Source organism: Nostoc sp. FACHB-888 (assembly GCF_014696655.1).
Classification (GTDB): Bacteria; Cyanobacteriota; Cyanobacteriia; order Cyanobacteriales; family Nostocaceae; genus Nostoc.
The window spans coordinates 57,672-115,342 of record NZ_JACJQM010000008.1; the positions used below are offsets into that span (position 1 = coordinate 57,672).

At 41.3% G+C, this 57,671-nt stretch carries 45 protein-coding genes and 1 pseudogene (2 of these 46 cut by a window edge); 21 read left to right on the top strand and 25 right to left on the bottom strand.

All coding sequences use genetic code 11. The features are described 5' to 3' along the window. Window positions 1–105, top strand: partial view of a TspO/MBR family protein gene (locus H6G26_RS07390; RefSeq protein ID WP_190728628.1) — the 3' end only. Its footprint begins 369 nt before the window's first position; 105 of the gene's 474 nt are visible here — the last part of the coding sequence; the start codon falls outside the window, past its left edge; it ends in the stop codon at window positions 103–105. A 201-nt stretch (window positions 106–306) separates the two neighbouring features. Beyond that, window positions 307–780, top strand: coding sequence for a TspO/MBR family protein (locus H6G26_RS07395; protein WP_190728629.1), 474 nt, complete (start codon window positions 307–309; stop codon window positions 778–780). Between the two features lie 5 nt (window positions 781–785). On the opposite strand, the gene H6G26_RS07400 is transcribed toward H6G26_RS07395, so the two are convergent. After that, entirely contained in the window at window positions 786–1,493 is a 708-nt protein-coding gene (locus H6G26_RS07400; RefSeq protein WP_190728630.1) for a M15 family metallopeptidase, read from the bottom strand. A gap of 59 nt (window positions 1,494–1,552) precedes the next feature. Beyond that, window positions 1,553–1,807: a DUF4926 domain-containing protein gene (locus tag H6G26_RS07405; protein ID WP_190728631.1), complete on the bottom strand. Its 255-nt coding sequence runs from the start codon at window positions 1,805–1,807 to the stop codon at window positions 1,553–1,555. A 160-nt stretch (window positions 1,808–1,967) separates the two neighbouring features. Here H6G26_RS07405 and H6G26_RS07410 point away from each other — a divergent pair, with 160 nt between their 5' ends. From H6G26_RS07410 to H6G26_RS07425, 4 genes are all read left to right on the top strand, one after another. Further along, window positions 1,968–3,482 (top strand): aminotransferase class I/II-fold pyridoxal phosphate-dependent enzyme, encoded by a 1,515-nt coding sequence (locus H6G26_RS07410; protein ID WP_190728632.1) that lies wholly within the window; start codon window positions 1,968–1,970, stop codon window positions 3,480–3,482. A gap of 80 nt (window positions 3,483–3,562) precedes the next feature. Then, window positions 3,563–4,582 carry an ABC transporter ATP-binding protein gene (locus H6G26_RS07415; RefSeq protein WP_190728633.1) on the top strand — a complete coding sequence of 340 codons (1,020 nt, stop codon included), beginning with the start codon at window positions 3,563–3,565 and terminating at the stop codon, window positions 4,580–4,582. Between the two features lie 103 nt (window positions 4,583–4,685). Continuing rightward, window positions 4,686–5,573, top strand: coding sequence for an ABC transporter permease (locus H6G26_RS07420; protein ID WP_190728712.1), 888 nt, complete (start codon window positions 4,686–4,688; stop codon window positions 5,571–5,573). Between the two features lie 36 nt (window positions 5,574–5,609). Continuing rightward, entirely contained in the window at window positions 5,610–6,005 is a 396-nt protein-coding gene (locus H6G26_RS07425) for a hypothetical protein (RefSeq protein ID WP_190728634.1), read from the top strand. An 82-nt stretch (window positions 6,006–6,087) separates the two neighbouring features. Here the strand turns inward: H6G26_RS07425 and H6G26_RS07430 are convergent, their stop codons facing one another. Continuing rightward, complete coding sequence (locus H6G26_RS07430; RefSeq protein WP_190728635.1) at window positions 6,088–6,525, bottom strand: peroxiredoxin; 438 nt, start codon at window positions 6,523–6,525, stop codon at window positions 6,088–6,090. A gap of 194 nt (window positions 6,526–6,719) precedes the next feature. On the opposite strand from H6G26_RS07430, the gene H6G26_RS07435 reads away from it, so the two are divergent. From H6G26_RS07435 to H6G26_RS07450, 4 genes are all read left to right on the top strand, one after another. Further along, on the top strand, window positions 6,720–7,124 hold the full coding sequence (locus H6G26_RS07435; RefSeq protein WP_190728636.1) for an Npun_F0494 family protein: 405 nt from the start codon (window positions 6,720–6,722) through the stop codon (window positions 7,122–7,124). A 297-nt stretch (window positions 7,125–7,421) separates the two neighbouring features. Next, complete coding sequence (gene cobQ / locus H6G26_RS07440) at window positions 7,422–8,900, top strand: cobyric acid synthase CobQ (protein ID WP_190728637.1); 1,479 nt, start codon at window positions 7,422–7,424, stop codon at window positions 8,898–8,900. A 118-nt stretch (window positions 8,901–9,018) separates the two neighbouring features. Further along, window positions 9,019–9,255 carry a 2Fe-2S iron-sulfur cluster-binding protein gene (locus tag H6G26_RS07445; protein WP_190728638.1) on the top strand — a complete coding sequence of 79 codons (237 nt, stop codon included), beginning with the start codon at window positions 9,019–9,021 and terminating at the stop codon, window positions 9,253–9,255. Between the two features lie 57 nt (window positions 9,256–9,312). Continuing rightward, the gene (locus tag H6G26_RS07450; protein ID WP_190728639.1) at window positions 9,313–9,531 is read left to right on the top strand and encodes a type II toxin-antitoxin system HicB family antitoxin; all 219 of its coding nucleotides are present in this window, start codon (window positions 9,313–9,315) and stop codon (window positions 9,529–9,531) included. Between the two features lie 310 nt (window positions 9,532–9,841). On the opposite strand, the gene H6G26_RS07455 is transcribed toward H6G26_RS07450, so the two are convergent. The 8 genes and pseudogenes from H6G26_RS07455 to H6G26_RS07490 all read right to left on the bottom strand — a co-directional run bounded on the left by H6G26_RS07455 (window position 9,842) and on the right by H6G26_RS07490 (window position 17,246). Further along, window positions 9,842–10,285: an SRPBCC family protein gene (locus tag H6G26_RS07455; RefSeq protein WP_190728640.1), complete on the bottom strand. Its 444-nt coding sequence runs from the start codon at window positions 10,283–10,285 to the stop codon at window positions 9,842–9,844. Window positions 10,286–10,378: 93 nt separating this feature from the next. After that, complete coding sequence (gene zds, locus H6G26_RS07460; RefSeq protein ID WP_190728641.1) at window positions 10,379–11,815, bottom strand: 9,9'-di-cis-zeta-carotene desaturase; 1,437 nt, start codon at window positions 11,813–11,815, stop codon at window positions 10,379–10,381. A gap of 275 nt (window positions 11,816–12,090) precedes the next feature. Further along, window positions 12,091–12,267, bottom strand: coding sequence for a CopG family transcriptional regulator (locus H6G26_RS07465; RefSeq protein ID WP_181374043.1), 177 nt, complete (start codon window positions 12,265–12,267; stop codon window positions 12,091–12,093). A 1,705-nt stretch (window positions 12,268–13,972) separates the two neighbouring features. Then, window positions 13,973–14,538, bottom strand: a pseudogene (locus tag H6G26_RS07470) (histidine phosphatase family protein). A gap of 325 nt (window positions 14,539–14,863) precedes the next feature. Then, window positions 14,864–15,385, bottom strand: coding sequence for a hypothetical protein (locus H6G26_RS07475; protein WP_190728642.1), 522 nt, complete (start codon window positions 15,383–15,385; stop codon window positions 14,864–14,866). A 111-nt stretch (window positions 15,386–15,496) separates the two neighbouring features. Beyond that, window positions 15,497–15,937 carry a hypothetical protein gene (locus H6G26_RS07480; protein ID WP_190728643.1) on the bottom strand — a complete coding sequence of 147 codons (441 nt, stop codon included), beginning with the start codon at window positions 15,935–15,937 and terminating at the stop codon, window positions 15,497–15,499. Window positions 15,938–16,247: 310 nt separating this feature from the next. Next, window positions 16,248–16,430, bottom strand: a complete 183-nt coding sequence (locus tag H6G26_RS07485) for a CsbD family protein (protein WP_190728644.1) — start codon at window positions 16,428–16,430, stop codon at window positions 16,248–16,250. Between the two features lie 363 nt (window positions 16,431–16,793). Next, window positions 16,794–17,246 carry a hypothetical protein gene (locus H6G26_RS07490; RefSeq protein WP_190728645.1) on the bottom strand — a complete coding sequence of 151 codons (453 nt, stop codon included), beginning with the start codon at window positions 17,244–17,246 and terminating at the stop codon, window positions 16,794–16,796. A gap of 253 nt (window positions 17,247–17,499) precedes the next feature. Between H6G26_RS07490 and uvrB the strand changes: the two genes are divergently transcribed. The 3 genes from uvrB (at window position 17,500) to H6G26_RS07505 (ending at window position 20,581) form a co-directional block, all read left to right on the top strand. After that, window positions 17,500–19,497, top strand: coding sequence for an excinuclease ABC subunit UvrB (gene uvrB / locus H6G26_RS07495; protein ID WP_190728646.1), 1,998 nt, complete (start codon window positions 17,500–17,502; stop codon window positions 19,495–19,497). Window positions 19,498–19,637: 140 nt separating this feature from the next. After that, a complete protein-coding gene (locus H6G26_RS07500) occupies window positions 19,638–19,793 on the top strand; it encodes a hypothetical protein (RefSeq protein ID WP_190728647.1) in 156 nt (51 codons plus the stop codon). 203 nt (window positions 19,794–19,996) lie between these two features. Continuing rightward, the gene (locus tag H6G26_RS07505; protein WP_190728648.1) at window positions 19,997–20,581 is read left to right on the top strand and encodes a Uma2 family endonuclease; all 585 of its coding nucleotides are present in this window, start codon (window positions 19,997–19,999) and stop codon (window positions 20,579–20,581) included. Between the two features lie 136 nt (window positions 20,582–20,717). On the opposite strand, the gene H6G26_RS07510 is transcribed toward H6G26_RS07505, so the two are convergent. The 10 genes from H6G26_RS07510 to H6G26_RS07555 form a co-directional block, all read right to left on the bottom strand. Continuing rightward, the gene (locus H6G26_RS07510) at window positions 20,718–22,301 is read right to left on the bottom strand and encodes an HlyD family efflux transporter periplasmic adaptor subunit (RefSeq protein WP_190728649.1); all 1,584 of its coding nucleotides are present in this window, start codon (window positions 22,299–22,301) and stop codon (window positions 20,718–20,720) included. 235 nt (window positions 22,302–22,536) lie between these two features. Continuing rightward, window positions 22,537–25,539, bottom strand: coding sequence for a peptidase domain-containing ABC transporter (locus tag H6G26_RS07515; RefSeq protein ID WP_190728650.1), 3,003 nt, complete (start codon window positions 25,537–25,539; stop codon window positions 22,537–22,539). A 1,358-nt stretch (window positions 25,540–26,897) separates the two neighbouring features. Next, the gene (locus H6G26_RS07520) at window positions 26,898–29,366 is read right to left on the bottom strand and encodes a DUF4114 domain-containing protein (RefSeq protein ID WP_190728651.1); all 2,469 of its coding nucleotides are present in this window, start codon (window positions 29,364–29,366) and stop codon (window positions 26,898–26,900) included. Between the two features lie 324 nt (window positions 29,367–29,690). Continuing rightward, a complete protein-coding gene (locus H6G26_RS07525) occupies window positions 29,691–32,780 on the bottom strand; it encodes an esterase-like activity of phytase family protein (protein ID WP_347242442.1) in 3,090 nt (1,029 codons plus the stop codon). A 1,317-nt stretch (window positions 32,781–34,097) separates the two neighbouring features. Next, window positions 34,098–39,572 (bottom strand): phytase, encoded by a 5,475-nt coding sequence (locus H6G26_RS07530; RefSeq protein ID WP_190728653.1) that lies wholly within the window; start codon window positions 39,570–39,572, stop codon window positions 34,098–34,100. After that, a complete protein-coding gene (locus H6G26_RS07535; RefSeq protein ID WP_190728654.1) occupies window positions 39,562–39,789 on the bottom strand; it encodes a hypothetical protein in 228 nt (75 codons plus the stop codon). The genes H6G26_RS07530 and H6G26_RS07535 overlap by 11 nt, the downstream gene beginning before the upstream one ends. A 1,235-nt stretch (window positions 39,790–41,024) precedes the next feature. Next, window positions 41,025–41,798, bottom strand: coding sequence for a COP23 domain-containing protein (locus H6G26_RS07540; protein ID WP_190728655.1), 774 nt, complete (start codon window positions 41,796–41,798; stop codon window positions 41,025–41,027). 406 nt (window positions 41,799–42,204) lie between these two features. Beyond that, window positions 42,205–42,375 (bottom strand): ssl1498 family light-harvesting-like protein, encoded by a 171-nt coding sequence (locus tag H6G26_RS07545; protein WP_190728656.1) that lies wholly within the window; start codon window positions 42,373–42,375, stop codon window positions 42,205–42,207. A gap of 213 nt (window positions 42,376–42,588) precedes the next feature. Then, window positions 42,589–43,635, bottom strand: a complete 1,047-nt coding sequence (locus tag H6G26_RS07550) for a DUF1611 domain-containing protein (RefSeq protein WP_190728657.1) — start codon at window positions 43,633–43,635, stop codon at window positions 42,589–42,591. Then, on the bottom strand, window positions 43,619–44,671 hold the full coding sequence (locus H6G26_RS07555; protein WP_190728658.1) for a dipeptide epimerase: 1,053 nt from the start codon (window positions 44,669–44,671) through the stop codon (window positions 43,619–43,621). The genes H6G26_RS07550 and H6G26_RS07555 overlap by 17 nt, the downstream gene beginning before the upstream one ends. Window positions 44,672–44,811: 140 nt before the next feature. Here H6G26_RS07555 and H6G26_RS07560 point away from each other — a divergent pair, with 140 nt between their 5' ends. From H6G26_RS07560 to H6G26_RS07570, 3 genes are all read left to right on the top strand, one after another. Next, entirely contained in the window at window positions 44,812–45,360 is a 549-nt protein-coding gene (locus H6G26_RS07560) for an NUDIX hydrolase (RefSeq protein ID WP_190728659.1), read from the top strand. Between the two features lie 382 nt (window positions 45,361–45,742). After that, window positions 45,743–46,729 carry a lipase family protein gene (locus H6G26_RS07565; protein ID WP_190728660.1) on the top strand — a complete coding sequence of 329 codons (987 nt, stop codon included), beginning with the start codon at window positions 45,743–45,745 and terminating at the stop codon, window positions 46,727–46,729. Between the two features lie 125 nt (window positions 46,730–46,854). Continuing rightward, a complete protein-coding gene (locus H6G26_RS07570) occupies window positions 46,855–47,223 on the top strand; it encodes a DUF1304 domain-containing protein (RefSeq protein ID WP_190728661.1) in 369 nt (122 codons plus the stop codon). A gap of 168 nt (window positions 47,224–47,391) precedes the next feature. Here H6G26_RS07570 and H6G26_RS07575 read toward each other — a convergent pair whose 3' ends face one another. Next, window positions 47,392–48,315, bottom strand: coding sequence for a nucleoside hydrolase (locus H6G26_RS07575; protein WP_190728662.1), 924 nt, complete (start codon window positions 48,313–48,315; stop codon window positions 47,392–47,394). A 15-nt stretch (window positions 48,316–48,330) separates the two neighbouring features. Between H6G26_RS07575 and H6G26_RS07580 the strand changes: the two genes are divergently transcribed. Next, a complete protein-coding gene (locus H6G26_RS07580; RefSeq protein ID WP_190728663.1) occupies window positions 48,331–48,762 on the top strand; it encodes a nucleoside deaminase in 432 nt (143 codons plus the stop codon). A 133-nt stretch (window positions 48,763–48,895) separates the two neighbouring features. Here the strand turns inward: H6G26_RS07580 and H6G26_RS07585 are convergent, their stop codons facing one another. After that, window positions 48,896–50,017, bottom strand: a complete 1,122-nt coding sequence (locus H6G26_RS07585) for a metallophosphoesterase (RefSeq protein WP_190728664.1) — start codon at window positions 50,015–50,017, stop codon at window positions 48,896–48,898. Between the two features lie 418 nt (window positions 50,018–50,435). Then, window positions 50,436–52,163 (bottom strand): S8 family peptidase, encoded by a 1,728-nt coding sequence (locus tag H6G26_RS07590; protein WP_190728665.1) that lies wholly within the window; start codon window positions 52,161–52,163, stop codon window positions 50,436–50,438. A gap of 594 nt (window positions 52,164–52,757) precedes the next feature. On the opposite strand from H6G26_RS07590, the gene H6G26_RS07595 reads away from it, so the two are divergent. Further along, window positions 52,758–54,227, top strand: coding sequence for a glycoside hydrolase family 13 protein (locus tag H6G26_RS07595; RefSeq protein ID WP_190728666.1), 1,470 nt, complete (start codon window positions 52,758–52,760; stop codon window positions 54,225–54,227). A gap of 46 nt (window positions 54,228–54,273) precedes the next feature. Here H6G26_RS07595 and H6G26_RS07600 read toward each other — a convergent pair whose 3' ends face one another. Continuing rightward, window positions 54,274–54,693: a fasciclin domain-containing protein gene (locus H6G26_RS07600; protein WP_190728667.1), complete on the bottom strand. Its 420-nt coding sequence runs from the start codon at window positions 54,691–54,693 to the stop codon at window positions 54,274–54,276. Window positions 54,694–54,852: 159 nt separating this feature from the next. Between H6G26_RS07600 and H6G26_RS07605 the strand changes: the two genes are divergently transcribed. The 3 genes from H6G26_RS07605 to H6G26_RS07615 all read left to right on the top strand — a co-directional run. Next, window positions 54,853–55,089 (top strand): DNA-directed RNA polymerase subunit omega, encoded by a 237-nt coding sequence (locus tag H6G26_RS07605; protein ID WP_100900204.1) that lies wholly within the window; start codon window positions 54,853–54,855, stop codon window positions 55,087–55,089. A 23-nt stretch (window positions 55,090–55,112) separates the two neighbouring features. Then, complete coding sequence (locus H6G26_RS07610) at window positions 55,113–55,721, top strand: hypothetical protein (RefSeq protein ID WP_190728668.1); 609 nt, start codon at window positions 55,113–55,115, stop codon at window positions 55,719–55,721. A 370-nt stretch (window positions 55,722–56,091) separates the two neighbouring features. Then, a protein-coding gene (locus H6G26_RS07615; RefSeq protein WP_190728669.1) for an ATP-binding protein crosses the window boundary here: on the top strand, window positions 56,092–57,671 show its 5' portion. 382 nt of this gene lie beyond the right edge of the window; 1,580 of the gene's 1,962 nt are visible here — the first part of the coding sequence; its start codon is at window positions 56,092–56,094; its stop codon lies off the right edge, out of view.

A 57,671-nucleotide genomic window follows, 5' to 3' on the forward strand; every position in this document is an offset into this window, starting at 1 on the left:
ATTTCTGGCTGGGCTGCACTATTACTAGTTCCTTATTTGCTGTGGAGTCCCATTGGTACTTATACCACTTGGAAGATGATCAGTCTCAATCCTCAAGATGCCTAGTACCGCAGGGCGGAAGTCAGCCCCTTTGGGGAAGTCAAAAGTATTATGGAATTGCTTTTTGTATCTGGGTTTTGTGAATCCATCGGTCACAATTCTTTTTAGATTGGTCTAAGATTCGCACCAGGGAATGATTAAACATATAGCCTAAATTGTCAAACTTGCAGTATATGACTTGACAAAATACGCAAGCGAGAGTGCATTATGATTCCATCTTGGATAATAATTGGGGCTGTAACTTTCTTTGTCGCCCTTGGTAGTTTCTTCATCACACCGCGTGATGTTAAATGGTTTGCAAATTTAAGTCGCCCGCGTTGGCTAGTTTTTGAGCCGTTGATTCCAGTCATCTGGACTGTAATTTTTATTTGCGGTGCAGCTTCAGCTTATGTTGTCTGGGAAAAAAACCCAGGAGGCATAGTTACTTGGCTACTAATGGCTTTGTACCTCTTGGTGGAAATTATCACCGTTGCCTATATACCTTCAATGTTGAGGTTTCGCAGCCTCAAAGTTGGGGAAGTTCTTGGGCTAATCGGTTTGATTTCAGGCGTTGTCCTCGCAATCTGCGTTTTGCCGATTTCTCTAATGGCAGCGCTGTTACTCCTTCCTTATCTAGTTTGGACTCCTATTGGTACTTACACTACCGACGAGTTAAAAGAGTTGAATCCTCAAGATGCATAAGGCATCTATGTAAGACGCCCATAACGTGCTGTGACAGGATTGGCTGGATTAGATTGATTATTCAGCCAAGCCCACATTTGATCGCCAATAGAAAAATGCCACCACTCTCTAGGATTGCGTTGAAAACCGACTTTTAACATTACATCTTGCAATAGCTGACGGTGAGCATGATACTCTTGGGCTTCTGGGCGATCGCTATTGGCATAATAATCTGGGTGCGATCGCTCTGACATTTCATCAATTGGCGAACCCATATTTACTATTTGCCCTGCATCATCTACCAGCGTCACATCCACTGCTGCACCTGTACTGTGAGGAGGCGGAGTTTTTTCATCCAAACTTGGTACAGCCCAAATTGCATAAACTGCTTCCCAAATTTCTTGGCGTTGGTTTGGGGATAATTCCCCATCAGTTAATTCCCTATCTTGCATTGCTTGGGCGAAGCTGTAATCTACCATAAACTGCTGAACTGCGATCGGGCGATAAGCATCAAAAATTTGAATACGCCAGTTGCGATGCAACAGTTGAAGATAATTTTGCGCTTGGATCAAATTTTCAATGACGCTTTGGCGGAGATAATAGGGAGAGCGATCGCCATAGGGCGCACCTAATTTTTCATAAGGATGGGGAGATTCTACCGCAAACAATTCTAGAGGAATCTCCACCAGGGGTTCACTACACTCGAAAATTGGGATTTGATGATAGGGCCTCATCTAGTCAGCCATGCAGGACTTACGGATTTTAACGCAAGCATAGCATTGTGTCTAAAAATTTAGGCAATTGCCAAATCATAATGTAAAACTAAGATTTCATCTGCTCTCAAAGTCGCCATTGCATATTCAGAGCCTTGGGTATCAGCAAACTCGACTAAATAATGATATTCTTCTTGCTCATAGACTTCTACAATTGTTCCAACTTGCCCACTGGGTAAGCTTTCGATAGAAGTATAATCTTCCACTAGTTGTAATCTCTCAATGGGAATAGGCTTGAGTGTGGCAATAGTATCCAAAAGTTTAACTTTTTTCATTTAACTTCAGAAATGCAGTAATCAAACGTGGATAAACATTATTAGCGGTAGTTTCCCAGATTGTCCGCAGCCTGATTTCTTCTGTATTAGGTAGTATCCAATCTACCTTAAACTGTTGATAAAATTAACGGTTTGCTTTTTTTAATTACGAATTATTTTAATGCTCAATCAAAACCAAACACCTTTATTAAATGCCTTAAAAGCCAATACAGCAAGACCCCATGCGCCTTTTTACACCCCAGGACATAAACAAGGTGAAGGAATTTCTCAACCCTTGGCTGATTTACTTGGTAAAGCTGTCTTTCGCGCTGATTTAACCGAATTAGCAGATTTAGATAATCTATTTGCGCCCCAAGGCGTTATTCAAGAAGCACAACAACTAGCAGCAGCAGCTTTTGGCGCTTCACAAACATGGTTCCTTGTCAATGGTTCTACCTGTGGGATTGAAGCAGCAATTCTCGCTACCTGCGGCACAGGCGATAAAATCATTCTGCCTCGCAATGTACATTCATCTGTGATCGCAGGTTTAATTCTCTCCGGTGCAATACCAATTTTTCTCAATCCTGAATACGATCCAGTTTTAGATATTGCCCATAGCATCACGCCCAACGCCGTAGAATCTGCACTCCAACAACATCCAGACGCTAAAGCAGTGTTGACAGTTTACCCAACATATTACGGTGTTTGTGGAGATTTGAGTGCGATCGCCAATATTACACATCAATACAATATCCCTCTACTTGTAGATGAGGCACACGGCGCACACTTTGCCTTTCATCCAGAATTACCCACTCCAGCTTTAGCCGCAGGTGCTGATTTAACTGTACAATCCATCCACAAAGTACTTGGTGCAATGACACAGGCATCAATGCTGCACATCCAAGGTAACAGGATAGATTGCGATCGCATCAGTAAAGCTTTGCAACTTGTGCAGTCTACCAGTCCTAGTTATTTACTTTTAGCTTCTTTAGATGCAGCGCGTCAGCAAATGGCACTCCACGGAAAAATGCTGATGTCTCGCACTTTGCAACTAGCTGATGAAGCTAGAACAAAAATCAGTCAAATTCCTGAATTATCTGTCTTACAAATTCCTAGCCCCCCTTATCAAGGGGGGTTGGGGGGATCTTCTATAGGTGGGTTAAGAGGATCTCCTGGCTTTGTAGCTTTAGACGAAACCCGTCTAACTGTAACTGTTTCTGGTTTAGGCTTAACCGGATTTGAGGCAGAGGAAATTCTCGATGAAAAATTTGCTGTCACTGCTGAATTCGCCTCACTGCAACATCTCACCTTTATCATTAGTTTGGGCAACACCTTAGCCGATATTGAGCAACTGGTACAAAGTTTTACCACTCTTGCCAACGAATATTGCCGAACCAACTTGACTGTTACAAATCCTAATGAGCAAAATATTTTAAGTACACAGGCTCATGCTTTACATTTTTCTCCCCGTGAAGCCTTTTTTGCCGTCAGTGAAATATTACCTTTAGCACAGACAAGCGATCGCATCTGTGCTGAAATCGTCTGTCCATATCCCCCAGGAATTCCTGTATTAATGCCCGGAGAAGTCATCACCAAACCCGTCCTTAACTATCTGCAACAAATCCAGGCGATGGGAGGATTTATTAGCGGTTGCAATGACACAAGCTTCAAAAGTTTGAAAGTGCTGAAAATTTAATTTTTGTCCTCCCAAGACTCTTCACCTTCTACAATAAAGATAGACTTTATTGAGATTTGTATAGTTGGGGATAAGCTGTCATGGCTCCCGCCGTTTTCATTCAAAATTTGCAAAAACGTTACGGTACAGTGGTTGCCGTCCAAGATGTTTCCTTTCAGGTAGAACCAGGAGAAATTTTTGGTTTACTTGGCCCCAACGGTGCTGGGAAAACTACTACCTTGCGTGCCTTGTGTACACTCACCACGCCCGATGCTGGCAAAATCGAAGTATCTGGCATCTCTGTGTTAGATAATCCGAGGGTGGCAAGACAACGACTAGGCTATGTAGCCCAGGAAGTAGCTATAGATAAGGTGTTGACTGGAAAAGAATTGCTGCAACTGCAAGCTGCACTTTATCACCTCCCAGGCGCAGTAGCCAAAGAGCGCATTGAGACTGTATTAGATTTACTTGGTTTGCAAGAATACGCCAATAAAAAGACAGGAACCTATTCCGGCGGTTTACGCAAGCGCCTAGACTTGGCTGCTGGGCTACTCCATTCACCGGATGTTTTAGTCTTAGATGAGCCAACAGTAGGGCTTGACATAGAAACCCGTTTTGTGGTGTGGGATTTCCTGAGAAAATTACGCGCCTCTGGGACGACGGTAGTAATTACCAGCCATTACTTAGAAGAGGTTGACGCTTTAGCCGATCGCGTGGCAATTATAGATCGCGGCGTTGTAATTGCTGCTGGGACACCTTCACAATTGAAAGATCAAGTAGGGGGCGATCGCATCACTTTGCGAATCCGCGAGTTTTCCCCGATTGAGGAAGCCGAAAAAGCTAAAAACCTCTTGCAACCTTTGCCGTTTGTGCAAGAAGTGATCATCAACAGCGCTCAAGGTAATTCCCTCAATTTAGTAGTGACACCTCAGAACGATGTTCTGATCAACATACAGCAAGCGCTGAATACTGCTGGCTTACCCATATTTGGCATAGCCCAATCTCGCCCCAGCCTCGATGATGTTTACCTCGCCGCTACAGGACGCACACTGATGGATGCAGAATTAGCAGCCGTTGCCACTCGCGATCCTAAAGCTGAGAAAAAGCAGAATATGAGATAAGGCATAGCGAATGGGGTATTGGGCATTGGGCATGGAGATATTTACCACTCCCAATTCCCGATTCCCCACTCCCCACTCTCCACTCCCCATTCCCAAATTATTTATGAGCGTTACTCCTAAATCTGATATAAATTGGCAGCCGTTAGCATCGCCACAAGCAGATGCTAATCCTGCACCTAACTTTTTCGGTGAATTGGTACAAGAGACGCTGGCTTTAACTCGTCGCTTGTTTATTCAATTGCAACGTCGTCCCTCCACATTGGTTGCCGGGATTATTCAGCCGGTAATGTGGTTGGTGCTATTTGGTGCTTTATTTCAAAATGCACCCAAGGGATTGTTCGGCAGTACGACAAATTACGGACAATTTTTGGCTGCTGGAGTAATTGTGTTTACAGCCTTTGCTGGGGCGCTGAATGCTGGATTGCCCGTAATGTTTGATCGCGAGTTCGGCTTTTTGAATCGTTTGCTGGTAGCACCGTTAGCATCACGGTTTTCCATTGTCTTTGCTTCAGCAATCTTTATCATCAGCCAAAGTTTGCTGCAAGCAGCTGTAATTGTTGCAGCAGCAGCGTTTATTGGGGCTGGGCTACCGGATGCAACGGGTTTATGTGCGATCGCTCTAATTGTCTTCCTCTTAGCTTTGGGTGTAACAGCCATCTCTCTTGGTTTGGCTTTCGCTCTACCCGGACACATTGAATTGATTGCAGTGATTTTCGTCACTAATCTACCATTATTGTTTGCTAGTACTGCTTTGGCTCCTTTATCCTTCATGCCTGGGTGGTTGCAGGTTGTAGCTACCCTAAATCCTCTCAGCTATGCGATCGAACCCATTCGCTATCTATATCTCCACAGTAGTTGGGAACTAGGTAGCGTAGTCATGCAAGCTCCTTGGGGTGATGTTACCTTCGGGGGAGCGTTGCTGGTATTGTTTGGCTTTGCCGTTGTCGCCTTACTGAGTATTCAACCCCAACTACGGCGAACTCTTGCTTAAAGAGATAAAATAGAGCAATTTTAGGGTCAAAATCCCATGAAAAAACCATTTTTACAAATTCCTAGACTTTTTGTAGCTACCGTGGCAGGGATTAGCTTTGCTTCCTTGCTCATAGCTCAACCCAGTTCGGCTCAAGTCAGCCCAACGGATGCTTTTCCCAGTAATAGTACAACAGACCAAAATACTGATCCCTTCTCCCGTTCAAACTCAGACAATTTCAATATGTTTGACTTGATTCATCGGGCGAATTTTGGGACTTTCAACTGGAATTCTGATCAACAAAACGAACAACTAGACTCAGCCGCAGCAGCCTTTAAAGCCAGGCAACAAAAGCTAATTGAAGGTCAACAACAGCAAGCAACTCCCAGTTCGCCGTTGGTCATACCACAATCAGTTACACCACCATTAGTTACACCAGCATCAGGTAACTGAATTTCAATAAAGAACCCCAAGCCTTAGAGGGCTTGGGGTTAAAGCTAGGCTCTTAAAAAATCCTTAGTTATCAGGTAAAAAACTACAGCCCAAGTGCAGCTAAAACATCGCTAGCATGGGTAGCAGTATTTACACTAGCGTCAACATGGGTAATTTTACCACTGGGGTCAATTACATAAGTGACGCGTTTGGCATAACCGCCGCCATCCACATCAAAAGCTTTGATTAGGGATTTGTCGGTGTCAGCCAGTAGGGGAAAATTCAAATTATATTTTTGGGTGAATGCCTGATGAGCGACTTCATCATCTGCACTGACTCCCAAGATTACAACATCTTTACTTTGATATTCAGATTGGGCATCCCGAAAACTACAGGCTTGTTTGGTGCAGCCTGGCGTGTCATCTTTGGGGTAAAAATACAAAACGACTGTCTTTCCGGCAAAATCAGATAAAGAGACTGTGTTGCCGTTTGTATCTTTGGCGGTAAATGCAGGTGCATCCGTACCAACTGCTAGAGGCATAATTAACTTTTCCTGTTTCAGATTGTTGATGCACTTGAAATTTTACATTAATTTATAATGATTAAATATAAGTAGTAAAAAATAGCATAACTATACTTTAAGTAACTAATTTTGGTTAAATCAGGTAGCTGGTACAAGAAAAAATATATTCTTAAATTACTCTTTATCAGAAGAAAAATTTCTACCCATACACGATGCCTGCTGTTGATTCCCAAAACCCAAATATTTTTGTCTATCCTCAAAGCACAGTAGAAAGAGCCGAGCGATCGCTAGTGTGTTCGCCCTTCAATTTATCTTTATTTGAAGTCATGGGACACCAGAGTGTGTCATTAACTGCGATCGCCCTGGAAAATGGACTCAAGCAGGGCTATACTAAACGCCCTTTATCAGAATTAGCCTGTGATAACGCCTTAGGTTGGCTGATCCAAGTGGGTGTATTGCGCCGCGAAGTCGATGGTCAGGGGATTACAGATAGTTTTCGCCTCACTCCCTTGGGTCGCCAGTTGGTAGAACAATATCAGGGAAAAAATTGGCGGACACCTTCATGGCGCGATCGTTTATCCGATGCTGTGATTCGTTGGTTGCGGATACCTTTTTAGAATAAAAAACTAAAAAGTTAGGATTAGGGAATCAAAGGGAACAATATATACGGAAACGTCACATCTATTCATGAAACCTTTACCATAATCATCTAATTGAAATTTCTGATGGTACTGGTAAAGAGATAATGCAGAGGAAAAGGATACTGTTCTTAGAAGGGGAATAAATTATACAGGAATTCTTTTCCTGTTCTCTACTCCCTGCTCCCCTGTTTTTTAACTGATGGACGGATTGCCATATAATTGTTAACTCCTAAAAATTCACCCTGTATCTTGAAAAACTAATTAATAGCAGCTATGAAATCAATTATGGTGGTGGGGACAACATCCCATGCAGGGAAATCACTTTTAACTACAGCCATTTGTCGCATTCTGTCGCGGCGCGGCTGGCGAGTGGCTCCCTTTAAAGGTCAAAACATGGCTTTAAATGCTTATGTCACTGCCAATGGTGGAGAAATTGGCTATGCCCAAGCAGTGCAAGCTTGGGCGGCGGGAGTCGTGCCTTGGGTAGAAATGAACCCAATTTTACTCAAACCTCAAGGGGATATGACTTCCCAAGTAATTATTAAAGGTAGGTCTGTTGGTAAAGTAAGTGCCTCAGATTACTACGAGCAATATTTTGAACTGGGGTGGCGGACAATTGAAGAATCGCTACAGCATTTAGGAACAGAATTTGACATGGTGGTTTGTGAAGGTGCCGGTAGTCCAGCAGAGATTAACCTCAAGCACCGTGACTTAACTAATATGCGGGTGGCAAAACATTTAAATGCGCCAACGATGTTAGTAGTTGACATTGATCGGGGTGGTGCTTTTGCCCATGTCGTAGGAACCTTAGAGTTATTAGAACCAGAAGAACGCGCCTTAATTAAGGGTGTAGTAATTAACAAGTTTCGAGGACAGCGATCGCTCCTAGAACCGGGGATAAAATGGTTAGAAGAACGTACAGGTATCCCGGTTGTCGGTGTTATACCCTACTTACAACAAGTGTTTCCAGCAGAAGACTCCCTTGATTTGCTAGAACGTGAATCGCATAAAGGCCAAACTGACCTCAACATTGCCGTCATCCGCTTACCCAGAATTGCCAATTTCACCGACTTTGATCCACTAGAATCAGAAAGCACTGTTTCAGTAAAATATCTCAGCCCAAAGCAAGATTTGGGACATCCTGATGCCGTAATTATCCCAGGTACAAAGACCACAATTCCTGATTTACTCTTACTGCAAAAAAGCGGTATGGCAGAAGCTATCCAACACTATGCTGCTTCTGGGGGAACGGTTTTAGGTATCTGCGGCGGCTATCAAATGCTCGGTCAAATCATCGCCGATCCAGAAGGGATAGAAGGACAAGCTGGCAGGTATCAGGGGTTAAATCTTTTACCAATCAGAACAGTAATTACAGGACAAAAAATCGCCCGTCAGCGCCAAGTTAGCTCAAATTATCCACAACAGGGCTTGCCAGTAAATGGCTTTGAAATCCACCAAGGGCGATCACGCATCGAACAGCAAGGAATAGACCCTCAATCGTACCATGCCCTATTTGACGATATTAATTTAGGATTAGTGGATAGTTGTCAATCAGTTTGGGGAAGTTATCTCCACGGACTTTTTGACAACGGCCCTTGGCGACGTGCTTGGTTAAATCGCCTCCGTCAACAACGGGGTTTAAAATCTTTGCCCACCGGTGTTGCTAACTACCGGGAACAGCGAGAACAAATTTTGGATTCCCTAGCTACTGAAGTTGAAAGTCATTTAGACTTAACTCCATTTTTGTCTTAAACTAAGTGCATAAATCCAATTCGCAATTCGCAATTCGCAATAAAAATCGCACATTTTTTCGATTAGAGTGTCATTAGTCGCTAATGACCAATGACCAATGACTAATGACTAATGACCAATGATTGTTCGTGTCCGCTTTTTACCAGATGATGTTACAGTAGATGCCGAAGTGGGAGAAGCCCTATTAGATGTAGCAGACCGGGCTGGGGTATTTATTCCCACCGGGTGTCTGATGGGGTCTTGTCACGCTTGCACCGTCGAATTAGAGAATGGAGAAATCGTCCGCGCTTGTATCAGCGCAGTACCGCCACGCGAGGAATTGACGATTAATTTGTTTAGTGACCCAACTTGGTAGTTTTTTAACCCTCTAAGTTCAGAAAATCAGATGAAGTAATAGAGGAGAAAAGACAAGATGAGTAACCTTAAGTACCAAATGATTATTCAATGGTCTGAAGAAGATAGTTGTCTTTTAGTAGGATTCCCTGATTTTCCAGGACAACGCTGGCGGACTCACGGGGATACTTACGAGTTGGCGGTGGCAAATGGAATTGAAGCCTTAGAGTCTTTAATTATTGCTTACGAAGCTGTCAGTGATCCACTTCCAGAACCAACAATAAATAGAGTGCGTTAAAGCGATTGAGTAGATGGTAACTAATGCTGAACAATTTGCGCGATCGCAGATTATTTTGGTTTAAATAGTATTTTTAAGTGTTTTTACGGCTTTTTTGCTGCTAGATAATTTGTATATTTATAGGCATCGCCGCGCTTAATAATGATTATCGGGAAAAATGATAACAAGGATAAATATTTTAAGAAGAAGCTCCATTAAGAAATAACGCTATTCTAACTTCTCCAACTCTTAAAAATCCATATTTTCTCATCAGACAGCAAGAAACTTTTACACCTTGTTCCTTGCTGCCTGTTTTTGGTATGTATATCAATTAATTAGCTTTAACATTCAGCGCGTATTCTTTAAACCTTTCCAAATCAGCTTGAATCGTCGATTCAACCACCCGCCCCAAAAATAAGCTATCCATAATTTTGCCAATAATGCCGGGAATAGCGTAGGAAACGGTCATTTTAACAATACTACTATCGTGGCGATCGTAGAAGCGAATCGCTCCCTGATTTGGCAAACCATCAACAGATTCCCATTGGATAATTTGGTTGGGAACAACTTTAAGAATTCGAGATTTCCAATTAAATTCTAGACTGCCGGTCTTCAGTTTCCAAAGAGATATATCTGGATTATCTGGCGGAACTTTCACCGAATCAATCCACTTCATCCATCGGGGCATTTGCTCCAAGTCAGCCCAAAGGCTCCATACTAAATCTATGGGAGCCTCTACCTCTACCTGCACAGTATGCTCTAACCAATCTGACATTCTTTGTTCTTCCTTCTCTACGAGACGCTGACGCTCCTAATGTCGCTACCGCTTCGCTAATGCGAGCGCGCCCTTTGCGCCCTTTGCGGTTAGTTATTTCTTCAAACTCTCCAAAATCACTTTTGCCGCCCGTCGTCCAGAAATAGTCGCTCCTTCCATGCTATCGATGTAATCTTGCTGAGTATAACTCCCTGCAAGGAAGAAATTATCTACAGGTGTCTTTTGGTTGGGACGATACACATCCATCCCTGGCGCTTCGCGGTAAAGAGATTGAGCAAGTTTTACCACGCTGTACCAAGTCATATTTAGCTCCCGTGACGAGGGAAACAGTTCATGTACTTGCTTGAGAACATGCTGTGCGATCGCTTCATTGCTTTGTGCAATAAAAGGATCTCCCGGTGTCAACACTAGCTGTAATAATGAACCCTGTCCTGGGCGATAATAATCAGCAGGGCTAGTCAACGCCAAATCGGCAAAACAAGAAAAGTCCGCATCGGCTGTGTACAGCAAATTATCAATTCCAGCTGCGTGATTTAGCTGTTTACGTTGCTCTCCATCGTTCAGTTCAGTTACCCAACCATCGAAGCGTAGCTGCACTGTTGCCACTGGCACTGCATCCAGTTTGTAAATATTGTCAAATTCTGACCACTTACGCCACTCGTGGGGTAGGATGCGCTGAATTCCTGGAACATCACAGGCAAAGACATAAGCATCAGCAGTGATAGTTTCTACTGTCTCACCTTGGGCAACTACTATACCGGTGACACGGGTTTGTTCATCTGATGTAAATTGAATTTCCCGAACTTGCCGACGGGTATAAACTTTTGTGCCTCTAACTTCCAGATATTCCAAAATGGGCTTGTGCAAATACTCATGGGGAGAACCTTCCAGCATCCGCAAAACTGAGGCTTCAGTTCTGGCTGCAAATAACTGGAATATCGTTAACATACAACGGGCAGACATATTTTCGCAATCAATAAATCCCAGAGCGTAGGCAATGGGGTTCCACATCCGTTTGATGCTGCCATTACTCCCGCCATGACTGCGGAACCAGTCGGCAAAGCTAATTTTATCTAGTTTGCGGATGGTTTTCATCGCCCCGTTAAAGTCTACCAATCCACGAACTATAGGACTAGTACCCAAAGCGATCGCATTTTGCAGTTTATCCTGCAACGATAGTTGAGAGGTCGTAAAAAATGCTTTTAAGCCATTGAAAGGAGCACCCGTAAGGAACCGAAAATCCAAAGCACCAGTGCCGCCTCCTTTATTAATAAAAGTGTGGGTATGTTCTTTGAGGCGTAAATTTTCTAACACCCCCACTTTCTTCATCAAGTCAAATAGTTGGTAGTAACAGCCGAAAAATACGTGCAGACCCATTTCTACATGGTTGCCATCCCCATCAACCCAACTGCCGACTTTACCACCCACAAACGGACGAGACTCAAAAATCTCTACTTCACAACCAGCATCTGCTAAATCTACTGCGGTTGCTAGTCCAGCTAGCCCCGCACCTACTATTGCAACGCGCATTCCGTCGTTCCTTTTCAGTTTCTTTACAGATTGTAACTGTGTTGGTGTCGGAATTTGCTACTCAATATCAACTTCACCAGCAGATTAAGACATGGCAATGTCGATACTAAAATCTCTTTAATCACTTTTTTTAGTCTTCGGCAATTGACCAGACGCGAGAATTACGCGTCTGTATCAGCTAGACAAACTCTTGTCGATAGCGGCGGACTCAAAAAAATATCATAGCTATTTCTTGGCGGCAAATCAGTTATCTGGTAAGTCGTAAAAGCAACTTATTAGTTGTTTACATCTTTGTCGTCATCGGAAACAGGCAAACTTCTAATTAGTTCACGAATCACATCGGTGGCGGGTCTACCTGTTTGTTGACAATATTTTTCTAGTTTTTCCGCTTCCTGTGTTGCGAGATTAACAGTTATACGTTTAACAGCCCATTTTTTATTTGTCATTATCATGCTATCTGCTGTATATTTCGATCATCGAAAGGTTCTAAGTAAAGAGGAAAACGATAAGATTATCAGAGTTTGTGTCAGGAAACAAGTAATATCATTAATATTAAAAATATTCTTTTTGTCAAAGTATTCATCATTTTCTAAAAAAATCAAAAAACTACACTTTATTTGTTACTATTGTGGCAATATAAAAAGCACATAGTTACTTCTGAAGATAATAACCCTACTAACAGCATGAGTAAACCCTGATCATGAAATTTTATAAATGAATTTGAGGTACCCACTGTTGACTCAATCAAGATTTCCAAAGTTCTTCTCCGTTGAAAGCATTTGACCTTCTCTCTAAAGCAAGTTCGCTAAACCCACTTTGAGAGAATATCTAGTATGGCACCAGAAAATAAAGCTTCAGAATCATGATCATCCTGGAATGCTTTCTTACAGGCGGTTTGCAATGATTCATAGAGGTCGTGAATAATTACTTAAAAGTAGCCAAATAAGCGATCGCTATAGAACAAACGCCCATCTGCACCCATTACTATAACTAAGCAGTTAAGAGCTACTTTAACGTTTATGAATTTTGCTACCTTCGATCAAGCTAATTGCTTATTTGTGCCAATATAGTAGCTACTAAAAAAAAGACAAGATTTAGTTTCCTGGGTGTAAATAGCCAATTTATTAGTAAATTCTAACAATCTTATCTGTAATTTTACACAGGTAAATGAGCGCAAAACAGATATGATGTTAGTTGACTGCTGACCATAACAATATTTGAGTTCTGTTCCATGCTTTTGCACTAACTCACGGTAGAAATCCTATGCAATCTGAAATGTAGTTTATCTTCTCTCTAGCGATATATTTTGTCTTAAACTTAGTGATATTTTTCCCATTCATAATATTTATTCATCTGTTTTGAGATTATACAAATTGTTTTTGCCAATTACTTTGCCAGAAATTGTACAGTAATTTTTTCATAAATAAGAAACAAATTACTGTCAATATACTATGGGCTTGCAAACATTTATTATTTGGTAAGTAGATTCATAAAAACAATTGTATATTTCAATCTTTTTCCATTATGTGCTCATTATAGCTATTGTTTATGTACTTTAAATAATCTTCATTTAGAGACTAAATAAGCTCACTTTCATTCTTTATAAAAAAATTACAAAGAAAAAGATATTATCTGAGCTTTTGCTTAATGATATTGAAACATAATAAGATGAAAAACTAAAAAAATTGTTAAAAAAACATTTTAATATCTAAGTACCTTACCTAGATTTTATTAAAAAGAACCTTGCAGATAATTTTTTGATATTTTGTATTATTCTATACTAGTATTTATTTACACAAAATAACATGAAAAATATCAAAATACAGATACTTCATAAAATTGAGGTAAAGTTAGCTTCTAATGATAGGTCACATAGTGATGTTGACATATGCAGAATATTGAACCTTCCCCACGGCAGACGGGGAAGGGTTCTTTTGTTATAAGTAATTTAGCTGACATGACTACTGCAAATACACCCAGCCAAATAGTGATACCAATTCACAAAAATCCTGATACATATAGATTTCTCATAGGGGCATGACAATGCCAATAGGTGTCAACTTAATGTGAAACCCTTATCAAGACGTATTTTGAATAAAAATAGATTACTACAATCTGGTATTAGTGGGATAGGTTTTTGGAAGTCCCTAACTACCTTCACGTTCCTGGTAGATGACGTAACCGCTCATCCAAATAGACTACGGTCTGCTAAAGCCTTTAACAGTGGGCCATGTGAGGTAAATTCTATAGTACTGACGGAAGCAACAGGGCATCCCAAACAAAAACGAAAGCGTCCGACATCAATTCCCAATAAACTACACAAAATAATTCTGATGGTTGCCTTGTGTGAAACAACTAAAACATTGCCATTAGTGTAATTTTGCTTGATTTCTTCAATTACCTGCAAGGCACGAGAAGCTGATTGTAACAGCCATTTCTCCACCAGTTGGAGCATTCCAAGCCGGATCTGCTGACCAGCGAATATAATCATTATGATATTCACGGCTAATTACTTCTGGGTTGTTCCTTCCCATACCATAGTTGATTTCCTTCAAACCATCTCTGAGCTGTGGTTCTATCCCTATAGATTCACATAAGGGTTTTGCCGTTAATACAGTTCGCTGCATTGGACTACAAAATATTGCTGTCCAATCCATAGAATTATATGGGTCAGCAAAAGCCTTTGCCATCTCCAAGCCTTGTGGGGTAAGCTCTGAGTCAATGGAACCACAAAATGAATTATTGTGGCTGCATTCTGTTTGTCCGTGACGGAGGAAATAAAGAGTTACGCTTACGGTATATTCTCATGGATTTTCAATTTAAGAGCGTTAACAATCAGATGTAGCTTAAGATAGTTAATGCCTGTGGTATATTACTACGATTTTCTGATATTTTGAATATTTTCAGGGCAAATTTGCGGAATTTAGGGTCGTCGTAGATATCGCTATTAAGCGATCACTTATCTAGCCCATTTTAATAAGCAAAAAATAAAGGTGGGTAATAACCCACCTAATCTCTTATTCATCCTCCAAACTCAAAATTTAGAAGTTACTTGTGACTACCTAACCACTTAGCGGCCGCAATTCCGATAATGCCTGCTACTACAGGATTACTGAGAAACTTGATAATCCCTGGTTGCTCCGCCAAGACTTGGTGGAAAATATCGGGGTGGTTATGATAGGTGAAAGACGCTAATTTGCTAACATCATCAGCACTCATGTGGTTGGGATGGTGTGTAGAAAGTCCCAACTGTTGCTCCAGATGCTTCTCGTCTAGTTTTCTTTCCTTCAAGTGTTTGAAAAAGGCTCTTGCTACATCATCACGTTCATTGGGTTTAATTTGTGCGATCGCCTGTTGTAATTCTGGCTCCATTTGGCTGGTTGGAATCTTATCTGGATGTAAAGATCGACCAAATAATTGCCGACGTTGATCTTTTGTTGTCCGTTGGGCAAAGTCATCAAAATTTTGATATTCCGCCGTTGATTCGGCTGTAGTATCATCCAGGGATTCAACATCACCTTTAGCCAAATCTTTCATGATTTGACGCTTGTAATCTTCACTGGTTGCCACTGTACTTATCTCCTTTTTTCGCCAATTCTTTGGATAACTGGTATTTGCAAACCATAATTCCAAATCAAAATCACTCAAAATCTTTTCAAGTTTTCATTGCAAATATAGCAATTAGGTATACTTAACTTGATTAGTCTGAGTGTCATATTCAGTAGTCAGAATTAATTGCTTATCAGGTGCGTAAATCAAAACCTTTAAGTCTTGTTTGGGGAAGTTTTTATGGAAACCTTGAACTAAAGATTTTGCTAATGGTCGCACTTCGGTAGGACGAACTTTAGAGGAAATCACGACACCTAGTTTGTTGTTATCGCGAACATAAGCGTCCTGAATTAATCCTTGAGATGTTTGCACAACCCAGTTGCCAAAGCTTTGTCCGTTTGAGGTATTGCCTCGCTCTAACTCTGCATAAGTTACGTCTCGCCCAATTGCTGAGGGGGTAGTTGGACGGTCAAGTTGTGACACAGCACCACCACCACAGGCGGTAGTTATTATCATTACTGCGATTAAAACGAAAGTCGCCAGTATTTTGCGACTTTGCTGAAACAGAATCATTCTTTTACCTCCTGAAAAAAGACTTTAAATAAAAAATACAATAGGTTGGATATTCAAACTAACGCTTGCATTTATAAACTTGGAACTTATAGTTATTGCTGTAATTTATAATAATTTTATTCTGGAATGCAGAGACGTAATTTTTTACGTCTCTACAGAAGTTCTGATAATCAAGCTAGTCCTTTAACTTTCCATGCTTGCTAATAGGAGAAAAAAGGGTGTAGCATTTGATTGTGAATACTTCATGCTTTTTTGCAAAAATGGAATCCATCCCATTTGTATCCCTAGACTTTCTGCAAAAAATGAACTATTAATCAATGTTTTTCTTCACATTATCTTTTACGTCTTCCATACCATGACGGACTTCGCTTTCAGCTTGCTTTGCTTTGCCTTCAGCTTTATCTTTTGGATCTCCAGTTATTTCTGCTGCTGCTTCTTGCGCTTTACCTTCAATATTTTTAGCAGTTGCTTTAGCCCGTTCTTCTAAGCTCATTTGGTACTCCTTCTTTCTTTTATGAAAGGTTTGTTTCAAAGCTTTAAACTAACTTTGAAACTCTTTGTTATTACCTTTACACACTAGCTTAAAGTTTTTACTCAAGCCTTCCACCACAAGACATATTCAAGAATTTGAAATTTGTAATGGGCTACGCTAACGTAATTCGTAATTCAGAAAGGTAATTGTGGTAAGCGTTCTGGCTGTTGGTTGAATATAAAATCAAATAAGCATAGCTTAGTTATCTATGCTAAAAGACATAGAAAAAGTGCAAATAAATATTGAATATTTACTTTTTTTAGCTAAAAAAACCCAGTTTCATATAGGAACTGGGTTAATAAAGTTATGAGGATATTTTTTTGTTTAATCTAGAAAACCCATCAGGCTTTCAGAGTTGTCAATCTCATTTGATGCTATTGGACGATTACCGAAGGTGGAATAGCTTTCATCAATTACCAATAAACTTGAGCCAATTGGACGAATCCCAGAGAGATTCATACTTTCAACAACTTGGAATGTATTAGCACCAATTGGACGAATGCCCATTGAGTTATAGGTTTCAACTACTTCTAAGCTACTGGTGCTAACGGGACGTACCCCAGCAATTGACAGGTGTTCAGCAACTTCTAAGTCGCTAGCGCCTATAGGACGAATTCCAGAAATGGCGAGTGTTCCAGAAGCTCCCACTGGCAGTTCATTAACTTCATCGACTTTATCAGCATTCAAGCTCTGGTCTTGTTGATTTCCAACTTCCTCTGTAGACTTGGCATACTTTTGCCGAGAACTGGTTGCTTTGCCAGTGTTGCTAATAGTCATAAATGAAAACCTCTGGTTTGTTAATTGAATTTTACAATAATTAAGGAAAGATGAAATTTTTTCCCATATACTTTAGAGTTTAACCTTAAACAACCTCATATAGATATAAGAATCTTTAAAACTGATACATAAGTAAATTTAAATAAATAATTTTTGTAAATAATTATTACTATTTATTTGCTCTAATAACCCAGCTACAATGAATACAGGGCGGAATCGTCACCATGAGATAGGGTATTTTCAGCAAAATTGTATGGCAGAATTTTGTCTTCAAGCTCCCTTTAGTCCTACAGGCGATCAACCACAAGCGATCGCACAACTCACTGCTAGTATCCAAACGGGTAATCGTTACCAAACTTTACTAGGAGCGACTGGAACTGGTAAGACATTTTCGGTAGCAGCAGTTATTGAGAAAATTGGCAAGCCTACCTTAGTTCTGGCGCATAACAAAACTCTTGCTGCCCAGCTTTGTAACGAATTGCGAGATTTCTTTCCCAACAACGCAGTTGAGTATTTTGTCAGCTACTACGATTATTATCAGCCAGAAGCGTATATTCCCGTTACCGATACTTATATTGAAAAAACGGCAGCGATTAATGATGAAATAGATATGCTGCGACATTCAGCGACGCGATCGCTTTTTGAACGCCGTGATGTCATTGTCGTTGCTTCCATCAGTTGCATCTATGGTTTAGGAATGCCAGCAGAATATCTGAAAGCTGCCATCCCCCTTCAGATAGGTATGGAAGTAAATCAACGCCAAATTTTACGGGATTTGGCAAATGTCCAATATAGCCGCAACGATATAGAAATGGGTCGCGGAAAGTTTCGCGTCCGAGGCGATGTCTTAGAAATTGGTCCAGCTTATGAAGACCGAATAATTCGTGTCGAATTCTTTGGTGATGAAATTGACGCAATTCGCTACATTGATCCAGTGACAGGTGAAATTCTCAAGAGTTTGGAAGCAGTAAATGTTTACCCGGCGCGTCACTTTGTCACCCCAGAAGAACGGTTAGAAGTAGCTTGTAATGACATTGCAGCAGAATTAAAACAGCAAAAACTAGACTTAGAACAAGCTGGGAAACTATTAGAAGCGCAACGCATAGATCAACGTACACGCTATGACCTAGAAATGCTGCGCGAGGTAGGTTACTGCAACGGCGTTGAGAACTATTCCCGTCATTTAGCAGGAAGACAAGCAGGAGAAGCGCCAGAATGTTTAATTGATTATTTTCCCAAAGATTGGCTACTAGTTATAGATGAATCTCACGTTACAGTGCCCCAAATTCGAGGGATGTACAACGGCGATCAAGCGAGAAAAAAAGTTTTAATTGAACATGGATTTCGGCTTCCTAGTGCTGCTGATAACCGTCCTTTGAAAGCAGAAGAATTTTGGCAAAAAGTGAATCAGTGTATTTTTGTTTCAGCAACTCCGGGAAATTGGGAATTAGAAGTTTCTGAAGATCATGTAGTTGAACAAGTAATTCGACCAACTGGGGTGGTTGATCCAGAAATTTCTGTACGTCCCACAGAAGGACAAATTGATGATTTGTTGGGAGAAATTAAAGATAGAGCCGATCGCCATGAACGAGTGTTAATTACCACATTAACTAAACGGATGGCGGAAGATTTAACCGAATATTTGCAAGACCACGGTATAAGGGTACGGTATTTACATTCCGAGATTACTTCTATTGAGCGCATTGAAATTTTACAGAACTTGCGCGAGGGGAAATTTGATGTATTGGTTGGTGTGAACTTGCTGCGGGAAGGCTTGGATTTACCTGAAGTTTCCTTAGTAGCAATTATGGATGCAGATAAAGAAGGTTTCTTGAGAACTGAGCGTTCCTTAATTCAAACTATTGGTAGAGCCGCGCGTCATATCCAGGGACAAGCGATTTTGTATGCCGATAATATGACAGGTAGCATGATTAAAGCTATTGATGAAACAGATAGACGTCGTGGTATTCAAACAGCACATAATCGACTGCATGGGATTACACCACAACCAATTGTAAAAAAATCAAGTAATGCGATTTTGGCTTTTTTAGATGTATCTCGGCGGTTAAATGCAACTGATTTGAAAGTTGTAGATGAACATATAGATGAACTGCCATTAGAACAGATTCCAGGGTTAATTACTCTGTTAGAAGGACAGATGAAAGAGGCGGCGAAGAAACTGGAATTTGAAGAGGCGGCAAAATTGCGCGATCGCATTAAACATCTGCGGGATAAAATGCTAGGAAATTAACTTGAATCTTACGCTCACGAATTAGCAATTACCCGCACAGAAAGGTTATTAGGTCAACGTTTGGGTGACAAAGCGCTCAACTTGCCGTCAAGAAGCGATAATAGATAAGATGCCATTTACGTTTTAAAAGTGTGGTAGCCATGACTGAGTTACTTGAGCGTGCGATCGCACAATTGAAAACTTTACCTATTGCCGAACAAGATGCGATCGCTACTCGTCTTCTTGCCGAGATAGAGGATGAGCAAAGATGGAAGGCTCAGTTTGAATCTACAACAGATCGGCTCGTGTTAGTTTAGACTACCGCGTTCTTGGGTTGTTGCAGGATGATCACATTTATTGGTTCTGGATTGGCGCACATACAGAGTATGACGAGTTGCTTCAGAGGTTGTAGCGCCAGCAGCCTAACCGTTAGCTTCTCCATGCATATAGGCGTAGCCCGTCGTAGACATCGCCAGAAAGCATCTGCGGGATAAAATGTTAGGACGTTAACGTGAATCTTATGCTCACCAATATTCGCCTAATTAGTGTTCACGAATATCACAAAATGGCGGAAACGGGGATTTTTCATCCTGAAGAACGCTTAGAATTAATCGCGGGACAAATCATCAGAATGTCAGCAAAAGGTACTGCTCACGAATCAGCAATTACCCGCACAGAAAGGTTATTACGTCAACGTTTGGGTGACAAGGTTTTATTAAGAATCCAGTCACCAGTGCAACTTGACGATTACTCGGAACCGGAGCCAGATATTTCAGTGGTGAAGCTGAATCCATTAGATTATGAGGATCACCATCCCAATGCTTCCGAAGTGTTTTTACTGATTGAAATAGCTGATTCCAGTCTCAAATATGATCGAGAAGTAAAAGCGATGGCTTCGCCAACGCCAAGGGCGAACGCTTACGCTAAGTCAGGTATTATTGAGTACTGGATTTTAGATGTCAATGGACGCAAGTTGTATATGTATCGTCTCCCCAGTCCAGACGGATATCACAGTGAAAGCATACTTGCAGAGGATGTGACAATTTCACCTTTAGCTTTTGGTGATTGTGCGCTCGCTATTCGGGAATTATTGCGAAAAATCTGAGAGGCGAGCCTCACTTCGGCTCCCAACTCTTGGAGATGCTGCGCCCAAAGCGTAGCTATGCCGCAGGCTTTACGGCTACGCTCAGGACAAGCTCAGTACAAGCCAGGCAAAGACGCTCAGTCACCCCCTGCCTTCTTCATCGCACCTCTTTAAGAGTATCAATTTGCTTGGTAAACAACTCAGTGAACAAACTAAGCACAGTCCGTTCTTCACGTACTTTTATATTGGCACTGATGGACATACCCGATTGCAAGGTGACGGGTTTACCTCTAATCACTAAGGATTGTTTATTCAATGAAATTTTTGCCGGAAATCTATAAAACTGATGTGTTTGGTCTGGCGGTAATGCGTCTGACCCTATCCCAGCCACTTCGCCTTTGATATCGCCAAATTCGCTATAAGGAAAGGAATCAATTCTAACATCTACCTTCATGCCTTTTCGGACAAAACCAATATCTTTATTAGTGATGAAAACTTCGGCTATATAGTTTTCATTTGGGACTATTTGCAGCAGTTTTGTAGTTGGATTCGCAACAAAGCCAGGGTTTTTTGCTTGCAAATCGAAAACTGTTCCAGCTACAGGCGCACGAAGTTCTTGATATTTAAGGTTTAACTGTGCTTGAGAGATTTTACTATTAACATCTGCCAAACGTTGTTCATTTTCTAAGAGAACCTTTGTGAATTGACTATCGATTTCGGCAATGCGTGTTTTGTTATTAGATATATTGTCTAAAATGTTTTTATCAGAAACAGCGACTGTATTACTTAGCTCTTGCCGTCCTTTTTGAATATCAAACTGGAGGCGTTTCTGTTCTTCGCCTAGTTGTGCTACTTCCGCCGCGAGGGTTTGTACTTGTTGTTGTTGATTTAAATATTGAAGCTGGGAAATACCGCCTTCTTCTGCTAATATTTTGAGTTTATCTAAAATCTGCTGTTGGATTGCTAAACCTGATTTAGTATCTTCTAATTTGACTTGGTTCTGAGAAAGTTGTTTCTTAGTTTTTTCTACCTCTAATTCCGCCGCCGCAGAGCGGGAATCTAATTCTCTTTTGGCAACTTGTAGACGCTGCTGTTCATCAATTCCTAATCTAGAATCTTGACCAGAATTTTTTAATTGAGTCCGCAATAAGTCATTTTCTGATACTAATGCTGCGCGACTTTTCAGTAGAAAAGCAGCTTCTGGCGGCAAATTACCGCGCATAAATAATAGTTCTGATTCTGTGGCGCTACTCGCTCCCATCAATCGACGATAAATCTGGTTTTCTTTAATTAATGCAACGCGAATCTGGTTCAAAGAATTTAATTCGGCAGCAGAGGCTATAGAATCAAACGTCAGCAGCAAATCTCCTGCCTTTACTTCTTCTCCATCTTTAACATTAACTGTTTTCACCACTCCACTAACAGGAGCTTGAACTTCTTTGATTGTTCCCTGCGGCTTTAGTTGCCCTGTTGCTGGCACTACTTGCTCAATTTTGGCAATATAAGCCCAAGCAATTCCAAAGCAGGCTAGCGCCATTAGGGTAACCATGATTGTACGCGACCAAATTGGAGATTGGCGCAAGACAATAGATTGCTCAAATTCTTTAGAACTTGAGTTGATTAAAGACTGTTGAGCAGCTTTCTGTTGTTTTGTAAGTATCTGTGAATCTTGCTTGACTCCATTTTTGTGATTGCCGTTTTTCTGATTGGTGTTGAGGTGATTCCCATTAAGTTGAGTCATAACGATTTTAAGTTTTGGATTTTGGATTTTGGATTTTTTGTAAAGTAGGCACTGTTTACCGATGGGAAAACCTTGATTTTGATGTTTGTGATAGTACCCACCCTACAGTCATTGCTACATCTATGGAATGTTGATCAAACTGAAAATCCTTTGATTAAGAGGCAGGGAGAAAGAATGTTTCCCCTTTTCTCCTCGCCCCCCTGTTTATTCACGCCATGCCTTCAGCAATCCCTAATTACAAGTTTACATCTTGTTGCTGATACAGGTAGAAATAGTGACCTTTAGCAGCCATTAATTCTTGATGGCTACCTTTTTCTATAACTCTGCTATTATCCATCACAACAATCATGTCTGCGTTACTTACGGTGTTGAGTCGATGGGTAATAAAAAATACTGTATCACCCTTGAATGCTTTGGCTAAATTAAGACATATTTGCCGCTCTGTGGGATAATCTAATGCGCTGGTTGCTTCATCTAAAACTAATAATTTTGGTCGTTGTAAAACAGAGCGAGCGATCGCAATTCTTTGTCTTTGTCCACCTGAAAGTGCAGAACCTCGTTCTCCTACCCGTGTATTGTAACCGTTGGGTAAGTTCATAATAAATTCGTGGGCGCACGCAACCTGAGCCGCTTCGATAATTTCTTCGGTTGTCGCATCAGGATTGGTTAAAGCAATATTTTCCTGAACGCTGCCGTCAAACAACAATGTTTCTTGGGGAACTACGCCAATTTGTCGTCGCAGTGAATAGAGTTCTACTTTGGCAATATCATAACCATCAATCAAAATTCTGCCGGACTCGGTTTCGTAAAGTCTGAGCAGTAATTTCATCATCGTACTTTTACCAGAGCCACTTTGGCCGACAATGCCAATAAATTTCCCTGGCTCAAATTCGAGGTTGACATTAGAAAGTTGCAGAGGGCCACTTGTGCCAAAGCGGAAGGAAACATTTTCGTATTTTACTGCTCCCTTGATGGCAGGTAAGGGTATATTGTAACGGTCTGTTTCTCCTTCTTGTGGGGTATCGACAATATCGCTTAAACGTTCTATTGACAGGGCTGTTTCTTGGAAGCTTTGCCAGAGTTGAGCTAAACGCAATATTGGGCTGGTGACGTAACCCGATATAATTCTAAAGGCAATTAATTCGCCTAAAGTTAATTCTCCTTGCAGTACTAAATAAGCTCCTACCCACAAAACCAGTAAGCTGCTGAGTTTGTTGAGAAAGTTACTGGTGGAGTTAGCGAGGGTGGAAGTCACAACGGTTTTAAAACCGGCGGCGACAAACCGAGCATAACGCTCTTGCCAAGAAAAGCGCGATCGCAATTCGATATTTTGCGCTTTTACTGTTTGAATCCCTGACATTACCTCAACTAAATAAGATTGAGTTTCGGCGTTGCGTTCGGCTTTGCCACGTAACTGCCTGCTAATGGTGGGAGAAGCAACTAAGGTGATCAGGATAAACACTGGAATTGTGCTTAAGCCTACTAAGGTGAGTTGCCAACTATAAATCAGCATCACACCGATATAAACCAACGAGAATAGAGCGTCTAACCCGACTGTCAAGGCAGTACCGGTCAAGAATTGGCGGATATTTTCTAATTCATTGATGCGAGTGGAAAGTTCGCCCACCGGTCGGCGTTCAAAATAGCGCAGTGGTAAACGTAATAAGTGGTCAATAATTTGCGACCCTAAACCCATATCGATCCGGTTAGTGGTATCGACAAATAAGTAGGTTCTTAAGGTAGTCAGCACTGCTTCAAATAGCCCGACTACTAATAGCAAAATTCCCAAAATATGTAGTGTGCCAATACTATTTTGAGTGATAACTTTGTCGATAATTAACTGAACCACCAGAGGATTTGCCAACGCTGCCAACTGCACGAAAAAGGAAGCGATAAAGACCTCTATCAAAACTCGACGGTGGCGTGATAAATAAGGTATAAACCACCGTAAACTAAAACGCTCTTGGGGCGTTTCTTTGGTAGCACTCAGCAGTAATACTCTAATTTTGGGCGGAAAGTCGGTTGGATCAACATCTAATTGTTCAACCAATTGAGCAGGTTTGCAGCGTACAATTCCTTGGGATGGCACACCCACAACCATAGTATTTGCATCTGCTGCATATAAAACAGCAAAATTATTACCATAGCGAATCAGCGCTGGCGTAGGAATGCGCGTCAATGAGGCGACTGGTAGCTCTATCAACTGCGCTTTAAGTCCGATTAACTCTGCCAGGTAAGCATTAACTTGAAACGATATAGTGCCCTGACGTTTAACTTGCTCAGTTAAGATGCGGCGAACCACTTCTCGACGAAACGGCATTTCTAGGTGCTTCGCGATCATTTGGAAGCACGCGAAGGTTGTATTTAATTCTCCCTTACCACTAAAAAACGGATATTTCTCTTTTGACGAAGTGTTTGAGGTCTGGGGGGCTGGTTGTGGAACTATTTCGTCTGATGCGTAAGGAATATCTAATTCCTCTGTGCTATCTGATCTGGTGTCCCTGACTACAATTTCTATCTGATGACTATCTTCCAATATCAAATTTGACGGATGTATACCAAGCAACCGTGCGGGGTTTTGACTTATAACCTGGATATTGTTTCTGTCATCGTCCAATTCTAAGCGATCGCCAGGTAAGAAATTCGTTATTGTACCTCCGCCACTCACAAACCAGACGGTTTCACTATCGAGTTGGCTGAATGGAGTTGTCCCTGGAGGGAGGTAATGGATTTTCGACTGTGGTAAGGCGTTTTCTGCCAATTCTTTGAAATTTAAAGTAGCAATCGGTTGCTGTTTCCAATATGAGCTGAGAATCTCGAAAACTTCCACCAAAGAGCTGCGATTCTTGCGAGCATTGGCGAAAGCTGGATATAAAGCCAGAAAGCTAAAATATGCCGATGAATTCAAGGTTAAACATACTACTTCGGTAGAGGCGATCGCTGTTTCACAGGCGACATCGCGCAACAAACCAATTTCGCCGATAATTTCCCCCGGTTGCAGTAATTTTAGGGTGATTGGCATTTGCGTCTGGGGGTCATATCCCAACAAGCGCACTTGTCCTTCATAAAGGATGGTGATGTGGTCTGGGAGACTTTCTTTCCCGATGATTTTCTGGCCTATGCGATAGCGCCAAGCTTGCAGCTGTTCTGATAGATTAGCGATCGCTGCATCTGGTAAATCATTGAACCCTTCTAGGGTAGTGATAAATTCGAGGAAAGTGTTCTTAATATAAGTCATATGAAACAAGTCAAAAGTAAAAGTGAGAAATAAAGTTGCGAGTTAGAGAGTATCTCTTTTACTAACAGTGGTAGTTTTTAGTATTATGCCGACAGTGTCAAGATTTCCGTGACATTCAGTGTAGTTAAATACGTAAAAATACAGAGAGTAGATGAGTCTAATTGCAGACATATATTCATCTCACAGGTGATAAATGTTATGCGTTGTTCAAAACAATAAAGAAAGAGTAAATAGCTCGACGACAAGTTATCACTTAGTTTATCTTACATAATTTATACAAATTTGAAAGAAATATTTAAGATTGCAAGTATGTAAGATGGATACTCATCGTCAAATCAAGGCAAAGAAACGCGGTTGTTAAACTTAGCGTTGCATATTTTAATTTATGATAATCAACATGAAACTATCATAAATGCTTTCCTAAGTAAATACCCTAATTAAGAATTATGTAATAAAAAAAACTTTAAATTTCTGAACTATTTTTTACAAATGTATTATAGGGATTGACAGGATCACCGATGGCAAAGACGGTAAGCTCTTCTTGGTAAACATTAATATGCCGTTTGCTAGCTTAATTTAATAAAAATTCACTAGAAAAATTAATCTTAAGATTTTTGTCACCGTAGAGGAATTAAATATTAAATTTATAAAGTAAATGCAATAATTGCCTTCAGTAAATTTACTAGTTTAATTAATATGGAGTCAATCTAATCGCTATGTATTATAGGACTACTATTTGATTTTTGAACGAAATTAGGTATTGTAGAGTGTGTTAGAACGGAGTTCGTAACGCACTATTATCAAGGGTTTGATGCGTTACGCTGTCGCTAACACATCCTACGTGTATTTTCAGAAATCAAACTGGATTGCTATAGAACTTAAAACTTACGTAAAAAGGCAGTGAAAGCCTTGATTTCCCGTAGGGGCAATTCATGTAGACGCATACTCCTAGGTCGAAGCAAGCTACGCAAAGCGTCTGTCTGCGGGAAGCTTACGCCCAGTGTGTCGCAGGGAAGGTAAAAAAGCGGCTACTCTACGAGAACGGCAAAGGCTAACCCGCAGGGTATTGCTTTAACATTATTGTACTTGATATGATCGTAAGTCATATACCAAAAGAACCTTATCCTGCAACAGGGATGGGGTTCTTTTTTTTAGCTAAGTAATTACCTAAGTTTAATATAGGACTCCGATTTGATTTTTGAAAACATACTGAGACTGAAAAGCCAGTTTTATCAGGGTTTTATCTGAAATCTTGTTCAAAATATAAGTACACCCCAAAAAGGCTCTTCTCCACTCCGTGTTTATAGCGTTTCGCTCACCACGCAAATAATTATCAAAAATCAAAGCAGACTGCTATGTTATGCGGCATTGACACTTAAATTTACCTGCACAATCACATCGTTGTAATCTTTGTCACCACCATTTGCTAAATCTTCAAAACCAAAGGTGTTATTCCCCAACAGCCGAATGTGATCTACCTTATCTGAGTTAGCACCCAAAAATGCAAAGTAAACCTTGGGATCATTATTGACATTGCTATCAAGAATGGCATCGGGTCTACCATCCACAATCATAAATGGTGCAAACACAGAATCAGCCCCGAAAGTACCAGTGTAAGTTGCACTACCTTGGTTATTTACCGTCAAGTCAATGCCTGTAACACGCCCCCGAATTGCTGCTTCAGTATAACCTGCCTGTCCAACGAGAATGTCTGCTGTGCCATCATTATTGGTGTCAATGCCACCATTCTGATCAGTTACTTTATAGAAGCCCACAAAGTTATTGAATGAAGCTTCTCTATTAACCTTAAAGTCAGCCTTTGCCGATTGTGCCACACCCTGTAAATTAATCAGTTCCCCTTCTTCCTGTCCTTGGAAACTTGCACCCAAAGGTAACTGTTGATTTGTGGCTTGAATTTTCACTTTGAAATTCTGACCTTTCCAAGCTAGAGAAAAACTACCATCGCTCAAGCTGTCGATTTGAAGATTTGTTGGATCAGAAAACAGGATGTCTGTTATGGAAGCTTGTCTTGCCAAAATACTATCAGTAGTGCTGTTGCGTACTAAGTAAAATCTGATCTGCTCACCAGAAGTAAATTGTACCAAACTGGTTAAGTTGCCATTAAAGCCATTAGGAATATTGCCGAGAGAGGAAAAAATCACCTTGGCTCGTTGCACGGCGGCTTCGGCGTAACCAGTAGCACCAGGGGCAATATCACCAATATTTCCTTGTTGATTGTCTACGGTAAATACTCCCACTTCATACTGATTAGAACTGCGACCTGTCAGCTCTACTGAGAGTCTTGCTTTATTGCCATTACCTTTGACGGTGAAGACATCACTATCAGCACTCTTTGATAGTGGAATATCATTATCAGTGATGCCAACGTTGACAGAGGCGATCGCAATCCCATCATAATTAGCATCGCTACTTGTAGCTGTATGCCCAATAGCCTCACTGCCCTCGCCTTCTATTACCTCATCATCTACTGCTGTTAGCGTCACATTTTGCGCTACATTCCAATTCAGTGTAGTGAAGGTGAGAGCCTGAGTACTAGTTTTGATTTGCTTGCTGTTGCTGATACCAATGGTAACATCAGCATTTGGCTGGCTACTGAGTACCAGTGAATAGCTATCATCTGTACCGCCTTCGGTAACATTGGTGCTATCCCCAGTCTCGGTAATGGTAACTACAGAATCGGGATTAGAATCATCATCGTTGATAGTTCCTTTAGCTGTACCACTATTAGGATTAACAATTGCCTCATTTGTGGGATTGCTCAAACTGACAGTGAAAGTTTCATTCTCCTCGAATAGAAAATCTGGAGTTGTTTCAACTATGAAGCTTTTCTGGGTTTCTCCTGCTTGAAAGGTGATAGTCTCAGTTTGGGCTGTAAAGTCAGTGCTACTGGCAGTATCTTCTGCGGTTAAAGATGTAGATACAGTTACGCTTTGTTCAGCTTGGGTATCTTCTGCACGGTTAATAGTGAAGGTAATAGCATTTCCTTCTGTTGCTGAAGCATTAGTAATTGAGAAAGTTGCAACTATATAGTCGAAATCGTCTGGTGTCAGAGTATTAGCTTGGATATTTCTTAAAATGCCGAACTCTTTTAACTCACCATTGATATTAACTTTTATGGATGTATCTAGTCCTACCTGCTCTAATTTGATATCTGAGAATTTCTGAACTTCGGGAATTCCAGGAATTAGAACTTTATCTTCACCCTTGGTAAAATCTAATACTTCAATAGACACATCAGGAACTGCTGCACTAGCGATATAAAAGCGGTCTTTTTCAGTACCTCCTATGAGTTGGCTACCGTTTGTACCACCAAGGAGTGAATCATCGCCAGATCCACCGAATAAGCGATCGCTAGCTAATCCCCCAATCAGAAAATCATCACCTTCATTACCCTCAAGTCTGTTATTACCTATTCCATTGGAGACATCAAGAAAATCATTACCGATTCCACCGAGTAGTGTATTGTAGCCGCTTCCATCTAAAACTGTGAGTTCATCGTTTCCTAAACCGCCGTCGAGTTTGTTGTTACTACCTTCAACTACAACAAGCTCGTCGTCGTCTTCTTCTCCTTCAAGGGTGTTAAAGCCAGAACTACCTAGAGCCAATAAGCTATCTACTCCAACACCGCCCCTTAAAGTATCGTTATTACCGCCAACAAGGAGATCGTTTCCAGAGCCACCATCAAGCAAATTATTCCCTTGACCATTGGATGCAGCATCTAGAGTATCATCGCCCTCAAAACCAAAAACTTGGTCGTTTTGACTGGCGTATAACTCATCCTGACTCGAAGTACCATTAATAATCATGACTCTATTTTCACCCTGGTATAAAACTGCGATTTTATTTTTGAAAACATCCTGAGATTCGAAAGTTCGTTATATCACAGTTCATCTGAAATTTTGCTTAATAATCAGACTGGATTCCTTTATAGCTAACTTGTTTCAGTAGTTTTTATTCAATGTTTAAGAAAGGTTATAAGCAAGTTAAAATTTGGGACAAAAAGTAAAAGGCTCTTTACTAGCAAATAGATCCCCAACTTCTTCAAGAAGTCGGGGATCTGATCCTTGCATTAGCAAAATCACTACAGCTTAATTAATGAATGTTGAATCTAAGCTGTAATCATCTTTCAGCTAAATGACACTACCAGAAAAAACGAAATCATTTATTGTGAGGCTAGTTGATGCAATTCCCACCAATGAAGCCAACTCTATATTTCCAGTTTTCACGAGAGTGTCGCTACCCTGTTGTAATACCGTTAAATTACTGACGCGAATGCCTCCCAGCCCGATTTTATCAATGCCGATCGCAAAATCAGTCACAATGTTGTTGCTAGTTGGCACATTGGCGTTAGCAATCCAGAATTGGTCAGCACCAGTACCACCACTGAGGCTATTACCGCCCTGTTGACCAGCAAATAGCACATCATCACCATCGCCACCAAACAGAGAGTCATTCACACTAGAGAAGAGTTTGTCATCTCCAGAACCACCGTAGAGACGGTTATTACTACCGCTACTGCGAAGGGTATCATTACTTGAACCACCAAATAATAATTGACGAGAACCTTCAATTACTGTGAGACTATCATCACCTTCTGCCCCAAGTAAATTATTACTACCACTAGCTTCCACTACGGTAACAGCATCATTACCATTGCCACCATCAGCAGTAGTATTTTGAGCCGGGCCATTTTGACCAATAAATATCTGATCGTTACCCTCTTCTGTGGATACTGAAGAGTTACTGCCGACTAGAACTGTGTCTTCACCGTTTCCAGTCTGGATTGTATTTCCTTTTGTACTCTCTACAAAGTCTGCTCCGTCACCTGTGAATAAAGTTTGATTTGGCTGAACAGTAATATCATCGCTGCTGGTGGAACCAGAATTAATTTCTTCAGCTTGAGGTTTACCTAAACCAGGAGCAAGATTAAGGGGATTCTCCAGCTTCAACAGAATAATTTCATTGTTGTCTATAACTGGATTTTGAGGATCATTTCCAGGACGACCTGTAGAGAAGGGATAATTGTTGTCATTAGCTACCAAAATGGTGTTTTTGTCAACAACTAAAACATTTTCAATGGTTACAAATGGGAAGTCAAAGGTGGTTTTGCCATCTCCATTCAAGTCATTGGGGTCTTGGATATTTAACAAGTCTCCAACTTCTTCTTTAGCTACATAGCCATTAGAATCTGTTTTAGACAAGTCTATTTTGTAAATCCTCTTAAATTCAGCCGCAGCCCCTTGACCACCATCCCGCTCAATGACTAAGTATTCATTGTCATTAATTACTGCTAAATCGCCGATCGCATAAGCAGGATTTTCCAGCTTGTAGTAAAGTTTTTTATCAGTGTAATCACGGGTAGCGATATCAAATTCATTAATCCGCAAAGCACCAGCAGGATCACCCTGAACCGTACCCTCTAGCAGCATATAGAGTTTGGTTTTGCTGGCGTTGATTGCTCCGCCTTCAAAACCTTTGGAACCACCCAAGTTAGCAAAAGCATCTCCTGAGAGAACATCGGGGTTTTGTGGCGATCGCACTAAGTTATTCTGAGGATCACTCAAGAAATCTCGGACTTTATCCCCTGTATCTGGGAAGTCTGTGAAGAGTGCATCTACCCCTAATTGAAAGAACTGCTGAAATTCTAGTTCTGGATTACCTTGGTAATCTGCTGCTAAGTACTGGTCTTCGTCCCGAAAGGTGTAGGGATGAACCTGTAAACCTGCACTATGAGCATCTTGAATTAAAGTCGTGGGAGGTAACGTTGTCTTATCAGCATCATTTACTGCTCCATCCCCATTGACATCATCTGCCAATCCATCACCATTAGCATCAGTACCTTTGACACTAACAATCATCCGTTTCCAAGGGCCAATGCCATCAGCATAGGTGGCAATTTCAGCCAAGCCTTGTGGAGTCCGTAAATCACCATAAGTACGAGGATCATTACTGACTTCCAAATCATAAGGCTGGGTTTCTATGAGCGTACCATTTAGCTCAATGCCAGATGCATCTAGAAGTTGGACGAGTGGAATATCCACTCCTGCTTCTGGCATAATGCGATCGTGTAGATCCTTGAGATTACCTACTTCAAAGGACTGGATGAAGATCCGACTTGGATCGGTGAAGTTCTCAGCCTTGAGTGTATCGATCAGTATCTCACTGATGTTTCTGTTAATTTTTTCGGTGGTGCCTACATAAGTGGCTTCTTCGGCAGAATAGGTGGGATGCTTCGTTTCTGGGTAGATGCCAATCTTTTTACCTGTCTGGGCTTCTACCTCTTTAACCAAGTCGATGATTTCGGCGAGAGTGGGAATTTCAAATTGACCATTGAAGGATTGGTCACGGAAAGGTAGACGCTGTATCGCCCCTAAAGTCTTGATTTCTTCTAAAGTAAAGTCTTCAGCGAACCAACCTGTGACTTCAGTTCCATCGAGGCTGACTGTTTTCTTGCGATCGGCAAACTGTGGATATTTGCTAATATCGTAAACGTCTGTGGTTGTATTGCTTAAATCGACGCTGCCATCAGCACTTAAAATTGCTAAAGCAGGCTCATGACGAGCAATTAACACACCATCTTTTGTAACTACTAAGTCTGGCTCAATAAAATCAGCGCCGTCTGCAATTGCCTGTTTGTATGCCTCTAGGGTATGTTCTGGAAGCTCCCCACTTGCACCTCTGTGGCCAATTACTTTAGGTGCTTCTCCATTTAAAGTTTTGAATTGGTCGGGTGTAGCAACGGGAGCTTCTAACAACTTACCAGTGGCATCAAAATGTAGTAGATAGGGGCCAAACTCCTCTCCCACCCAAATTGTTCCGTCTTTATCAAAGACGAATGACTCTATATCAAAATCTGCACCAGTCAGTAATCTATTACTAGTTCCTTCATTAACTATTTGGAAAGGAATCTTGTTATCGGGATCAGACAGTTGAATGTAATCTAAAACTTTAACGCTGCCATCTCCATTTTCTGTTCCCTTGAAATTCGGATCTAAACGATTGATTCGCAGTAGGAAATCTGCACTATTGTCTTTGCTACCGTAACCATTATCTGACAAAAAATATAAAGAGTTACTGTTAGCAAACTGGACACCGCTAAAGCCCTGTATTGGCTGTCCTGGAAAAGGCCCCGTTCTGCCGTTAGCTGAAATTTCCTCACCGGAAACTGGCCCCTCACCATAGGTATCAGCGGGTAAAGAAGCAAAGCCGACTAACTCAATTGCCATAGTTTAGATTGTTGGTTGGGTATTGGGATTTAACTGCATCACAAGCTATTGAAGTTTTCTCATTACTTGTGGAAAAATAAATCATTAACTCAGGCTATAAACCGGAATTACTGGCAAATTTCAGAATTACAAAAATATAGTTTCGGCAAGCCCTTTTAGTCCAATTTTGTATTAACGCCGAGAATACATTTACAAAAAACGTATTTTCTCAGAGTTATCGAAACCTTGAGACATGATAGTGGAATGTCAACTACTAATCTGTGTTAGTGAATAATGAGCATGGAAGACTGAGATTCAGAATTTAATGTTGATAGTAGTTATGAGATAACTTAGCTAGCAGTAAAGATGTTTCCATGAAAAGATTAAGATAAGATAAAATTAAACAGAAGAAATGATTAAAATATATTTGCAACCTCGTGTACTTGCAAAACACTGTAATTATCAAAAAATAAAATTTGAATTTTGCAGTTTGATATGATGTCCAGTTACAGTCGTTGACTGTTGACTCAAAACTCGTGAACCGTCAACGGTCAACAGTGAACAATAGCAATGGAATATTTTTTTACTTGGAAGTCCCTTAGAGGATGTTTGAAAAGTCCTCTTGTTGGTAGCAAAACGTTCTACATCCCCCTAAATCTCTCTTTTTAAGGGGGACTTTAATTCCGGTTCCCCCCTTAAAAAGGGGGGTTAGGGGGGATCAACAAGCACCTAAAATCACAGCTAGCTACTTTTCAAACAACCTCTTAGATTATTTTGAGATTTCCAGTAGCAAATCAATTCATAAGTTCATTACAACAATTGTTGCAATGATTTAAACGTTTCTTATACATGAAAGAGTATTTGTTGCAAAGTATTGAGCAATTGCTGCAACGACTTATACATTTGCAGGAAATACTTAAGCCTTTCTTATACATGGAAGAGTATTTGTTGCAAAGTATTAAGCAATTGCTGCAACGACTTATACATTTGCAAGAAATGCTTAAGCCTTTCTTATACATGGAAGAGTATTTGTTGCAAACGTTTAAATTTTCACAGATAAATTAGGCGTAAGTTGGGGACCTACTGCGCCCTTGCGATTTCCCGACTTAAAGCAAGTGGCGTTTGAGGAAGGAAACCCAACATTATTGAGACTTTGTTGGGTAACGCTTACGCTCAACCCAAGCGTATTGCCTTACCAAGTTGCAATCTGCTGTATATCATTTGTGTAAATCTTTGCAACTAATGAAATGTTTAGATACCCGACTTCTTTAAGAAGTCAGGTATCTCGTTGTTCACGAATGATTTAGGATTGGGATAACACTAGGCAACAAACTAAGCCAAGACGTTAGCAGAGAAAACGAAATCATTTGCAGTTAGGCTCGTTGAGATAATTCCTAGCAATGAAACTAACTCTGTATTTCCGATTTTTACTAAAGTGTTACTATCCTGTTGCGACAGTGTTAGCCCACTAAATTGAGTTACGCTAACACCACCAAGCCCGATTTTGTCAATCCCGACTGTAAAATCAGTCACTATGGTTTTGCTAGTTGGCAGACTACCATTAGCAATCCAGAATTGATCAACACCACTACCACCAGTTAGGCGTTGGCTACCTCCTTGACCGACAAATAGCGTATCATCACCATCGCCACCAAACAGTAAGTCATTGATATTAGAGAAGAGTTTGTCATCTCCAGAACCACCATAGAGACGGTTATTGCTACCCTTACTTGTGAGGGTGTCTTTACCTGAACCACCGAATAATGATTGACGAGAACCTTTAATTACTGTGAGACTATCATCACCTGCTCCCCCAAACAAGTTATTACTACCACTGGCTTCCACCACGACAATAAGATCGTCCTCATTGCCACCATCAGCACTGGTCTTTTGAGCCGGGCCATTTTGACCAATAAATATCTGATCATTACCATCATTCCCGGAAACTGAAGACTCACTTCCTGTAAGCACTGTGTCATCACCGTTTCCAGCCAGAATTGTGTTACCTTGAGTGCCTTCTACAAAGTCTGCTTCGTCACCTGCACTAAAGAATTGTCCTGGCTCAAGAGTGACAGTATCGCTGTTGGTAGAACCAAAACCATTTGGGAAAGTAGGCTGCACAGTTATTAGGTTATTGGGTAGTTCCAGGATACCGAGTTTTTCAGCAGGCGTATTACCCGTAACGTTAAAGTCATTGTCGTTAATCAAGGCTAGAGTGTTGGGTGCTACCAATGCTAGACCTTCTAATTTTTCCACCCCGGTGTAACCCAACTGAGCAGCATTAGCGATTAGACTTTTGGTAACAGTGGTAATATTGGCAGTAGCTAACTCCCCAGAGGTCAGTTGTTCAATAGTTTTACCAGCTGGCAAAGTAAAGTTAGCAGCGTTGTTGATGTTGGTCGCCCCAGCTAAATCAATTTGATAAATTAGTTTATTGCCAGCAGATGTACCATTGTCATCTCGCTCAACTACTGCAAATTTGCCGTTACCTAAAGATACTGCATCGCCAATTTTGTCAGTTGCCGGCAAACCTTCCAGGAGATACAAATATTCTCCTGTTACCTGCTTGGTGACAATATCAAACTCCAAAATTCGCAGGTTGAGAGAAGCTTTAGAAGTCGCATCATTAGCGACATCTGGGTTGTCAATGGGACTTTGGATGAAAGCGTATAATTTAGTACCTTCCAGGGCTACAGCTTCAAATCCCCGGTTATTGCGGCGTTGGGCATAAACGAATGGTAATACCTCAGTTCCAAAAGTTCCCACTGGTTGATCTGGGTTGGGTGCAGTGGCAGTTCCTTGAGGAATAAAGCGATCAATTAGTTTACCATTAACGTCAAAGTGGTAAATTGCCGGACGGTATTCATCTACCATCCAATAGTCTCCATTTTCCGCAATTACAATACCTTCTAAGTCAGCACCCAAAGGATCGTTAGCTAGAATATTGTTGTCTAAGTCAACAGCAATTTCATCTGTGTAGGCTAAACCATTTGCCCCAGCTTGCAAATTAGGCAATCCAGTTAATGGTGTCGTCCCATCTTGGCGGAATAGTCCTGTTCTCTTGGTAATATTGATTTCACCTGTGCTGCGGTTAAGTTCAAAGCTGACTATTTCTGGCTGGAAGTTGGGTAAGAAAAATGGTCTATTTGCACCATTAGGTTCTCCATTGGGGCCACGGTCTGTGTGGGTGACAAACTTCAGGTTGCCATTTGCTGCAAACCCTTGGAAATACAACCCAGAAAAACCACCTAAGAAAATATCTTGATTTTCAGAGGTTGTTCCTAACTTGGGTAGGTTTTCAAATTCATAGATAGTCAGTTTGGGTTGGGCGACAGGATTGCGTGGATCGTAACTAGTGGTGTCAATAGTTAGAGAATTAGGAAAGGCATTGGCAATATTTTCCCAAGGCACCAGCTTGAAGTTAGAATTGATGTTTTCTTCTTCACCTTCATCGCTGACTATCTTGGCAGGTTCATTGGAACCATCTTGAGTGACAAATAAACCAAATGGAAAGTTAGGCCCCAGTGGCACGTTAATTACATCTGCACCGTCTGACTCTTGTACGCTGTCAATTGGCCCATTATTACCAACCGCAAAGTTACCCAGGTATTCGTTGTTACCTTCACGAGTGTAGGCAACAAAGGTGTTGTCTCCTTGGCTGGATGCTAATAAGTAGCCTGTGCCATTTTTGCCGTAATAAATGGTCAGTCCTTCTACGTCATCGGTAAGGTAATTACCGCCCAAATCTCTGACTTGATCAATTAGTTTGCCAGCCGTGCCACCGTTTGGTTCTGCTTGGAACTTCCAGATACCGACATTTTCTTGTCCGATGTAGAGGAAACCAGTTTCCTGGTCTACTACCATACCCTCTGTTTGCGGATCGCGTCCTTCAATTGTCGGTACGGTAAATTCTCGCACTCGTTCAATGCCAATTTTCCCATTACCTTTGTCAATCAGTTTGAACTGAGCGACATCTCCAGTTTCTCGGCGATTGGCAAAGACATAATAATCATTGGTGATTGGACTACGGTACAATGCCAGTCCGTAAGCACTCCGAGAAGATGAGGAATAAGGTTCTGCAAAAGGTGCTGCTTGGAAGAGAGTACCAAGGTTGCTGTCGGTAATGTCTTCTAGATAATTTCCTTCAGCGCCAGGGTTGGGGTTAATTTTGAAGATTGCTAATTTATCATTGCCGCGATCGCTAGCTACAGCAATATCAACAGATTGATTGCCTAATTTAAAACCGTATTGCAGGTCAATATTATTGTAGCGAATGCCACCAGGATTAACTGTTTGCAACAAATTACCAGATAAGTCATAAACTCGCAGTCCGGCATTTTTGACTGAGGTTAATACTAAGCTATCGGCAGAATTTGTAGCATTAACATAGATAGCAGGATCATCAGCATCAGCACGTTGATCTACTGGGAGTGTTTCATCGTCAAATAAATCAGGGCGGGTTTCTACTATGGGTGCAGCAGTGGAAACTAAGTCTGCACCCAAAGTCAGGATTTGGGTGAATTGGGTGTTACCAAAGTTGTTGTCACTCACCACCACAATGGACTGACGACCATCTGCGAGTTTTGGGCCGAAGGCAAGACCTTCTATATTATCCAGTCCTGTAATCGGGTGATTTGCATCAGTGGGCAGATTCAGGTCAGTTAAATCTAACAGCAGACGTTTTTCAGCAGGTGCAATCGCAGCTAGTTGTCCAGCACTCAAATTATTGAGAGAATCGTAGAAGCTAACGTCTGTTGCACCTTGCAAAGAGACTTCGTAGATTTTAATGGTGTTACCAATACCTTGTGCAAAGGAACGTTCTAACGCCAGTAATGTGCCACGGTTGTCTATTGCCAGTAAATCGACTAAGCCGTTGTCGGTAAAGCCTGTAGTCGGGTTTGGTGTTACAGATGCATCTGTTGTATACAGGTATTCCTTTTCTGGTTGTCCAGTAACCAGATTGTATTGCAGAATCCGAGAACGGCTACCAGTGGTGGTGGTTACTTTTGGGCCATCCTGGAAGAGAGCGTTTTCAGTGGCGGTGAATAGAGTTTTCTGGTCGGGTGTAATGGTGAGGCTTTCAAAGGCTAAGTTATTGTAAACGCCTGATATTTGCGTATCACCTGCATTTATACTATTGCTATTGTTGGTATCTTGAACTACTGGTAAGAATTTGCTGGGAACAAGTAGCGATGCCTCCGGCTGGCTACGCCTACGCACTTCTTGCCCTGTGGTTAGAGAAAACTCTTTAATGAAGGGATTAGTAACCCGACCAGCACCCAAATCCGGTCTAACTTCGCCTTCTGAGGAGATGAAAACAGTCCCATTGTTAGTTAAAGCAATGCCTTCTGGGTCGAGGCTGTTGATTGCAAAAAAGTTGCCATTGCTATCTTTGAGTGGTGTGACATTGGTAAAAGTCACTCCAGAATCGCCAGCAGTGAAAGTATAGAAGCGAGCTAGACCGTTGGTATCAGAGCGAGCATCTGAGATCGCATAGTAGCGCTTGTTAGCTGCATCGTAGGTGACACCAGATAATCCACCCAAGGGAGTCTGTACGCCATTCACTGTTCCCGCCGTACCAGCCGGAATAAAGCCAGTAGTAAAAGTAGTTTGTCGTTCAAATCCCACACGGGGAATAGTTTTACCTACTTGAGTCGCCCCAGTTTGCACATCTGCAAACACCAAGCGATGGTCAGAACTGGGGAACGGAAAAGTACCAACTGGAGAGAATGTCGGGTCAGTATTTAGCGGCCAAAATACTCCTGAATTGGCAATTGTCAGATCAGTGGAGGGTAGCACATAATCAGTCCGCAGATTTCCGGGGGTCGTATCAGCAAAATCTGCGGTATCAAAGCTAGGATTACCCTTTTGGCTAGCGTTTGCGCCACCCTGCAACTCTGCTTGTTGAGACCCACCCAGACTGCTAGGGATGACATTAGTATTGATATTGGGATTTTGCAATAGTTGCCGGATAGCGTTGTCAAAACTATCACCATCTAACGGATCTGCATTTTGATCGCCGACAATCACAAAGCTTGAACCAGCCGCAATCCCGCCCGTTTTCCCCTGATCATCGTAAATATAATTACTTCTATCAGGGGTAATATAGTCTGCCCAAAAACGGATCTCGTCGTGGTTGCGCTTACCGTTGCGGTCTTCGGGTCCATCAAAGGTTGGGGGTGTGGGGTGGCTAGCGAGGACATGAATTGTCTCGCCGTTTACCTGGATTGGGACATCCCAATGACTTTTGGAGGAGAGGCGTAAAACTTCCAATTCGTCCTGAGAATACCAATCATTTAGCTGTAGTGTTGTAGGATCATCGGGAAGCAAAGCATTGGGCATATCCTTCCAGAGGAAGTTTTGGAAGGTGCGGACGTTAGCTGTATCGATGGGATATTTGGACAACAGCAACATCCCAAATTGACCAGGAAAATTGCCGAATCCGAAAGCATCATCGCCATATCCCGGTTCGCCTGGGATTGTAACTACTGCGCCGTTGTTGTTCAAGTCAAAACCAGAGGCAATACCCGTATTGGAAGGAGCAATATAAAAATAAGGGTAATCAACAGGAGTTCCACCATTCTGGCTGACTGCAAGGTAATTTTGCTTGAATAACTGAACTGCCTCCGGGGAGTAGTCAAACTCATTAATTAGTAATACATCCGGGTTATTACGCTGGATGATTTCTGCAACAGCTTTTGCCTGAGCATTATCAGGGGTTGACAAATCGCTAACAAGTTCACCTGAAGCGTTGCGGTTTAGCGAAGCATTGAATTGAGAAAAGCGGATTGTATTATTAGTTACCATAATGTAGTTCTGGGGTAAATTCAGAGTGGGTGAAGATAAGGGGACATTTGAGGCTGAAGAAATGAGGCTTAATTAGCTGTAACTGCCAATTTTGTCGGTAAGAATCAATTCGTAAGTGATTTAGTACTGCTGAGAAAGAAACCTCAGGGCTAGTACTGGCAGCGTCAATGCCACATTCAAAATCCAAAGTGTGGAGAAGTTGGAGTGTAAATGCCATTTTTATCGCCAGTAAAAAACCATTAACTGCAAAGAAGCACTCTCCAATTAGAGCAATCACAATATCAATATCGACAAGATAAAATATCAAGCAGAGCTTGTCAATAACAAAACCTTAATATCAATAAAGCCCAAGACAATCGTATTATGCCTATTTATTGAGAATATTTTAGGCTATCGTTTTGACCCCTAGAAAGTAAATCAAGCGATAAATTTGACTCCTTGATTAATACATTAACCAAGGTTTTTGTCAAGAATCATTTAGATGCGCTTACCCTGGATAAAGTATGTCTTCCAAACCACTATTATTATTGGTTGTGAAAAGACAGCTACATAATTTTTCAGTACTAATTCTTAATTGGGCATTTTCAAATTATCCCATCTAGATTAAGAAACGGCTAGCAAAAGGTTAAGAAAAATATTTGGGTTTGAGGGCAGTTTTACCCGCAGCAATTCTTCATCGACTGTCCAATTTATTTTGAGTTATATCCCACTTAAAACTCTTAATAGTGGAGGCAGTAGTAAAGAATTTTAGGTTGTTTGAAAACCGCCTAAAAAATTTTTATTTAGAAATAATTTCTAATCGTATAAAAATAGATTATCCAGTGAATTTTCTCCAGGGAAAATCATTTATTTAATACAGTAAATTTTGGTGGCTATAAAGTTAAATAATTCGCCATCGCTTCCCGCTATTGTACTTTTACTAACCATTACAAAAATTTGACTGCAAAGATGCACTTTACAGCTTTAGCGATCGCAATATCCCCATCCAAAATGGAATTTTAGTAAAAAATGCTACATATATTATTAAGATTAATCCATATTTACCAAACTCAAATTATCTCAGTAATGTTAAGAAACAGATAGAAAAAGGTTAAAAAAACAAATATTTGGTAGGACTTACGCACTGTACAAATGCATTGTGATCTGAATTAATGAGCTAGAGGAAGTTTTCAGACTTTTCTTAATTATCCTGCGATCATAAATAGACCATGCTGTAGCGGCACAGCATTGCTGTGCCCTTACGAAAGATATGGTTTTTAACCTTGAATCATGTTTTGTATTTTTTGTCAATGTGTAAGTTCTATTTGGCATAGAGTTGCACTAAGATAACATCAAATTAAAATAGCCTCTGGTCGATATAACTAAACCAGAGACTAGTTTTAACAGAGTAGAATGTCTGATTCCAATTTGTTAAAAACGTAATACCGTCAGAATTGGTATCACTGTGAATTATCAGAAATTACGAGGATTCAAGCGAACAGAGTTAGGTTGAGACTGACGACGAATTGTCACTCCATTGCGGAGGTTGTTCGCAGTACCGCCATCTTTGCGATCGAGGAACGGTTTCAGATTAATCCCACCTCTAGACGAAATAACCCGATTCTTGCCACTACCCAGAAGTGTGCGTCCTAAATTATATAATTCGTTCCCTCCACTACTGCGATTGCCATAAGTATTAACAGCTATAGTTTGTTGTCCACTGTCAGCAGTAGTCAAGTTTTGAAAAATGCTATTGCGGATAACAACGGGATCTTTCCCACGCGGTACTGTCAGCACAATTCTACAGCTTGGGTTAGCTTCTGTTGTGACGCAAACAATATTTTCGTTATTTTCTACAGATGTCTGGAGTTCTAGTAAACCATCTGGGCGATAAAGTTCTAAGCGACTGGCAATTGTTGAACAACGTCTTTGTGTATCCCAACCACCGCCTAAAGTCGCAGGCGCAGCCCAAGGAAAGAATTGCCCTGGTTGACTTTGTGGCTGATACATAACGGTGTACTGACCATTATAAGTCTGACAGGTAAACCGAGTTGTCCCGTCAGCCGAGGGTGAAGGTGGTATATCTGTTGATGTATCTATTGGTACTGATGACCCACCTGATGGTACTGTTGGTACGACAACGCCATCGCCAGTAGAGTCATATTGCGCCATTGCTACGGAATTGCCCAGACACAAAGATAAGCCGAGACTGCCCAAAGCTATCAATCGAAGCAGTTGTGATGACATATAATCATCCTCCAGTAAAAACTAGGTGGGGAATTGATAGTTTAAGTGACGAATAATTCTCTGTTTTGATTCATCAAAAACGCTATTTTTTTCCTCTCTTGCTTTTTTCTGTTCGAGTAGCTTTTTTACCCGTGCTTTAAGCTGTTACGCATTTAACTTGAATATTTACATGAAGGCTGATGACTGATGACTGATAACCGTCAACAGTCAACGACCGTAAAGACTTATCTTTATTTTATGGGCGATCGCAGTTATATTACAACGTCGCCGTTTGAGATGCGATGCCTACGGAGAACAAAGCTAACGCACAGGTGTAAAACATAAAAAACCCCGGTGAAACAACTAACCGAGGTAAGAGAGAATTGAGAATGACAATGAGATACAGCGATACGGAAATGGAAAAATTTTAGCTAACGCTAAAACCAACCAAAACTAAAGTTGTGACAATTAAAGTCGCAAAAAGTCCTTGTAAAACGTATTTACGTTGTTCCCAAATTGCCGGGTACTCGGCGTGGTAAACCTTGGGTTCAGTTGCGTAATTATTGAGAATACCGTTTTCATTTACAGTAGTATACATAGTTTTTTCTCTTTTTGTTTACTTATGTAACTAAATTTAACAGTATTGTTACAAAACGTCAAGAGTACTTGACAAAAAAAGCTGATTATTTTAAAAAAATTACTTATCAGGCATAAGGGATTTAGGCGAAGCTGCTCCAGCCGCCGAAAGCGCCATAAATTAAGCGGTTTTTTAAATCGCTTAATCTAAAATGACAACGCCTAAAATTTACATCTAATTCTTCATCACTGCATCCAATAGCACATTGGCATCAAAGCGGACTACATCAGTGCAAGGTAGCCCAGTTTCTGCTATTGTTTGAGCGATACTTTCCTTGGCCGCAGACTCATCTAGATGGGCTGTGTTAAGCGCTATACCTGCTACAGTAACAGTGCCAAAAGCGCCACCAGCACTAGCAACGGTTTCATAAAGCCGAATTACCTCTGGTAGAGGTGGAATTACTACATGGGGATGATTGCGGACATGAACTTGTCCCGCCCGATGGACTAACACCAGTTGAGTTGGTTGTGAACCACGAATTAAAGGTAGGGTTGCCGTTGAACTAGGGTGTAGTAGTGAACCTTGTCCTTCAATGTGCAGGATGTCATAGTTTTTGCCATAACGCATAACTATCTGTTCCACAGCACCAGCAGCAAAATCTACCCGCACGGCATCTAAAGCCACGCCATCACCTTCTAACATCACCCCAGTTTGACCTGTGGCAAGGAATTTAGAACGCCAGCCCCGTAGTTTTGACGCCCAATGTAACTCTAAACTAGTTGACATTTTACCGATCGCCATATCCGTTCCCACAGTCAAAACCCTCTGACAGGGAAGTGTGCGTGCCATGCCACTAGCTACACTTATATTAGGCGGCTCTTTTCGTACATCCCAAATTAATTGCCCTGGTTTGAGCAGTGTATTTAACTCTGGTATGTTTGCCATTGGTGTATGCAAACCATTCACCAGCGACATTCCAGCTTCTAAAGCTTCTTTGATTTCTACCCAGTAATCATCTGGTACGGCACCACCTCCTGGAGCAATGCCTATTACCAAAACTTCCGGCTTATACTCTAGGGCTGCGGCTAGCGATGCCACAATCGGCACATCTCGCTTGATACCTGTTAATTCTGGTAGGGATTTGCCAGCACACTCGCGATCAATTACGGTTACGATTGGGGCTTCACTATAGCGTAAAATTGCTAGACCTGTTTTGCCCTGAGTTCCAGTAGTTCCCTCATGAAGCAAGATAGCTATTCGTTGATTAAGTGGCAGACGCACTGTGTTGTACTCCCAATCCTGGTAAATCGTTTGGCAAAACTCTCCCTTCTTTTAGCAATGCACCCGTAAAGGGATCATCGATTAAATTGAGGTGACTGTCTAAATCTAAATAATCAGCTAGTGGCGCTAGCTGTAATGCTGCTGTGTTAGCTAGCGAACTGTCAGAATAGCAACCGAACATTACTTGTAACCGATATGCTCGCGCTGTATGTACCATTCGCATAGCCTCAGTTAGTCCCCCTGATTTCATCAGTTTGATATTAATTCCATCCACGTAGTTTGCCAAATCCGGAATATCAGAGCTTGTGAAGCAACTTTCATCGACAAAGATGGGCAGGGGAGAGTGTTCTTTGAGTTTTGCTAAACTTGGTTCCTGCCCCCGTGGCAATGGCTGTTCTACATATTTTATACCCAATTCAGCTAGCCAATTGCACATTACGATCGCATCTTCTAAACTCCAACCCCCATTAGCATCAACGAAAAATTCTAGTAATGGTGCTTCTTCTCGCACTGCCAATAGCATTTTTTTATCTGCATCTATGCCATCTGGATTACCTAACTTCACCTTAAAAAGCCGGACATCAGTAAATTGTAACCAGTCACGCGCTCTCGCCCTGGCACCTTCAGGCGAATTAATCCCAATTGTTACTGAAGTTGGTACTATTTGATTGCGATCGAGTCCCCAAATTTGCCACAAGGGTAATCCTATATGCTTGCCCAACCAGTCGTGCATTGCCATATCCAAAGCTGCTTTCACAGCAGAAGGAACTTGGTTTTGTGTTAAAACTTGCTCAATTTGCTGCCTTTCTAAGGGATTGAATGCTTGTAACAGTGGCACAATTTGTTCTAAAGCATCTTTGATCGTATCAGTTGATTGCCGATGATTACCTACACCGAATGGCGACGCTTCCCCCCAGCCTTCGATCCCATCATGTGAAACTCTCACCCAGACATTAGTTGTCTGTGCCGTTGTACCTCGACTAATAGTCAACGGAAACCTTTTGTTTACTGTAAATAAATTTATATTTATTTGCATATTTGTCATGCATATTATGTTAAAGCACAAGCCAGTGTAAGTTCAAAGTTTAGATTATCGGATGCATCTGTTATACTTTTTTACATTCCGTTGCTTAGTTAGTAAAGCTTTTATAGATAATTTTATTTTTTACTTGATTTATGAGCAACTTAAAAAAATGGAAGACTTTAAAATCAAAAATGGTTTTAGAGCACTATTGGTGTCAGGTAAGACAAGATGAAATAGAATTGCCCAATGGTAAAATTATAGATGATTATTTTGTCAGTATTAAGCCTAACGTTGCAATGGTTTTACCTATTACTAGTAATCGAGAAATTATTTTTGTCCGGCAATATAGACACGCAGGAGGTAAATTTTTCTTGGAACTACCAGCAGGGAATTTTGATCCTGCAAAAGAGAGTGCAGAGGTAGCAGCAATTAGAGAACTGAAAGAAGAGACTGGCTATATTCCCCAAGAATTTATAAAAATCGGAACTTTATACGATAAGCCGAGTAAAGATACTAATCAAATACATTTATTTTTAGCAGAAAATGTGAGCGAACTTGGAGAGCAAAGACTAGATATTACAGAAGAAATTGAAGTTGTATTTATTCCTGTGGAATCAGTTTTAGAGAAAATTATTCAAGAAGAAATTTCTGTAGCGGGAACTGTAGCGGCTCTCTTCTTAGGTTTAAATTTTATTACTTAATTAATAATCAATTTAGCTATTTACAATTATTTAATAAGAATGCTTGAGGCGAATTACACTCTGAACTTTTTACAGGAACTTTTCTAGGCATTTTCCTAGAGAATGAGATTCAGAAAGTTTCCGTATAATGTCTTGATACGATCATTATTCATAAAAGTTATAGATATCAGTCAGGGGTATACTGAAAATTTTATATATCTGCCAAAGCTCTAGTGAATACACGGTATTACATTGTATAACATTTGAGTATGGTTATGCTCAATAGACTGAAGCTCTTAAATTGAGAAAATCTATTCAACCAGCCGTTCTTAATATCTAGCTAGAAGTTATGCACAATTTACAAAATCCGAATCAGCCAATAGACAGAGTAATTATTTCTAAATTGGATACCAATACCTACCCTCAAGGTTTTGATGGTGAAATGGCTCGAAAGCTAGCAGGGTTAACTCAGCAAGCGTATAAGCAGTTCAATTTGTTCTCTCTTAAAAAGAACTTACAAAAATTTGAGCTTGATAATCTGTTTCAGCTAGACACTGAATTTGCCGAAAAGGACGTTCCCTTTGGGTTTGTTGCCTCTGAAGCTGGTAGTGACAATATATATGTAATCTTCCGTGGCACCAGACGCTTTGTTGAATGGTTCAAGGATGCGAATATTCAGCTTGTCACTTTAAACGATAGTACTGATAAATATAGTAAAAAAGTAGAAATTAAGGGTGAGACTGTAAATCAGGTTGTCCTCGAAAATCAAAGTTCACACATCATTCCTAACATTGACCATGATTTTGGGTTGGTAACAGCAGGCTTTAGAGGCATCTATGTAAGCCTACGGGAAAAACTTATTAAGGCACTCAATCAAAAATCACCAAATGCTAAGGTCTTTGTCACAGGGCATAGTTTAGGTGCTGCACTAGCAACATTAGCAATTCCGGATATTTTAAAGAATACTCACTTTACAAATCCTGACAACATTGTACTATACACGTTTGCTAGCCCTCGGTGTGGAGACAAAAATTTTGCAATGAGTTTTCAAAAGTTAGGTGTTCGACACTGGCGGATTGCAAACACGGAAGATTTTGTCACCACGCTGCCATTTCCAACAGGAAACCTTATAAAACCTGCACCATCTGATACAAGGCCAGAAGAAGAACTTGGAATTGGTGGAGTAGCAGGAGTGGACAAAAATCCGAATCCAATTTTTGGCTTCTTCAAAGCAATGTATGACAGAAATAAAAGAAGAATGCCAGACTATGTGCATACTGGCACACCCATTTACTTTACCATTCATGAAGCTGCCTTGGAGAAGCATCATAACCTAGAGGACGTATACATGGCTGGAATCTCACAAGCTTCTCTTACCCCTCGTGTGTAGCTGCGAACGTGGTTAGCGAAGCTGTCAAGAAGATTAAAGATAAAGTCACTACTTAGTGATTGAAATCTTGCACTAATTTAAGACTCTTGTTCTAAAATACACTGATTTGTTTAGTAAAACGCATTATGAAAACTACCGCTACCATCGCTGTTGCAATTATTGGTTTTATTCATGTCGCCATTGCGATGGTAGAAATGTTTTTCTGGCAAACCTCCCTTATCTATGAAAGGCTAGGATTTAACGCTGATATCGCGCATCAAGTCGCTCCAATTGTTAATAATGCAGGTTTATACAATGCATTTATTGCAGCTGGTTTACTCTGGGGAGCTTTTAACCAAAACAGAGCGATTCGGCTCTTTTTCTTAGTTTGTGTTATCGTTGCTGGTGTTTATGGTGCAGTCACGCTAAAGCCTACAACGCTCGTATTACAAACACTTCCAGCAACGATTGCTCTCATTCTTATTTGGTTGGCACATTCTCGATCCAAACTGTAAAGCGTCGTTAGATTGGGTAAGCAACGCCTAACAATCTAAAGTTAATTTTCAAGAGACTACGCTTATGGCTCTATCATCTAATAAATAAGCTGCTATCATTTGCACGAAGCGAGAATTTACGATCGCAGGCAGCCGCATTACCCTTTTACGATGTGAATTTTTAGTTTTTTATCTTGCCCATTGCTGTAAAATGTAAGCATAAAAAGCCTCTTTATCTACTTTATCCATCGCATAAATTTTACGACCACCAGGAACTACTTTAGTACGTCCTTGACTAAGACCAGTGGTGATAATTTCTGTTTCCCATTCGCGCAATTGATAGAATTCTGGATGTCCCAAATAAGCTGTTGCCAAGACATCCCAAAAATAATAATCTTGGGGGATAACTAATGCATAACATTGTCCGGCTAAATCAGAGATGGGATAGTGGCGTTGTCGCCCCATTTTGTATACTAACTCCGATGTGACTGGGACATTGTTAGTTAAATCCAAAGGACACATAATAATTTCAATTTGCGTTTGCCATACTCGCGCTGCTGAAACCGCATCCCAATAAACATTCCATTCGGCAGAACCATCTTGTCCAGCTTCCAAACTTTTTTCTACATTACCGCCAACATTTAATGCACCCCCCATCCAAACAATTTTGTGAATCTTGGCTTCAATATCTGGTGCTTTATCCAAAGCTACTGCTACCGTCGTCAAAGGGCCAGTTACCATCAACGTTACGGGGTCTGATGCCTCCCGCAAAACCTTGATCATGAAATCTTGACCTGTTTCGGCAACCAAAGGCGTAGCGATGGTTTCGTTTTGATTGAGGATGGGGAGATGGTCAACGATAAAGGAATCACGGCGATAGAGAGTAGGAAATGGATTGATACCGCGCACAGTACTTTCTGCAACCGGGATATGAGAAAATCCCATCAAATCGATAATTTTACGTGTGGCGCTAACAGCTGGTTGGACGTAGCAATCTGCTGGAGTGACGACAACACCAAGGAGTTCGATATGATCCATTGTCAACAGTAGCATGGTTGCTAAATAATCATCTACACCGCCATCGTGATCCATTAATACTAGTTGTTTTGTCATAAAAGGAGAATTAATATGGATGAGTTTATGGAAGCTGCTATTCAAGAAGCAAAACAAGGCAGACAAGAAGGGGGAATTCCCATTGGTTCGGTTCTCGTCAAGGATGGCAAAATTCTCGGCAAAGGACACAATAAACGTGTGCAAGATGGCGATCCTGTTACCCATGCGGAAATTGATTGTCTCCGTAATGCTGGGAGAGTTGGCAGCTACAGAGGTACAACACTCTATTCAACTTTAATGCCGTGTTATCTATGCGCTGGGGCAGTCGTACAATTTGGGATTAAAAAAGTCATCGTTGGAGAATCCAAAACTTTTCCTGGTGCTAAAGAATTTATGGTATCTCACGGTGTGGAAGTAATTGATCTTAATCTTGACAATTGCGAACGAATGATGAGTGAGTTTATTGAAACTGACCCGGAACTTTGGAATGAAGATATTGGTAAGTAGTTGGGAGTTGAGAGTTAGGAGTAGCCCGCGTCTTGGTGACTTTTGATAGGAGAATTATGGTAGGAGCGATCGCTATCTAAAGCACTCTTTAGCCTAGACAAAAAACTTACCTTCACCCGGACACTCATCACTCCTAACCCAGCAAAAGTGTACTGTTATTATCAATCAGGGTAAGAGTTCCACTAGTAGCCATACCTGGGTTGGGCTGTGATGCACCATAGGACTGAATATAGCGCCGTACCTCTAGTGGAAACTGCGGGTAATCTAACACCGCATCACCATCGGCAATAGTTGCCCAAAAGTCGCGCAAACTAGGTGCTAATTTTTTTGCCTGTGATAATGGTAAGTTTAACGGAGAGTGAGTTAGTAATTTGATTAGGAAGGGGAAAGAGCGATCGCCCATCCATTGCCGTGATGACTCTTGCAAGTCGGGAAACTCAGGCACTGACTCTACCCTATGGGATAAAATTTGCAATGATTCTTTACCTTGGTTATCCCGATGAAACTCTAGCACCCGATAAGGGTGAGGATAGCTAACTAAAGAGCCAGTGGTAATATCATATACTCCATCTGAGTAAGCAATATCCTGAACGTGTAAATGCCCTGTAAACACTAGCTTGACTCCGTAGCGTCTCAGCAACTGTAATAGTTCTGCTGAATTCGCCAACATATAGCGATTTGCCAGTGGGTGATTTGATTGATTGGGCAAATGCTCGACTACATTATGATGCACCATCACCAAAACTAATTCATCACCAGATGCCGCCAGCACCTCTTCTAACCACCGTAGCTGCTTGGCATCCAAACACCCGATTTGCTCACCTTGGTCATTAAAGGAGTTAGAATTAAGTCCAATCAGCTTAACTCCAGGAAGCAGCTGACGAACGTAGTACATCTGCTGCGGATCTTCATAGCCAAACTTTGTGTAATAGTAGGGAAAATCCGCAAAAGCAATTGATTGCTGATCGGCTAACAGCACAGGAACGTCATGATTACCAGGAACAACATAGACGGGAAAAGGTAACTGGGCTAAATATTGTTCTAACCAGGCGTGGTTCTCTGGTTCGCCGTGCTGGGTTAAATCTCCTGGCAACAACAAGAAATCTAAATCTAGTTGTGTTAAATGTTCGAGTACACTTTGAAACGCCGAGATACTGACTTCTACTAGATGGAACCGGCTGGGATGATCCCAGATTGTGTGGGGAAGTGCCAGGTGTAAGTCGCTGACTACCGCAAAGCGAAAATTGAGAGCCATTGATTTATGGAAATATTAAAAGCAGGGGTTAAAATAAGCCTTTTCCAAAAAGTATAGCGCTTGCTTTGTTTCGCTGCTTAGAAATGGTATATTAACTTACAGAATGTATCAAGCGATCGCCTCCATAAATCTCAAGAAAGGCAGAGGGCAGGAGGCAGGAGGCAGGAGGGAATGCTGCAACAGTTCTCTGGCTGTGACCGTACCCCTACGGGGAAGCAAGCTACGCGCAGCGTCTCCAAGAGTTGCGAACTTGGGTTGAAAACCCCGCCGTCTACACGGCGCTTACAATTGGGCGGGGTCTGAATCCCTGACGAAAAAGTTCCTTGTCTACGACACGCTGCGCGATCTGCCTTCTGCCCTCTGCCTCCTGCCTCCTGCCTTCTTCAAGGTGTTTAATATATCGCATTCCTCAGCATAATTACAGGTTTAAAGCGTTAATCACTCCATAACCCCATTTTTCATCAAATGTGCCTGCGGGTTTTCCAGGAATTGCACTATTTTTACGTAGTAACTCTTTCACAGTAGCCGGATCAAGTTTAGGATCACGTTGCAACAGCAGTGCTACTAATCCACTAACGAATGGTGTTGCCATACTTGTACCAGCCATTACCACAAACTTAGAATTAATCATTGATGAGCGGCCAAAACTGGCATCGGCGGAAAGGGTGGAAACAATCATTGCTCCTGGTGCTGCTACATCCGGCTTTTGTCCAGCATTCCGTAATGGCCCTTCACTACTGAATTCCGAAATAGTATGTAATTCAAAGCCCATTTCTTGCACTTGGCCATCAATATCTGTGTACTTGCTTCTAGTAGTATAGGCGGCAACTGTAATTGCACTGCTGGCGGCTCCTGGTGAACCAATTTTTACCGCATCCTTCACACTTTTACCTGTGAAAAACACTGAGGAGCTCTCATCTAGTGTCCACACATTCAAACACGTGTCAGTTGAGGAAGTGTTACGAACTCGCAACTGCCAAACACCTCCCATAACTGGTGAGGGGCCAGTACCACGTATTTGCACAAAGAAATTATGGTCGCCGTTGGCTTGGTCTGGCGCTGGTGTCGCTAATTGCACTCGCGCATCCGGTAACTGGTAATCTTGTGCAGGATTGCCGTCAGTAATGATTTTTTGGAAGGGGGTAACAAAACCGTTAGGACTCCGCACCGACACTTCCAATTCACTGTCTTTGGAATACCAAGCGTTTAACCAAACTATACCTACTTGATTCAAAGGAACATTAAAGCGCATACCGCGAGTGCGTCCAGTGGGTATTGTCGCTTGACCATGAATGTTATCGTTTCCTTCGTTACCCGCAGCACAGCAAACAATTCTTCCAGGGCCAGTTTCGGCGTTAATGACTTTTGATAAGGAATCACTACCATCATGGGAATCAGCATGTCCACCCAAACTGAGATTCACCACAGCTGGCCGTCCCAACTCTCTAGCAACTCGGAAAATGTAACGAACGCCATCAGCAATGTGGGCATCCTGTAAATCTGACCTGACGACAACTAATTCCGCTTCTGGTGCTACACCGCCATAGGTAGCATCGGCACCGGCGGCAATTCCAGCAACGTGAGTACCATGACCGCTAGTATCCTGAGAAATTGTCAGTTGCGCTCCTGTAAATTCAGCCCCATAGCCGCCCTCCGTCACTCCTGGGCCTGACAGTGTTTGATCCCAAATGTGTAAAATTCGTCCAGCAAAGGCGGGGTGTTTCGGATCAATGCCACTGTCTATAATGCCGATGATTACCCCTTTACCAGTCAGTCCGGTTTGATTTTTAAACTCCGGTAGTTTGGCTTCTGCCAGTGCAGTATCCATCCTCAAATGAAGTTTGCGTGATGGCTTAATCCACTGAATAACATCTTCTTCAGATAAAACATCTAAACTCTCTATCGGTAAGAAAGCCGTCCGCACACTGCCTGAGTTTTGATTGACTTCAATATTATATTGTGATAAGTAACTCAAGTCTGCATCAGGGTCGCAGTAGATAAAAACAACGCTCTTAGTAGGCTTGACTGGGCTTTTGTGAGCAATAATGCCAAGCGATCGCTTGTGTGTAACTAAAGCTTGATCTCCTTCATTGTGATAGTCTTGAAATGCCAAAAGTAGTCCGGGAGAAAGTTTTTCGTGTTTCATTTTTACCTCAAATTTAATTTATTTGCTGTTAGCAAAATAGTGATTAGAACAGGATAAGGCGCTCTGGCATTAAGGCAGACTATGTATTTTTTCGTCTTGATTATTTGATGCGACTATAGTTATCTATTCTTTTAATAGATACATCAAATAAGCTTAGGGAACGGGAAGTTATTCCTAAGACAATTGCTAATTCATAACTCATATACCTGAATTATGTCTCCCTTATAGTGATTTTATGTGGCTCATAAGACATCTTTAAGCAGCCGCATCTCATAATTATCCAAGACTGGGGTCATTGGGAATTTTTATGAAGCTATTAAACTAATCCAGTGCCTGTCTAAATCATTACGGACAAAGTTAATAAAATTAAGAATAGTTAAGGAATAAATAAAAAAGATAAATTTCATCAATATTAAATACTAAAAGAACTTATCAGCAAAACAGTTAAGACTGATAACATTTGCGTATAAAGTATCAGGATGCAGACTAAATTGCTAATGACTTCTGACAAATGATAGATTTTCTATCATAAGTAAGAGCCATAAAGAAGCCAATATTTGCAACGATCGCTTCTGAAGATACAAAAAGTTATTCATGCAAATTCAAACACCAGACTGGGTGAAACATGCGGTTTTCTACCAAATTTTTCCAGATCGCTTTGCTAGAAGCAAACAGCCACGCAAACGGTTGCTGCGTGAAGCCCGTTGGGAAGATTGGGATGCTATGCCAACACTCCAGGGTTATAAAGGCGGCGATTTATGGGGCATCATGGAGGGTTTAGACTACATCCAGGATTTGGGAATTAACGCGATTTACTTTACACCAATTTTTCAATCCGCTAGCAATCATCGCTATCATACTCACGATTATTATCAAGTTGACCCCATGCTGGGGGGCAATGAAGCTTTTAAAGAATTGTTAGATGCAGCGCATCAACGGAATATCAAAGTTGTTCTGGATGGAGTGTTTAACCATTCCAGTCGGGGTTTTTTCTTTTTCCATGACGTTTTAGAAAATGGCCCCCATTCGCCTTGGGTAAATTGGTTCAAAATCGAAGGCTGGCCCCTTTCAGCATACAATGGCGATTTCCCTGCAAATTACGTAGGTTGGGCGGGAAATCGCGCCTTGCCAGAATTTAACCACGACAATCCAGAAGTGCGGGAATATATTATGGAAATTGCCGAATATTGGATTAAATTCGGCATCGACGGTTGGCGATTAGATGTACCATTTGAAATAAAAACTCCTGGATTTTGGCAGGAATTTCGCGATCGCGTCAAGGCAGTTAATCCCGAAGCTTACATTGTGGGCGAAGTCTGGGGAGATTCCCGCGAGTGGTTGGATGGGACACAATTTGACGGCGTGATGAATTATCTATTTGCTGGGCCAACAATTGCCTTTGCAGCAGGCGATCGCGTAGACTTAGAACAAGTCCAAAGCCGCGACTATCAACCCTACCCACCCTTATTTGCCGCCGAGTACGCCACTAAAATCCAAGAAGTACTGCAACTTTATCCTTGGGAAATTCAGCTAACTCAACTCAATTTGCTAGCAAGTCACGATACAGCCCGATTGATGAGCATTGCAGGCGGCGATATAGCTAGTATAGAATTATCAACTCTATTGCTACTAACTTTTCCCGGTGCGCCCAGCATCTACTATGGTGATGAAGTTGGCTTACCTGGAGCCATAGACCCAGACTCACGCCGTGGTTTTCCTTTAGAAGCGAACTGGAATCGAGAAATTTTCAATACTCACCGTCAATTAATTGCCCTACGCCACACTTACCCAGCATTGCGTACAGGTGATTACCAAGTGCTCCATGCTCAAGGAGAACTTTACATCTTTGCGCGAACTTTAGGGATAGAGGAATTGATAATTGCCGTCAACGCTGGCACAAGTTCGGCAACAGCCAATGCAGATGTCGTTATGCGTACTCAACCCAACAAGCTGTTTTATGGTACTGCTGAAGTTGAGTGGAATAGTGAAGGAGAAACTCAGCAGTTGAGGTTGAGTGTTCCCGCACGCAGTGGGTGCATTCTGGGAGTAGAAAATGGGGAGTAGGAGGACAAAGGGGACAAAATAAACTGTTTTCCCAATGCCCAATACATTAGCTTCCTGCCACCATTGCAGGGATCAACACCGCATCAATAACGTGGATCACGCCATTGTCCGTCAAAATGTCTGTTTTGACGACATTGGCGTTATTTACCTTAATTTTGCCATCGGCAGATTCAATGGCTACAATTGACCCCTCAAACGTCTCAGCTTCATTGATCTGTACCAAATCATCAGACCGAACATCCCCACTAGCGACATGATACGCCACAATTTTCTTGAGCTTGGGGATATCTTGTAGTAGCGAATCTAAAGTTCCCTCTGGCAGATTGGCAAAGGCTTCGTCAGTTGGTGCAAATAGCGTGAAAGAACCAGGGCTTTTCAGCATTTCTATGAGATTTGCAGCTTCAGCAGCCTTCACCAGGGTATTGAAGTTTCCCGCGTTGATAGCAGTTTCCACAAGGTCAGCCATAAGGATGTGTGACTTTAGTCAGGTAGTATTATAAGTAACTTATAAAGTGATTAGAATGCTCTTAGCCTCTATCAACAGAGAGGTTGCTAGCGATTAAATACACGGCAGCAGATTTATCAGTACTGCTACACTGGGGAATGACCCCAAGAACCACTGATTATGCTAAAGCGTTCTAAGTTCGAGACAACTCAGTCTCAGATTATGCACCGTTCTGAGGAGCTAATTAGTGCAGCCTCAAATCGTTACCGCATTACGGTTCAGGTGGCAAATCGTGCTAAACGTCGGCGTTATGAAGACTTTGAAAATAACGAAGATGCGATGATGAAGCCAGTACTAAGGGCAATTATCGAAATGTCCGATGAATTGACTCAGCCAGAAATTATTGGCGAACTATAAAAAAAGGCTTTAGAGAAGGTAGGATGAGCAAATATTTATCGTTCATTCAACCCCTGCTCAAGTCTTGGCAGACACTCACTGCTTTAATGGTAGTGGGTGTAATTACCTTGAGTTCAGGGGCGGGTAAATCAATACGCACAAATTTATTTAATATCCAACCTGCATACGCTCAGAGAATTACTCCTGGCGATGTTTGGCAACAAGTGTATCAGCAATTACCAGATTTACCACGAGAAAATAAGTATATCAGCAAAGAAAATGGTCAAGTTGCCGAAAACAACACCTTAGTAAATCGTCTGATTAGATATCACATTTATACCAAAGGGCGGGCCCCAATTTATCGTTTGGATTGGAAGCTGACTTTAGCAGATTACCTGGGTGCGAATGAAATCATGTATGATAGTACCTATCCAGGCAATGATGCACTACGGCAAAATCCGATAGAAGGCGATCGCAAAGCCATTACCCTTCTCACCCGCAGCCAGCGAGATGCCCTAGTCCAAGTCTTAGTCAATGTATTTAATCCTACTTCCCAAAATACCCTATCCCCTAACCCCAACACCGCACCTAGTCCTAGTACGTCAACTACCCCACAGCTACCCCAACCAGGAGGGGCTGAACTACTGAAATAGTGGAATATCCGTGAGAGGTTAAGATAAAATACCTTTTGTCAACCAGTTAAAATACTCAAAATATTCTTAATAATATCGTACGGGGAATAAGGGTAGGAGGCAGTGTTTCGACTACGCTCAACAACCAGGCAGAAGGAAATTTTGATTTAAGTAGTTAACAAGTAGTGGGAGTTTAAATCCCCTGCTTCTATCAAGCAGCGCGTATGTTAGTGGGGGTCTAAATCCTCGTCACAAAACGTAATTGCCGATTGCGTTAGCGGAGCGGGGCGTTAGCCCATTGCGAATTGCGAATTGTTTTAAATATCATTTTGGGCATACTAAGGAAAGACTTAGGCAATCTTTTGAGCTATCCATCCTGATTTGGGATGATATGCCTAAAAGAAAGTCAGACTTTCCAGGATTAAGTAAAATGGTGTTTTTCGACATTGTTCCGCAACAATCTTCTCAGGCTTTCCTGTGGAGTATTCTTAACAGCATTACAGATCCAATATTTGTAAAAGACAGGCAACACAGTTTGGTGTTCGTCAATGATGCCTTGTGTCAGTTCATGGGATATGAACGTTCAGAATTAATTGGTAAGTCTGACTATAATTTCTTTTGCAAAACAGAAGCCGATGTTTTTCGGGAGAGAGATGAACTTGTATTTACCATTGGCTTGGCTGATGAAAATGAGGAATTAATCACAGATTCTCAAGGTGAAACTCAGGTCATTTATATTAAGAAAAACCTATTTTCCGATGAGGTTGGTAATTTATTTTTAGTGGGTTCAATTCGGCTGATTGGTTCCAAAGATAAAATTGAAACTGTTTTGCTGTATCAGACAGTAAATAAGTTGAAACAGGAAATTCATGAACGCCAAGAAACAGAGAAGCGCTTTTGCAGACATAGTAATGCTCTACAGCAACTCGTGCAAAGTGAAAAACTACAATATGATGATTTTCAAATTGCCATCCAATATATCACAGAAGTGGCTAGCTTGGGTCTTGATGTCGAACGTGTAAGCGTTTGGTTATACACAGAAGAACGTCTAGGGATTCGGTGTATTGATTTATATGAACGTGAGCAGAATTGCCATAATCATGGTTTTGAATTATCTGTCTGTGACTTTCCTAGGTATTTTCAAGCTCTAAAGGAAGAACAAGTAATTGCAGTTTCTAATGTTCATACTGATCCTCGCACTTCAGAGTTTTCTGCAACTTATACAACCCCACTGGGAATTAACTCAATGCTTGATGCCAGGATTTGGTCTAGAGGCCAGGTGATTGGTGTAGTTTGTTGTGAACATTTGGGAACTCAGCGTAACTGGACATTAGAAGAAGAAAGTTTTATTGGCTCGATTACTGACTTTGTGCGACTGGTAATTGAATCAGGCGATCGCAAAATTGCTGAAGAAGCACTGCGACAATCAGAAATGCAGCTCAGACACCAAACTCAACAACTAGAGGAAGGACTGAAAGAATTACAACGCACTCAAACCCAAATGCTCCAAAGTGAAAAAATGTCTTCTTTGGGACAATTGGTAGCAGGTGTTGCTCACGAAATTAATAATCCAGTTAACTTTATCTATGGCAATATTGCACCTGCTCATGATTACATTCAAGACTTACTAAACCTGATTAAGCTATATCAAAAATACTATCCTGATCCAGTTACTGTTATTCAATCAGAAATTACAGCTATAGACCTAGAATTTTTAATGACAGATTTACCTAAGCTCCTATATTCAATGAAAATAGGAGCAGATCGTATTCGGCAAATCGTCCTTTCTCTGCGAAATTTCTCTCGCCTAGATGAAGCTGAATATAAAGCAGTTGATATTCATGAAGGAATTGATAGTACGTTATTAATTTTAGAACATCGCCTCAAAGCAAAACCTGATTATCCAGGAATTAAAATTATTAAAAAATATGGAGATTTGCCTCTAGTCCAGTGCTATGCAGGTCAACTCAA

Excerpts from the sequence above, each read along its gene's own strand:
- H6G26_RS07450 (WP_190728639.1), top strand. The coding sequence starts at position 9,313 with ATGAGTAACCTTAAGTACCAAATGATTATTCAATGGTCTGAAGAAGAT.
- H6G26_RS07600 (WP_190728667.1), bottom strand. The coding sequence starts at position 54,693 with ATGGCTGACCTTGTGGAAACTGCTATCAACGCGGGAAACTTCAATACC.
- H6G26_RS07425 (WP_190728634.1), top strand. The coding sequence starts at position 5,610 with ATGAAAAAACCATTTTTACAAATTCCTAGACTTTTTGTAGCTACCGTG.
- H6G26_RS07545 (WP_190728656.1), bottom strand. The coding sequence starts at position 42,375 with ATGTATACTACTGTAAATGAAAACGGTATTCTCAATAATTACGCAACT.
- H6G26_RS07570 (WP_190728661.1), top strand. The coding sequence starts at position 46,855 with ATGAAAACTACCGCTACCATCGCTGTTGCAATTATTGGTTTTATTCAT.
- H6G26_RS07430 (WP_190728635.1), bottom strand. The coding sequence starts at position 6,525 with ATGCCTCTAGCAGTTGGTACGGATGCACCTGCATTTACCGCCAAAGAT.
- H6G26_RS07585 (WP_190728664.1), bottom strand. The coding sequence starts at position 50,017 with ATGGCTCTCAATTTTCGCTTTGCGGTAGTCAGCGACTTACACCTGGCA.
- H6G26_RS07515 (WP_190728650.1), bottom strand. The coding sequence starts at position 25,539 with ATGACTTATATTAAGAACACTTTCCTCGAATTTATCACTACCCTAGAA.
- H6G26_RS07540 (WP_190728655.1), bottom strand. The coding sequence starts at position 41,798 with ATGTCATCACAACTGCTTCGATTGATAGCTTTGGGCAGTCTCGGCTTA.
- H6G26_RS07510 (WP_190728649.1), bottom strand. The coding sequence starts at position 22,301 with ATGACTCAACTTAATGGGAATCACCTCAACACCAATCAGAAAAACGGC.
- zds (WP_190728641.1), bottom strand. The coding sequence starts at position 11,815 with ATGCGCGTTGCAATAGTAGGTGCGGGGCTAGCTGGACTAGCAACCGCA.
- H6G26_RS07435 (WP_190728636.1), top strand. The coding sequence starts at position 6,720 with ATGCCTGCTGTTGATTCCCAAAACCCAAATATTTTTGTCTATCCTCAA.
- H6G26_RS07505 (WP_190728648.1), top strand. The coding sequence starts at position 19,997 with ATGCTCACCAATATTCGCCTAATTAGTGTTCACGAATATCACAAAATG.
- H6G26_RS07420 (WP_190728712.1), top strand. The coding sequence starts at position 4,686 with ATGAGCGTTACTCCTAAATCTGATATAAATTGGCAGCCGTTAGCATCG.
- H6G26_RS07610 (WP_190728668.1), top strand. The coding sequence starts at position 55,113 with ATGAGCAAATATTTATCGTTCATTCAACCCCTGCTCAAGTCTTGGCAG.
- H6G26_RS07395 (WP_190728629.1), top strand. The coding sequence starts at position 307 with ATGATTCCATCTTGGATAATAATTGGGGCTGTAACTTTCTTTGTCGCC.
- H6G26_RS07530 (WP_190728653.1), bottom strand. The coding sequence starts at position 39,572 with ATGGTAACTAATAATACAATCCGCTTTTCTCAATTCAATGCTTCGCTA.
- H6G26_RS07575 (WP_190728662.1), bottom strand. The coding sequence starts at position 48,315 with ATGACAAAACAACTAGTATTAATGGATCACGATGGCGGTGTAGATGAT.
- H6G26_RS07590 (WP_190728665.1), bottom strand. The coding sequence starts at position 52,163 with ATGAAACACGAAAAACTTTCTCCCGGACTACTTTTGGCATTTCAAGAC.
- H6G26_RS07520 (WP_190728651.1), bottom strand. The coding sequence starts at position 29,366 with ATGATTATTAATGGTACTTCGAGTCAGGATGAGTTATACGCCAGTCAA.
- H6G26_RS07400 (WP_190728630.1), bottom strand. The coding sequence starts at position 1,493 with ATGAGGCCCTATCATCAAATCCCAATTTTCGAGTGTAGTGAACCCCTG.
- H6G26_RS07445 (WP_190728638.1), top strand. The coding sequence starts at position 9,019 with ATGATTGTTCGTGTCCGCTTTTTACCAGATGATGTTACAGTAGATGCC.
- H6G26_RS07555 (WP_190728658.1), bottom strand. The coding sequence starts at position 44,671 with ATGCAAATAAATATAAATTTATTTACAGTAAACAAAAGGTTTCCGTTG.
- H6G26_RS07490 (WP_190728645.1), bottom strand. The coding sequence starts at position 17,246 with ATGACTATTAGCAACACTGGCAAAGCAACCAGTTCTCGGCAAAAGTAT.
- cobQ (WP_190728637.1), top strand. The coding sequence starts at position 7,422 with ATGAAATCAATTATGGTGGTGGGGACAACATCCCATGCAGGGAAATCA.
- H6G26_RS07580 (WP_190728663.1), top strand. The coding sequence starts at position 48,331 with ATGGATGAGTTTATGGAAGCTGCTATTCAAGAAGCAAAACAAGGCAGA.
- H6G26_RS07465 (WP_181374043.1), bottom strand. The coding sequence starts at position 12,267 with ATGATAATGACAAATAAAAAATGGGCTGTTAAACGTATAACTGTTAAT.
- H6G26_RS07415 (WP_190728633.1), top strand. The coding sequence starts at position 3,563 with ATGGCTCCCGCCGTTTTCATTCAAAATTTGCAAAAACGTTACGGTACA.
- H6G26_RS07405 (WP_190728631.1), bottom strand. The coding sequence starts at position 1,807 with ATGAAAAAAGTTAAACTTTTGGATACTATTGCCACACTCAAGCCTATT.
- H6G26_RS07595 (WP_190728666.1), top strand. The coding sequence starts at position 52,758 with ATGCAAATTCAAACACCAGACTGGGTGAAACATGCGGTTTTCTACCAA.
- H6G26_RS07560 (WP_190728659.1), top strand. The coding sequence starts at position 44,812 with ATGAGCAACTTAAAAAAATGGAAGACTTTAAAATCAAAAATGGTTTTA.
- H6G26_RS07480 (WP_190728643.1), bottom strand. The coding sequence starts at position 15,937 with ATGATTCTGTTTCAGCAAAGTCGCAAAATACTGGCGACTTTCGTTTTA.
- H6G26_RS07410 (WP_190728632.1), top strand. The coding sequence starts at position 1,968 with ATGCTCAATCAAAACCAAACACCTTTATTAAATGCCTTAAAAGCCAAT.
- H6G26_RS07535 (WP_190728654.1), bottom strand. The coding sequence starts at position 39,789 with ATGGCATTTACACTCCAACTTCTCCACACTTTGGATTTTGAATGTGGC.
- H6G26_RS07605 (WP_100900204.1), top strand. The coding sequence starts at position 54,853 with ATGCTAAAGCGTTCTAAGTTCGAGACAACTCAGTCTCAGATTATGCAC.
- H6G26_RS07455 (WP_190728640.1), bottom strand. The coding sequence starts at position 10,285 with ATGTCAGATTGGTTAGAGCATACTGTGCAGGTAGAGGTAGAGGCTCCC.
- H6G26_RS07485 (WP_190728644.1), bottom strand. The coding sequence starts at position 16,430 with ATGAGCTTAGAAGAACGGGCTAAAGCAACTGCTAAAAATATTGAAGGT.
- H6G26_RS07500 (WP_190728647.1), top strand. The coding sequence starts at position 19,638 with ATGACTGAGTTACTTGAGCGTGCGATCGCACAATTGAAAACTTTACCT.
- uvrB (WP_190728646.1), top strand. The coding sequence starts at position 17,500 with ATGGCAGAATTTTGTCTTCAAGCTCCCTTTAGTCCTACAGGCGATCAA.